The organism is Streptomyces sp. H27-H5 (assembly GCF_026627505.1).
Taxonomy (GTDB): Bacteria; Actinomycetota; Actinomycetes; order Streptomycetales; family Streptomycetaceae; genus Streptomyces.
Genome location: NZ_JAPNLK010000045.1, coordinates 1 through 55447, shown reverse-complemented (window position 1 = coordinate 55447; position 55447 = coordinate 1). Strand labels below are relative to the sequence as shown.

Annotated in this window: 55 protein-coding genes and 1 pseudogene; 39 read left to right on the top strand and 17 right to left on the bottom strand. The window is 71.2% G+C overall.

The window, feature by feature from the left end:
- Positions 1–223: 223 nt before the first annotated feature.
- Positions 224–1207 carry a thiamine-phosphate kinase gene (locus OTB19_RS22630; RefSeq protein WP_267800187.1) on the top strand — a complete coding sequence of 328 codons (984 nt, stop codon included), beginning with the start codon at positions 224–226 and terminating at the stop codon, positions 1205–1207.
- Entirely contained in the window at positions 1204–2004 is an 801-nt protein-coding gene (gene thiD / locus OTB19_RS22625) for a bifunctional hydroxymethylpyrimidine kinase/phosphomethylpyrimidine kinase (RefSeq protein WP_267800186.1), read from the top strand. Before OTB19_RS22630 ends, thiD begins: the two co-directional genes overlap by 4 nt.
- Before the next feature lie 137 nt (positions 2005–2141).
- On the opposite strand, the gene rpmB is transcribed toward thiD, so the two are convergent.
- On the bottom strand, positions 2142–2327 hold the full coding sequence (gene rpmB / locus OTB19_RS22620; protein ID WP_073911113.1) for a 50S ribosomal protein L28: 186 nt from the start codon (positions 2325–2327) through the stop codon (positions 2142–2144).
- A 241-nt stretch (positions 2328–2568) separates the two neighbouring features.
- Between rpmB and OTB19_RS22615 the strand changes: the two genes are divergently transcribed.
- The 9 genes from OTB19_RS22615 to mutM all read left to right on the top strand — a co-directional run bounded on the left by OTB19_RS22615 (position 2569) and on the right by mutM (position 11655).
- On the top strand, positions 2569–4233 hold the full coding sequence (locus OTB19_RS22615; RefSeq protein ID WP_267800185.1) for a DAK2 domain-containing protein: 1665 nt from the start codon (positions 2569–2571) through the stop codon (positions 4231–4233).
- Positions 4234–4270: 37 nt separating this feature from the next.
- Positions 4271–6481, top strand: a complete 2211-nt coding sequence (gene recG / locus OTB19_RS22610; protein ID WP_267800184.1) for an ATP-dependent DNA helicase RecG — start codon at positions 4271–4273, stop codon at positions 6479–6481.
- Positions 6482–6542: 61 nt separating this feature from the next.
- On the top strand, positions 6543–7121 hold the full coding sequence (rsmD, locus tag OTB19_RS22605; RefSeq protein WP_267800183.1) for a 16S rRNA (guanine(966)-N(2))-methyltransferase RsmD: 579 nt from the start codon (positions 6543–6545) through the stop codon (positions 7119–7121).
- Positions 7122–7150: 29 nt separating this feature from the next.
- Positions 7151–7630 carry a pantetheine-phosphate adenylyltransferase gene (coaD, locus tag OTB19_RS22600; protein ID WP_199826417.1) on the top strand — a complete coding sequence of 160 codons (480 nt, stop codon included), beginning with the start codon at positions 7151–7153 and terminating at the stop codon, positions 7628–7630.
- Positions 7631–7733: 103 nt separating this feature from the next.
- The gene (locus OTB19_RS22595) at positions 7734–8834 is read left to right on the top strand and encodes a DivIVA domain-containing protein (protein ID WP_267800182.1); all 1101 of its coding nucleotides are present in this window, start codon (positions 7734–7736) and stop codon (positions 8832–8834) included.
- A gap of 76 nt (positions 8835–8910) precedes the next feature.
- The gene (locus OTB19_RS22590) at positions 8911–9621 is read left to right on the top strand and encodes a YceD family protein (protein ID WP_267800181.1); all 711 of its coding nucleotides are present in this window, start codon (positions 8911–8913) and stop codon (positions 9619–9621) included.
- Between the two features lie 2 nt (positions 9622–9623).
- Complete coding sequence (gene rpmF, locus OTB19_RS22585; protein ID WP_053675094.1) at positions 9624–9797, top strand: 50S ribosomal protein L32; 174 nt, start codon at positions 9624–9626, stop codon at positions 9795–9797.
- A gap of 19 nt (positions 9798–9816) precedes the next feature.
- Complete coding sequence (gene rnc, locus OTB19_RS22580) at positions 9817–10662, top strand: ribonuclease III (protein WP_267800180.1); 846 nt, start codon at positions 9817–9819, stop codon at positions 10660–10662.
- Positions 10663–10794: 132 nt separating this feature from the next.
- The gene (mutM, locus tag OTB19_RS22575) at positions 10795–11655 is read left to right on the top strand and encodes a bifunctional DNA-formamidopyrimidine glycosylase/DNA-(apurinic or apyrimidinic site) lyase (RefSeq protein WP_267800179.1); all 861 of its coding nucleotides are present in this window, start codon (positions 10795–10797) and stop codon (positions 11653–11655) included.
- Here the strand turns inward: mutM and OTB19_RS22570 are convergent.
- Positions 11628–12032, bottom strand: a complete 405-nt coding sequence (locus OTB19_RS22570; RefSeq protein ID WP_267800178.1) for a winged helix-turn-helix transcriptional regulator — start codon at positions 12030–12032, stop codon at positions 11628–11630. The genes mutM and OTB19_RS22570 overlap by 28 nt on opposite strands.
- Positions 12033–12161: 129 nt before the next feature.
- Here OTB19_RS22570 and OTB19_RS22565 point away from each other — a divergent pair, with 129 nt between their 5' ends.
- From OTB19_RS22565 to OTB19_RS22545, 5 genes are all read left to right on the top strand, one after another.
- Entirely contained in the window at positions 12162–12770 is a 609-nt protein-coding gene (locus OTB19_RS22565; protein ID WP_267800177.1) for a flavodoxin family protein, read from the top strand.
- Between the two features lie 572 nt (positions 12771–13342).
- Positions 13343–13624 (top strand): acylphosphatase, encoded by a 282-nt coding sequence (locus tag OTB19_RS22560; RefSeq protein ID WP_267800176.1) that lies wholly within the window; start codon positions 13343–13345, stop codon positions 13622–13624.
- Positions 13625–13974: 350 nt separating this feature from the next.
- A complete protein-coding gene (locus OTB19_RS22555; protein WP_030227372.1) occupies positions 13975–14190 on the top strand; it encodes a hypothetical protein in 216 nt (71 codons plus the stop codon).
- 231 nt (positions 14191–14421) lie between these two features.
- The gene (locus OTB19_RS22550; protein ID WP_267800175.1) at positions 14422–18174 is read left to right on the top strand and encodes an AAA family ATPase; all 3753 of its coding nucleotides are present in this window, start codon (positions 14422–14424) and stop codon (positions 18172–18174) included.
- 255 nt (positions 18175–18429) lie between these two features.
- Positions 18430–19860, top strand: coding sequence for a sugar porter family MFS transporter (locus tag OTB19_RS22545; RefSeq protein ID WP_267800174.1), 1431 nt, complete (start codon positions 18430–18432; stop codon positions 19858–19860).
- Between the two features lie 49 nt (positions 19861–19909).
- Here the strand turns inward: OTB19_RS22545 and OTB19_RS22540 are convergent, their stop codons facing one another.
- Complete coding sequence (locus tag OTB19_RS22540; RefSeq protein WP_267800173.1) at positions 19910–20896, bottom strand: LLM class flavin-dependent oxidoreductase; 987 nt, start codon at positions 20894–20896, stop codon at positions 19910–19912.
- Positions 20897–20958: 62 nt separating this feature from the next.
- Positions 20959–22431, bottom strand: a complete 1473-nt coding sequence (locus OTB19_RS22535; RefSeq protein WP_267800172.1) for a cytosine permease — start codon at positions 22429–22431, stop codon at positions 20959–20961.
- Positions 22432–22628: 197 nt separating this feature from the next.
- Here OTB19_RS22535 and ftsY point away from each other — a divergent pair, with 197 nt between their 5' ends.
- Entirely contained in the window at positions 22629–23843 is a 1215-nt protein-coding gene (ftsY, locus tag OTB19_RS22530; protein ID WP_267800171.1) for a signal recognition particle-docking protein FtsY, read from the top strand.
- 87 nt (positions 23844–23930) lie between these two features.
- Here ftsY and OTB19_RS22525 read toward each other — a convergent pair whose 3' ends face one another.
- Positions 23931–24599, bottom strand: a complete 669-nt coding sequence (locus tag OTB19_RS22525; RefSeq protein WP_267800170.1) for a bifunctional DNA primase/polymerase — start codon at positions 24597–24599, stop codon at positions 23931–23933.
- A 409-nt stretch (positions 24600–25008) separates the two neighbouring features.
- On the opposite strand from OTB19_RS22525, the gene OTB19_RS22520 reads away from it, so the two are divergent.
- The 6 genes from OTB19_RS22520 (at position 25009) to ftsH (ending at position 34767) form a co-directional block, all read left to right on the top strand.
- A complete protein-coding gene (locus tag OTB19_RS22520) occupies positions 25009–26499 on the top strand; it encodes a hypothetical protein (RefSeq protein ID WP_267800169.1) in 1491 nt (496 codons plus the stop codon).
- Between the two features lie 291 nt (positions 26500–26790).
- Positions 26791–28128: an ammonium transporter gene (locus tag OTB19_RS22515; RefSeq protein ID WP_267800168.1), complete on the top strand. Its 1338-nt coding sequence runs from the start codon at positions 26791–26793 to the stop codon at positions 28126–28128.
- Positions 28125–28463: a P-II family nitrogen regulator gene (locus OTB19_RS22510; RefSeq protein ID WP_053675124.1), complete on the top strand. Its 339-nt coding sequence runs from the start codon at positions 28125–28127 to the stop codon at positions 28461–28463. Before OTB19_RS22515 ends, OTB19_RS22510 begins: the two co-directional genes overlap by 4 nt.
- A gap of 17 nt (positions 28464–28480) precedes the next feature.
- On the top strand, positions 28481–30907 hold the full coding sequence (locus OTB19_RS22505) for a [protein-PII] uridylyltransferase (protein ID WP_267800167.1): 2427 nt from the start codon (positions 28481–28483) through the stop codon (positions 30905–30907).
- A gap of 218 nt (positions 30908–31125) precedes the next feature.
- The gene (ffh, locus tag OTB19_RS22500; protein ID WP_267800166.1) at positions 31126–32700 is read left to right on the top strand and encodes a signal recognition particle protein; all 1575 of its coding nucleotides are present in this window, start codon (positions 31126–31128) and stop codon (positions 32698–32700) included.
- A 150-nt stretch (positions 32701–32850) separates the two neighbouring features.
- Positions 32851–34767 (top strand): ATP-dependent zinc metalloprotease FtsH, encoded by a 1917-nt coding sequence (gene ftsH, locus OTB19_RS22495; RefSeq protein WP_420716889.1) that lies wholly within the window; start codon positions 32851–32853, stop codon positions 34765–34767.
- Positions 34768–34788: 21 nt separating this feature from the next.
- Here ftsH and OTB19_RS22490 read toward each other — a convergent pair whose 3' ends face one another.
- Positions 34789–35466: a methyltransferase type 11 gene (locus OTB19_RS22490; RefSeq protein WP_267800165.1), complete on the bottom strand. Its 678-nt coding sequence runs from the start codon at positions 35464–35466 to the stop codon at positions 34789–34791.
- A gap of 132 nt (positions 35467–35598) precedes the next feature.
- On the opposite strand from OTB19_RS22490, the gene proS reads away from it, so the two are divergent.
- From proS to OTB19_RS22410, 16 genes are all read left to right on the top strand, one after another.
- The gene (proS, locus tag OTB19_RS22485) at positions 35599–37011 is read left to right on the top strand and encodes a proline--tRNA ligase (protein ID WP_267800164.1); all 1413 of its coding nucleotides are present in this window, start codon (positions 35599–35601) and stop codon (positions 37009–37011) included.
- 202 nt (positions 37012–37213) lie between these two features.
- Positions 37214–37813 (top strand): hypothetical protein, encoded by a 600-nt coding sequence (locus OTB19_RS22480; RefSeq protein WP_053675136.1) that lies wholly within the window; start codon positions 37214–37216, stop codon positions 37811–37813.
- 260 nt (positions 37814–38073) lie between these two features.
- Positions 38074–38514: a 30S ribosomal protein S16 gene (gene rpsP / locus OTB19_RS22475; protein WP_053675137.1), complete on the top strand. Its 441-nt coding sequence runs from the start codon at positions 38074–38076 to the stop codon at positions 38512–38514.
- Between the two features lie 2 nt (positions 38515–38516).
- Positions 38517–38756, top strand: coding sequence for an RNA-binding protein (locus OTB19_RS22470; RefSeq protein ID WP_030708535.1), 240 nt, complete (start codon positions 38517–38519; stop codon positions 38754–38756).
- A 96-nt stretch (positions 38757–38852) separates the two neighbouring features.
- Entirely contained in the window at positions 38853–39449 is a 597-nt protein-coding gene (rimM, locus tag OTB19_RS22465; RefSeq protein ID WP_267800163.1) for a ribosome maturation factor RimM, read from the top strand.
- A complete protein-coding gene (gene trmD, locus OTB19_RS22460) occupies positions 39449–40270 on the top strand; it encodes a tRNA (guanosine(37)-N1)-methyltransferase TrmD (RefSeq protein WP_267800162.1) in 822 nt (273 codons plus the stop codon). Before rimM ends, trmD begins: the two co-directional genes overlap by 1 nt.
- A 133-nt stretch (positions 40271–40403) precedes the next feature.
- Positions 40404–40754 (top strand): 50S ribosomal protein L19, encoded by a 351-nt coding sequence (gene rplS / locus OTB19_RS22455; RefSeq protein WP_053675143.1) that lies wholly within the window; start codon positions 40404–40406, stop codon positions 40752–40754.
- 44 nt (positions 40755–40798) lie between these two features.
- Positions 40799–41509: a signal peptidase I gene (lepB, locus tag OTB19_RS22450; RefSeq protein WP_267800161.1), complete on the top strand. Its 711-nt coding sequence runs from the start codon at positions 40799–40801 to the stop codon at positions 41507–41509.
- A gap of 82 nt (positions 41510–41591) precedes the next feature.
- Positions 41592–42398, top strand: coding sequence for a signal peptidase I (lepB, locus tag OTB19_RS22445; protein ID WP_420716888.1), 807 nt, complete (start codon positions 41592–41594; stop codon positions 42396–42398).
- Positions 42399–42513: 115 nt separating this feature from the next.
- Positions 42514–43428, top strand: coding sequence for a signal peptidase I (lepB, locus tag OTB19_RS22440; protein WP_267800160.1), 915 nt, complete (start codon positions 42514–42516; stop codon positions 43426–43428).
- A gap of 62 nt (positions 43429–43490) precedes the next feature.
- The gene (lepB, locus tag OTB19_RS22435; RefSeq protein ID WP_267800159.1) at positions 43491–44255 is read left to right on the top strand and encodes a signal peptidase I; all 765 of its coding nucleotides are present in this window, start codon (positions 43491–43493) and stop codon (positions 44253–44255) included.
- Positions 44245–44745: an NUDIX hydrolase gene (locus tag OTB19_RS22430; RefSeq protein ID WP_267800158.1), complete on the top strand. Its 501-nt coding sequence runs from the start codon at positions 44245–44247 to the stop codon at positions 44743–44745. Before lepB (OTB19_RS22435) ends, OTB19_RS22430 begins: the two co-directional genes overlap by 11 nt.
- A gap of 55 nt (positions 44746–44800) precedes the next feature.
- Complete coding sequence (locus OTB19_RS22425; protein ID WP_003965949.1) at positions 44801–45109, top strand: DUF2469 domain-containing protein; 309 nt, start codon at positions 44801–44803, stop codon at positions 45107–45109.
- A 114-nt stretch (positions 45110–45223) separates the two neighbouring features.
- The gene (locus OTB19_RS22420) at positions 45224–45610 is read left to right on the top strand and encodes a YraN family protein (protein WP_267800157.1); all 387 of its coding nucleotides are present in this window, start codon (positions 45224–45226) and stop codon (positions 45608–45610) included.
- Positions 45610–46752 carry a recombinase family protein gene (locus tag OTB19_RS22415; RefSeq protein ID WP_267800156.1) on the top strand — a complete coding sequence of 381 codons (1143 nt, stop codon included), beginning with the start codon at positions 45610–45612 and terminating at the stop codon, positions 46750–46752. The genes OTB19_RS22420 and OTB19_RS22415 overlap by 1 nt, the downstream gene beginning before the upstream one ends.
- Positions 46753–46921: 169 nt before the next feature.
- Positions 46922–47164, top strand: a complete 243-nt coding sequence (locus OTB19_RS22410) for a helix-turn-helix domain-containing protein (RefSeq protein WP_267800155.1) — start codon at positions 46922–46924, stop codon at positions 47162–47164.
- Positions 47165–47271: 107 nt separating this feature from the next.
- Here the strand turns inward: OTB19_RS22410 and OTB19_RS22405 are convergent, their stop codons facing one another.
- From OTB19_RS22405 to OTB19_RS22355, 11 genes and pseudogenes are all read right to left on the bottom strand, one after another.
- Entirely contained in the window at positions 47272–47901 is a 630-nt protein-coding gene (locus tag OTB19_RS22405; protein ID WP_267800154.1) for a hypothetical protein, read from the bottom strand.
- 159 nt (positions 47902–48060) lie between these two features.
- Positions 48061–48432 carry a hypothetical protein gene (locus OTB19_RS22400; protein ID WP_267800153.1) on the bottom strand — a complete coding sequence of 124 codons (372 nt, stop codon included), beginning with the start codon at positions 48430–48432 and terminating at the stop codon, positions 48061–48063.
- A gap of 109 nt (positions 48433–48541) precedes the next feature.
- Entirely contained in the window at positions 48542–49726 is a 1185-nt protein-coding gene (locus OTB19_RS22395; RefSeq protein ID WP_267800152.1) for a helix-turn-helix domain-containing protein, read from the bottom strand.
- A gap of 94 nt (positions 49727–49820) precedes the next feature.
- Positions 49821–51575: an SGNH/GDSL hydrolase family protein gene (locus OTB19_RS22390; protein ID WP_267800151.1), complete on the bottom strand. Its 1755-nt coding sequence runs from the start codon at positions 51573–51575 to the stop codon at positions 49821–49823.
- The gene (locus OTB19_RS22385; RefSeq protein ID WP_267800150.1) at positions 51554–51904 is read right to left on the bottom strand and encodes a hypothetical protein; all 351 of its coding nucleotides are present in this window, start codon (positions 51902–51904) and stop codon (positions 51554–51556) included. The genes OTB19_RS22390 and OTB19_RS22385 overlap by 22 nt, the downstream gene beginning before the upstream one ends.
- Complete coding sequence (locus OTB19_RS43685; RefSeq protein WP_420716887.1) at positions 51901–52095, bottom strand: DUF7620 family protein; 195 nt, start codon at positions 52093–52095, stop codon at positions 51901–51903. Before OTB19_RS43685 ends, OTB19_RS22385 begins: the two co-directional genes overlap by 4 nt.
- Positions 52079–52384, bottom strand: coding sequence for a hypothetical protein (locus OTB19_RS22375; RefSeq protein WP_267800148.1), 306 nt, complete (start codon positions 52382–52384; stop codon positions 52079–52081). Before OTB19_RS22375 ends, OTB19_RS43685 begins: the two co-directional genes overlap by 17 nt.
- 36 nt (positions 52385–52420) lie before the next feature.
- Positions 52421–52669, bottom strand: coding sequence for a holin (locus OTB19_RS22370; RefSeq protein WP_267800147.1), 249 nt, complete (start codon positions 52667–52669; stop codon positions 52421–52423).
- 15 nt (positions 52670–52684) lie between these two features.
- The gene (locus OTB19_RS22365) at positions 52685–53530 is read right to left on the bottom strand and encodes a hypothetical protein (protein WP_267800146.1); all 846 of its coding nucleotides are present in this window, start codon (positions 53528–53530) and stop codon (positions 52685–52687) included.
- 64 nt (positions 53531–53594) lie between these two features.
- Positions 53595–54077, bottom strand: a complete 483-nt coding sequence (locus OTB19_RS22360) for a hypothetical protein (RefSeq protein WP_267800145.1) — start codon at positions 54075–54077, stop codon at positions 53595–53597.
- A 12-nt stretch (positions 54078–54089) separates the two neighbouring features.
- Positions 54090–55447 (bottom strand): annotated as a pseudogene (locus OTB19_RS22355) (hypothetical protein); the annotation flags it as partial.

The window sequence follows — 55447 nt, the reverse complement described above, 5'->3', positions numbered from 1 at the left end:
GGATCATTTCCCCTAACCTTCGGGTGGGCCCGGGGACATCGGGTGGGCCCGAGCAAGAAGGGACGCCACGGTACCGCGTCGCCGAGCGTCACGGGGAGACCCGCGAGCCCGGCTCCACGCACGGCGAGGCGCACGGAGAGCAGAAGTTGACGTATCTGTTGACGGTACCCAGAGCTGTGACGGCTCGCGACCGCAAGCGGACTGGGCAAGAAGGGGCACAGCGATGAAGGGCACTGTGGGCGAGCTGGGGGAGTTCGGGCTCATTCGAGAGCTCACCTCACGGCTCACCACCACCCCGGCGGTCCGGCTCGGACCCGGCGACGACGCCGCGGTGGTGTCGGCCCCCGACCGGCGGGTCGTGGCGAGCACGGACATCCTGCTGGAAGGCCGGCACTTCCGGCGCGACTGGTCCACGGCCTACGACGTCGGCCGCAAGGCCGCCGCGCAGAACCTCGCCGACATCGCGGCGATGGGCGCGGTGCCGACCGCACTGCTCCTCGGCCTCGTCGTCCCGGCCGAACTGCCGGTCACCTGGCCCACCGAGCTGATGGATGGCATCCGCGACGAATGCCAGGTCGCGGGCGCGGCCGTGGTCGGCGGCGACGTCGTACGGGGCGACACCATCACCGTCGCCATCACCGCCCTCGGGGACCTGCGCAACCACGAGCCCGTGCTGCGCTCCGGCGCCCAGCCCGGCGACGTGGTGGCCGTCACCGGCTGGCTGGGCTGGTCCGCGGCCGGCTTCGCGGTCCTCTCGCGCGGCTTCCGCTCCCCGCGGGCCTTCGTCGAGGCGCACCGACGCCCGGAACCGCCGTACCACGCGGGCCCCGCCGCCGCCGGACTCGGCGCCACCGCCATGACCGACGTCAGCGACGGCCTCGTCGCGGACCTCGGGCACATCGCCGAGGCCAGCAAGGTACGGATCGACCTGCGCTCGGCGGCCGTCGACATCCCCAGCCAGATGCACGACATCGGCCAGGCCGTCGGCGTGGACCCGCTCCAGTGGGTCCTGACCGGGGGAGAGGACCACGCCATCGTGGCCACCTTCCCGCCCGACGTGAAACTGCCCGCCCGCTGGAAGGTCATCGGAGAGGTCCAGAACCGCTCCGCCGTCCCCCAGGTGACCGTGGACGGCGCGCCCTGGACCAGCACCGGCGGCTGGGACCACTTCGGCGCCGACCCGACCGCCGAGGAGCCCGCGCGATGAACCGTCCGCCGCTGTGCCTGACCGTCGCCGGATCGGACTCCGGCGGCGGCGCGGGCATCCAGGCCGACCTCAAGACGATGCTGGCACTCGGCGTGCACGGGATGAGCGTGCTGACCGCCGTGACGGCCCAGAACTCGCTCGGCGTCCACGGGGCCTGGGAACTGCCCGCGGAGGCCGTGACGGCCCAGTACCGGGCCGTGGTGGACGACATCGGCGTCCAGGCCGTCAAGACCGGGATGCTGTCCTCCGCGTCGCTGGTGGAGACCGTCGCCGAACTGCTGGCCGGCACCCCGGCCCCGGCGGTCGTGGACCCCGTCGGCGTCTCCAAGCACGGGGACGCGCTGCTCGCCGACTCGGCGCTGGACGCCGTACGCGAGGAACTCCTGCCGCGGGCCACCGTGGCCACCCCGAACCTCGACGAGGTGACCCGCCTCACCGGCCTGGTGGTGGAGACGGAGGACGACATGCGGCGGGCGGCCGACGCGATCCTCGGTCACGGCCCCCGGTGGGCGCTGATCAAGGGCGGACACCTGCGGGACCACGGCGACCAGGCCGTGGACCTGCTCACCGACGGATCCGACGAGCGGTGGCTGCGCGCACCCCGGCACGACAACCGGCACACCCACGGCACGGGCTGCACCCTCGCGAGCGCGATCGCGGCGGGCCTCGCCAAGGGACTCGACGTCCCCGACGCCGTCACCGAGGCCAAGGACTACGTCACCGGGGCCATCGCCGCCGGCTTCGCGCTCGGCGCCGGCATCGGCCCCGTGGACCACGCCTGGCGTTGGCGGGCCTGAACGCGCGAAGAGCTCCCGGGAACCCTCGACGGGTTCCCGGGAGCTCTCCGCGCTCGCTCAGGCAAGGCAAAAGGCCGGCCCACCAGGTGGACCGGCCTTCTTGGCAACCGGAAAGGGCTGCGCTCCGACGTGAGGCGTCAGCGCGAGACCTTGCCGGCCTTGATGCACGAGGTGCAGGCGTTGAGGCGCTTCGGCGTCCCATTGACCACGGCACGGACGCGCTGGATGTTCGGGTTCCAGCGACGCGAGGTGCGGCGGTGCGAGTGGGAGATGCTGTTGCCGAAGCTCGGCCCCTTGGCGCAAACGTCGCAGTTGGCAGCCACAGGTCACTCCAAAGACTTCAGATGCACTTACAGTGAATCCGGCGCACCGGAATCAGAGATCCGAAGTGGTTTGCCGGGGGAATGGCCCGACTCTCATCGGGCAACCGGAGCAGCATACAACGTCTGCGCCGGTCCAAGAAAACTACCATGGCGCCCGCCGACCACGCCCCGCGGCCCCGAGGCGCCGACCACCCTTGGTTACCCTGCGGTGAACCCCGGCCCGCACAAGGAGGAACGCCCGGTGCCTTACGAGCCTCAGCCGCACACCCTCGACGCCGAAGCGGTGCGCACCTGGAGCTCGCTCGCCCTGACCGCCCTGGGCCGGGCCCGCGAGGACATCGACGCGATCAACGTCTACCCCGTGGCCGACGCGGACACCGGCACCAACCTCTACCTGACCGCCGAATCGGCCGCCCGCGAGCTGGCCGCCGCCTTCGCCTCGGCCTCCGGCGACGTGACCGACGCCACGCCCGCTCCCGATCCCCTGTCCCTGGCCGAGGCCGTGCGGGCCTACGCGTACGGCGCCCTGACGGGCGCCCGGGGCAACTCCGGGACGATCCTCGCCCAACTGCTCCGCGGCGTCGCCGACGTGCTCGGCGCCGAACCCGAGGGACGCGACCCCGGCCCGCTCCTGGCGCGGGCCCTCACCCGGGCCGCCGAGGAGGCCTACCAGGCCGTCGCGCACCCCGTCGAGGGGACCATGCTCACCGTCGCCGCGGCCGCGGCCAAGGCCGGCCACGCCGCCGAGGCCGCCGCCGGCAACGCCGCCGACGTGGCACGCGCCGCCTACGACGGAGCCCGCGCGGCCCTCGCCGAGACCCCGGGGCAGCTCGCCGCGCTGGGCCGGGCCGGGGTGGTCGACGCCGGGGGCTGCGGACTGGTCGCCGTGCTCGGCGCCCTCTGGCAGGCGCTGTCCGGCCGGGAACCCGCCGCCGAACCGATCCGCGGCCGGGCCGTGCCCGTACCCCGGTCGCCGGAGCCGTGCGCCGAGGAGCACGGTGGGCCCGCGTACGAGGTGATCTACCTGCTGGAGGCCGTCGAGCCGGCCGTCGGGGAACTGCGCGCCCGCCTCGACGGGCTCGGTGACTCCCTCGTGGTGGTCGGCGGCGACGGACTCTGGAACGTCCACGTCCACGTCGACGACCCGGGCGCCGCCGTCGAGGCCGGCGTCGTCGCCGGACGCCCCTACCGCATCCGGATCACCCACTTCGGCGACGAACGACGCCGGGCCGGCGTCCCGCGCGCCCAGCGGGCCGCGGTCGCCGTCGTACCCGGCGAGGGACTGGCCGGACTGTGCGGGGAGGCGGGCGCGACCACCGTCCTCGCCCGCCCCGACGCCCCCCCGGCCCCCGCCGACCTGGTCGACGCCATCCGCCGGGCCCACGCCCGCGAGGTGGTGCTGCTGCCCAACGACTCCGAGTGGCGGGCGGCCGCCTCGGCCGCGGCGGAACAGGCCCGCGCCGACGGCGTGCGGGTCGCCGTGATCCCCACCCGCTCGGCGGTCCAGGGCCTGGCCGCACTCGCCGTGCACGACCCCGACGCCAGCTTCGACGAGGACGTCGTCGCCATGACCGCGGCGGCCGGAGCCACCCGCTACGGCGAACTCGCCGTCGCCGAACGACAGTCCTTCACCTCCGCCGGCATCTGCCAGGCCGGGGACGTGCTCGGGCTCATCGACGGCGACGTCGCCGTCATCGGACCCGGCCTGCCGGAGACCGCCGAGGCCGTCCTGGACCGCATGCTCGGCTCCGGCGGCGAACTCGTCACCCTGGTGCTCGGGGAGGACGTCCCGGACGCCCTCGCCGCCCGCCTGGAGGCATACGTACAACACGGCCACCTGGCCGTCGACACGGTCACCTACCGGGGCGGACGGTACTCGGCGCCGCTCCTCATCGGGGTCGAATAAGGGTCGAAGGACGGGCTTGTCGGCGCCATGGTGTGCAATGGAACACGTGCCCGCGCTCGACGAAGACCTCAAGAAGACCCTCGGCCCCGCCACCGCCAAGGTGCTGGCCGAGCACCTCGGCCTGCACACGGCCCTGGACCTGCTGCACCACTACCCCCGGCGGTACGCCGAGCGTGGCGAGCTGACCTCCCTCGCCGACCTCGCCGACCAGCTCGACGAGCACGTCACGGTCGTCGCGCAGGTCGCCGACGCGCGCCTGCTGACCTACCAGGGCGGCCGGGGCGGCGGGAAGCGCCTCGAAGTCACCATCACGGACGGCAGCGGCCGGCTCCAGCTGGTCTTCTTCGGGTCCGGCGTCCACAAGCCGCACAAGGACCTGCTGCCCGGCAGCCGCGCGATGTTCGCAGGCAAGGTCTCCCGGTTCAACCACAAACTCCAGCTCGCCCACCCCGCCTACGAGCCCCTCGGCAGGGACGCGGACGACACCGGCGGCGCGGACGCCGCGGCCGCCTTCGCCGGCCGGCTCATCCCGATCTACCCGGCCTGCAAACAAATGGAGTCCTGGAAGATCGCCAAATGCGTGGACGCGGTGCTGCCCGGCGTCCGCGAGGCCGTCGACCCGCTCCCGGCCACCCTGCGCGAGGGTCGCGGCCTGGTCCCGCTCACCGAGGCCCTGCTGAAGGTCCACCGCCCCACCACCAAGGCCGACGTGGAGGACGCCCGCCAACGACTCAAGTGGGACGAGGCGTTCGTCCTCCAGGTGGCACTCGCCCGCCGCCGGCACGCCGACTCCCAACTCCCGGCCGTCCCGCGCCGACCCCGCCCGGGCGGACTCCTCGACGCCTTCGACGCGAAGCTGCCCTTCACCCTCACCGAGGGCCAGCGGACCGTCTCCAAGGAGATCTTCGACGACCTCGCCACCGACCACCCCATGCACCGCCTGCTCCAGGGCGAGGTCGGCAGCGGCAAGACGATGGTCGCGCTGCGGGCCATGCTCGCCGTCGTCGACGCGGGGGGACAGGCCGCGATGCTCGCGCCCACCGAGGTGCTCGCCCAACAGCACCACCGCTCCGTCACCGAGATGATGGGCGAACTCGCCGAGGGCGGCCTGCTGGGCGGATCCGACCAGGGCACCAAGGTCACGCTGCTCACCGGCTCGATGGGGGTGCCGGCCAGGCGCCGGGCTCTGCTGGATTTGGTGACCGGCGAGGCCGGGATCGTCATCGGCACCCACGCCCTGATCGAGGACAAGGTGCAGTTCCACGACCTCGGCCTGGTCGTGGTCGACGAACAACACCGCTTCGGCGTCGAACAGAGGGACGCGCTGCGCTCGAAGGGCAAACAGCCCCCGCACCTGCTGGTGATGACCGCGACCCCGATCCCGCGCACGGTCGCCATGACGGTCTTCGGCGACCTGGAGACCTCCGTACTGGACCAGCTGCCCGCCGGCCGCTCTCCCATCGCCACCCACGTGGTGCCCGCCAAGGACAAGCCGCACTTCCTCGCGCGCGCCTGGGAACGGGTGCGGGAGGAAGTCGAGAACGGCCACCAGGCCTACGTCGTCTGTCCGCGCATCGGCGACGGCGAGGACGAGCCCAAGAAGAAGAAGGCCGCCGAGGAGGACGGCGACAAGCGACCCCCGCTGGCCGTACTGGAGATCGCCGACCAGCTCGCCCGGGGCCCGCTCGCCGGGCTGAGCGTCGAGGTGCTCCACGGACGGATGGACCCCGCGGACAAGGACGCCGTCATGCGCCGCTTCGCCGCCGGCGAGGTCAAGGTGCTGGTCGCCACCACCGTCATCGAGGTCGGGGTGAACGTCCCCAACTCCACGGTCATGGTGATCATGGACGCGGACCGGTTCGGGGTCTCCCAACTCCACCAGCTGCGCGGCCGCGTCGGCCGCGGCTCGGCGCCCGGGCTGTGCCTGCTGGTCAGCGAGATGCACGAGGCGAGCCCCGCCCGCGCCCGCCTCGCTGCCGTCGCCGCCACCCTCGACGGCTTCGAGCTCTCCCGGATCGACCTGGAACAGCGGCGCGAGGGCGACGTGCTGGGGCAGGCCCAGTCCGGGGTCCGCTCCTCGCTGCGCATGCTCGCCGTCATCGAGGACGAGGAGGTCATCGCCCAGGCCCGGGAGGAGGCCACCCGCGTGGTCGCCGAGGACCCCGAGCTGGAGCACCTGCCCGGCCTGCGGACCGCCCTGGACGCTCTACTGGACACCGAGCGCGAGCAGTACCTGGAGAAGGGCTGAGGACGACGACCTATCGTTGAACCGCTGAACGTTTCTCCGTCTCCCCACCGAAGGACCCCAGATGACCCGCGTGATCGCCGGCAGCGCCGGCGGGCGACGGCTGGCCGTGCCGCCCGGCACCGGCACCCGCCCGACCTCGGACCGGATGCGCGAAGGGCTCTTCTCCACCTGGGAGTCCCTGCACGGCGTCGAGGGCGCCCGCGTGCTCGACCTCTACGCGGGCTCCGGCGCGGTGGGGCTGGAGGCCCTCTCTCGCGGCGCCGAACGGGCCCTGCTGGTCGAGCCCGACGCGAAGGCTGCCAAGGCGATCAAGGACAACATCACCTCGGTGGGCCTGCCCGGAGCCGAATTCCGCGCGGGCAGGGCCGAACAGATCGTGGCGGTCCCCTTCCACGGGGAGCCGTACGACATCGTCTTCCTGGACCCGCCGTACGTCGTGGAGCACGAGGAACTCCGGGAGATCCTCCTCACACTCCGGTCCAATGGCTGGCTCACGGAGGACGCACTGGTCACCGTGGAACGCAGCACCAGGAGCGGCGCCTTCCCGTGGCCCGAGGGGTTCGAGTCGCTCCGGTCAAGGAAGTACGGCGAGGGCACCCTTTGGTACGGTCGCGCCGCTTTCACCAGCGAAAACTCATGATGCCCGCACCGGGGAGCGAGGGAATTCAGTTGCGCCGCGCCGTCTGTCCGGGGTCGTTCGACCCCATCACCAACGGACACCTCGACATCATCGGCCGGGCCTCCCGGCTCTACGACGTGGTCCACGTCGCCGTGATGATCAACCAGTCCAAGCAGGGGTTGTTCACCGTCGAGGAGCGGATCGAGCTGATCCGGGAGGCGACGGCCGACTACGGGAACGTGGAGGTCGAGTCCTTCCACGGACTGCTGGTCGACTTCTGCAAGCAGCGGGACATCCCGGCCATCGTCAAGGGCCTGCGCGCCGTCAGCGACTTCGACTACGAGCTGCAGATGGCCCAGATGAACATGGGACTGTCGGGCGTCGAAACGCTGTTCGTGCCGACCAACCCCACCTACAGCTTCCTGTCCTCCTCCCTGGTCAAGGAAGTCGCCACCTGGGGCGGCGACGTCGCCCACCTGCTGCCGGCGCACGTGCACGCCGCCCTGCTGGAGCGACTGCGCGACCGCTGACGGGTCGTTGTCACCCCGGTTCGCCCCGGGCCCGTACCCCGGGGCCTTACAGTCGTCGGGTCCGACTCGGGAACCGCCCGAGGCCGAGAGAGTGCGAGCCCCCATGGACGTGCAGAAGAAGCTCGACGAGATCGTCGCGGCCGTCGGCGGCGCCCGGTCCATGCCCATGTCCTCCTCGTGCGTGATCAATCGCGCGGAGCTGCTCGCGCAGCTCGAAGAGGTGCGCGAGGCACTGCCCGGATCGCTCGCACAGGCGCGGGAGCTCATCGGCGGCCGGGAGCAGATGGTCGAGGAGGCCCGCCGGGAGGCGGACCGGATCATCGAGTCGGCGCACGCCCAACGCGGCTCCCTCATCTCCGACACGGAGGTCGCGCGCCGCTCGCAGGCCGAGGCGGACCGGATCCTCGCGGACGCCCGCCGGGAGGCCGAGGAGATCCGGGCCGAGGCGGACGACTACGTCGACAGCAAGCTCGCCAACTTCGAGGTCGTGCTCAGCAAGACCATCGGCTCGGTGGACCGCGGCCGGGAGAAGCTGCTGGGCCGCGGTCCGGGCCCGGGCGGCAACGGGTACGAGGACCCCGCGGACCACGACGCCCCCGAGCCCAGCCCGGATCCGCAGACCCGGCGCGAGCAGGCCGACGCGTACGTGGACACCAAGCTGGCGACCTTCGAGGCGGTGCTGTCCAAGACCCTGGAGGCGGTGGGACGCGGCCGCCAGAAGCTGCTCGGGCGCGCGCCCGTGGACGACCTCGGCGCGCACATGGCGGCCCAGGACGCGGCGGGCCTCCAGCAGGGCCGCTCGTCGAGCGACGCCGACTTCCTGGCCGGTCTGGCCGAGCCGACGGCCCCGGTGATCCCCGCCCAGGTCCAGGCGCCGGCGCCGCAGGAGCCCGTGTACGACGGCTACTCCTACCAGCAGCCCGCGGCCCACCAGCAGGACGCGTACGCCGCGTACCAGGATCCGTACGGCTACCAGCAGCAGCCCGACCCCTACGCCGGCTCGTACCAGCAGCAGCCGGACCCGTACGGGGCCTACCAGCAGCAGGTCCCGCAACACCAGGACCAGCAGCACCAGCAGCACCAGGGCGGGCACCACCACGAACAGCAGGTTCCCCCGCAGCCCGCGCTCGACGAGACCAGCTTCTTCGACACGAGCATGATCGACCTGAACCAGCTGCGGCAGTACGAGCAGGGACGCCAGTGAGGCTCGGGGCCGGATTGGGCTCAGAGCGAAGCGGCGGGTATCCTGGCTCTTCGGTCGCGCGTATGCACCGCGATCCATGCTGCCCGTGAGCGGCAGAAATTTTGATCTTCAGCGATCTGTGAAAGCAGGAACGGCCCTGAATACCCGCCTCGACCACCACAACCCCCTCGTGTTCGACACGCACGAGCTGGGTCGGCGTCCTGGTGCCATGCAGCGGCTGTCCCGCGAGATCGCGGCACCGGCGGACCTCGGTCTCGCCGGCGTCATCGGGGTACCGGAAGGCGCCCCGCTGAAGCTCACCCTCCGCCTGGAGTCGGTCATGGAAGGGGTGCTTGTCACAGGCACCGCCCGTGCATCGGCCGTGGGGGAGTGCGTAAGGTGTCTGGAGTCTGTCGGGCGCGAGCTCAAGGCGGACTTCCAGGAGATGTTCTCGTACCCTGACGCCGACGACCGGAGCCGCTCCAAGGCGGAACCGGCCGACGACGCCGAGGACGACGAGGACACGCTCTTCCTCGAGGACGGCTTGTTCGACCTCGAACCCCTGCTGCGGGACGTGGTGGTGCTCGCACTGCCGCTGCAGCCGGTGTGCCGAGAAGACTGTCTCGGACTGTGCCCCGATTGCGGGCTCAGCCTGAACGACGACCCGGACCACCACCATGAGGCCGTCGACATCCGTTGGGCGGCCTTGCAGGAACTCGTCGTGACCGATCAGGACGACGAGAAGGACAACATGAGCGGCACTGCATCTGACGGAGTTCAGAGCGCCGCCGAGAAGCAGGAGAAGTAGCCGTGGCTGTTCCGAAGCGGAAGATGTCGCGCAGCAACACGCGCCACCGCCGGTCGCAGTGGAAGGCTGCGGTCCCCAACCTGGTTTCGTGCGAGCGCTGCCAGGAGCCGAAGCTCCAGCACATTGCGTGCCCGAGCTGCGGCACCTACAACAAGCGCCAGGTTCTCGAGGTCTGAGCGGCTGGTGAGAGGCGCAATGTCTGAGCTGTCCAACGCTGAGAAGCAGGCAGACAGTAACAACGCGGCCTCGTCCCACGTGCTTCTGGAAGGGCGGCTCGGGTACCAACTCGAGACCGCCCTTCTGGTGCGTGCACTGACCCACCGCTCGTACGCGTACGAGAACGGCGGTCTGCCCACCAACGAGCGCCTGGAGTTCCTCGGGGACTCCGTGCTCGGCCTGGTGGTCACGGACACGCTGTACACGACCCACCCCGACCTGCCGGAAGGCCAACTGGCCAAACTGCGGGCCGCTGTGGTCAACTCGCGCGCACTTGCGGAGGTCGGGCGTGGCCTCGAACTCGGCTCCTTCATCCGGCTCGGCCGGGGCGAAGAGGGCACGGGTGGCCGGGACAAGGCCTCCATCCTCGCCGACACCCTTGAAGCGGTGATCGGCGCGGTCTACCTCGATCAGGGCCTCGACGCGGCCTCGGAGCTGGTCCACCGGCTCTTCGACCCGCTCATCGAGAAGTCCTCCAACCTCGGGGCCGGCCTGGACTGGAAGACCAGTCTCCAGGAGCTCACGGCGGCCGAAGGCCTTGGTGTACCGGAATACCTGGTCACCGAGACCGGTCCGGACCACGAGAAGACCTTCACAGCTGCCGCTCGCGTCGGTGGTGTCTCGTACGGCACCGGCACCGGCCGCAGCAAGAAGGAAGCGGAACAGCAGGCGGCCGAGTCCGCGTGGCGCGGGATCCGCGCCGCGGCGGATGAGCGGATCGCGGCGGCAGCCGCTGCCGCAGCCGCTCCGGCAGAGGTCGCGGCTCCGGCCGCGGCCGAGGACGGCGGGGCGCCGACGCCCGTCGAACCGTCGCCGGGCGCCTGACCCTTCCTTCGGGATGTTCCCCGCCCCCGCCCCTCTCCGGAGGGGCGGGGGCGGTCCCGTTCCCGGGCGCCCCGAGGGCGGCCGGTAGGCTCGGCGAAGCGTCCAGACCCGTCGCCCTCCCGGAGGAACACCGTGCCCGAGCTGCCCGAAGTCGAAGTGGTGCGGCGCGGTTTGGAGCGTTGGGTGGCCGGGCGGACCATCGAGTCCGTCGAGGTCCTGCACCCCCGTGCCGTGCGGCGGCACCCGGGCGGCGGCGCCGATTTCGCGGCCCGGCTCACCGGGGAGACCGTCGGGGTGCCGCAGCGGCGCGGGAAGTACCTGTGGCTGCCGCTCGTGGAACGCGACCTGTCGGTGCTGGGCCACCTCGGCATGAGCGGACAGCTGCTGGTGCAGCCGGTCGGCGCTCCCGACGAGAAGCACCTGCGGATCCGCGTGCGCTTCGACGACGCGACCGGCACCGAGCTGCGCTTCGTGGACCAGCGCACCTTTGGCGGGCTGTCCCTGCACGAGAACACCCCCGACGGGCTCCCCGACGTCATCGCGCACATCGCCCGTGACCCGCTGGACCCGCTCTTCCCCGAAGCCGCCTACCACCTCGCGCTGCGCGCCAAGCGGACCACCGTCAAGCGGGCCCTGCTGGACCAGTCGCTCATCAGCGGGGTCGGCAACATCTACGCCGACGAGGCCCTGTGGCGCGCCCGGCTGCACTACGAGCGCCCGACGGCCACGCTCACGCGCCCCCGGAGCGCGGAACTCCTCTCCCACGTCCGTGACGTCATGAACGCCGCGCTCTCCGTCGGCGGGACCAGCTTCGACAGCCTGTACGTGAACGTGAACGGCGAGTCCGGATACTTCGACCGCTCGCTCGACGCGTACGGCCGGGAGGACGAGCCCTGCCGGCGCTGCGGGACCCCGATGCGCCGCCGGCCGTGGATGAACCGGTCGAGCTACTTCTGCCCGCGCTGTCAGAGGCCGCCGCGCGCCTCGTCGTAGGAAGCCCGGGCGGCGAGCACCTGCCGCATGTTGTCCTCCACGGAGTGGATCAGGGCGAGCAGCCGATCGGCGACCTCGTGGCCCAGAGGAGTGAGTTCGTAGTCGACGCGGGGCGGGTTCGTGGGCTGCGCCTCGCGGTGGACTATGCCGTCGCGCTCCAGCGCGTGCAGGGTCTGGGAGAGCATCTTCTCGCTGACGCCGTCCACGCGGCGACGCAGTTCGTTGAAGCGACAGGCGCCGTCGCGCAGGGCGCCCACGGTCAGACTGCCCCAGCGTCCGGTGACGTGCTCCAGGGTTTCCCGGGAAGGGCAGGTGCGGGCGAAGACATCGAAAGGAAGTTCCGATGCGGGCGCGTCCGTGCGAACAGGGGTCTCCATAAGCGCAAGCGTACCCTCGGGTAGCGTTAACTGTCTGCTTGCGCTTTCGAAAAGTTAGTGGTTCTCTTTCTCTCGTCGCCGTCGTGCCACGACGCGACGCATCGAGCACATCCTTGAGGGAGAACCGCCATGTCCGACATCACGCCCGCCCCCGTCGTCTCGGTCGCCTATCACTCGGGATACGGCCACACCGCGGTCGTCGCCGAGGCCGTCCGGGCGGGAGCCGCCGACGCCGGCGCGACCGTCCACCTCGTCAAGGTCGACGAGATCGACGACGCGCAGTGGGCGCTGCTGGACGCGTCGGACGCGATCATCTTCGGCTCCCCGACGTACATGGGCACTGCCTCGGGCGCCTTCCACGTCTTCGCCGAGGCCACCTCGAAGCGCTGGTTCGGGGACGTCTGGCAGGACAAGATCGCCGCGGGCTTCACCAACTCCGGCTCGAAGAGCGGCGACAAGATGCACACGCTGCAGTTCTTCCAGACGCTGGCCGCGCAGCACGCGATGAGCTGGGTCAACCTGGGCCTCAAGCCGGGCTGGAACTCCACCACCGGCTCCGAGTACGACCTGAACCGCCTCGGCTTCTTCTCCGGCGCGGCCGCCCAGACCAACTCCGACCAGGGCCCCGAGGCGGTCCACAAGGCGGACATCGCCACCGCCGAGCACCTCGGCCGGCGCGTCGCCGACCACACCCGCGTGGTCCTGGCGGGTCGCGCCGCCCTCGCCGTCGCGCGGTAGCCGCCGCCCGGTGGTCGCCGGGGTGACGGTCTTTGGGGAGCGGGGCCTCTAGAAGCCGCGTCGGGGACTGCGGCGTCGGCGTCGGCGTGGGAGAGGTCGATGCCGAGGGGGACGGCGACGACGGCCGGGTCGGCGTGGCGCTGCCCGGGGCGGCGGGCGTGGAGGCGCGGCCCCGCAGACCGGCCAGGCCGCCCTGCCCCTGTACCGCGTTCTCGTCACGGGCGGACGGCGATGCCTTGGCCTCCGTCTTCGCGCCGGTGTCCGTCCCGACGTACGGGAAGGAGCCGCCGACCGGGACGATGCCGGTCGTCACGACCGCCGTCGTGCCGAGGACCAGGGCCACCGGGACACCCACGATGCCGATGCGGACGGCGGTGCCGCGCTTGCCGCCGCCGCGGCGCGGCGGAGCGGGGAGTTTGTGGCGTCCCATCGGCGTCGTGCCTTCCTTCAGCGATCCTTCAACGATCAATCTTTGCTCGCCCAAACGGATGAGCTCATTGGAGCGGGACTGTACGCCATGGGACCCGGGGGGCGATGTGCCGCGAATCGGACGCCCCGGTTAGCGTTCGGGCATGGATGAAGAAGTCCGGCTGACCGCATGGGTGCGCGGCCGTGTGCAGGGAGTGGGCTTCCGCTGGTTCACCAGGGCCAATGCTCTGGAGATCGGCGAGGTGGTCGGCTTCGCGCTCAACCTGGACGACGGTCGAGTACAGGTGGTGGCCGAAGGTCAACGTGAGAATTGCCACCGGCTGCTGGACTGGCTGCGCTCGGCCGACACGCCCGGCCGGGTGGACGGGGTGACAGAGATCTGGGGCACACCGCGCGGTGGCTACGAGGGATTCGCGATCCGATGACGGATCGACTGATCATGCACTGATCAGATCTCTGGATGGTCGACACACGGTCGGAACTGCGCATTCGTCGCGGAGCCGTTGCCGTCGGTCGCGATCCGTGGAAGGCTCGGAGACGAGGATGATCTCCGCGCCGCAGGCGAGCGCCGGGCCGCCCGCCGATACGGGGCGTGATCGTGTTGACCGTCAAACTTTTTGGTGAGACGCTGGAAGCCCCGCGCACCTGAGCTGTTTGGCAGTGTTGGCAGTAGTAAGCGCAGTGACTGTCAGTTGCTGCCGGACATCCGCGGGTGCGATTCCCTCACGACCCACACCGCTCTCGGTCGGTCACTCAGTGTGGAGGACCATCCATCATGGCAAAGGCGCTTCTCGGTTACGTCGGCGGTTCCGACCCGCGACTCCTCGCCGAGATGCGACGGCTTCAGCAGCGCGTCCAGGACCTCGAGTCCGAGCTCGGACGAATCCAGTCCGAGAACGACGCACTGAACGCGGCCGCCGCTCAGCACGGAGACTCGCTGCTCGACAGCATCGACCTCGACGTACCCCAGGCGGAGCCTGCGCTCACCTGATCCGCGCTTCACTCGTCGCTCGATTCCAGCACCGTTTGATCTGCAAGGGACGCTCCGGCGTCCCTTCTTTCTTGCACGGCCGGCCCCTCTTCGCACCGCCGGCCCTTCACCCGCCGGCCGTCCCCGCCCGGGCCGCACCCTTGGGCCAGGTGGGGGGTTGATTCCGTTGCCGTCTGATCTGCCCTGCACCTTCATGGGTGAAACCGAACGTGAAAGGTAGAGTCCGGCGGCGTGCACCTCAAGTCCCTGACCCTGCGTGGCTTCAAGTCATTTGCTTCCGCGACCACCTTGCGCTTCGAGCCGGGGATCACCTGTGTCGTCGGCCCGAACGGATCGGGCAAGTCCAACGTGGTGGACGCGCTGTCCTGGGTCATGGGCGAACAAGGGGCCAAGTCCCTGCGCGGCGGCAAGATGGAGGACGTCATCTTCGCCGGCACCACGGGCCGCCCGCCGCTGGGGCGCGCCGAGGTCTCGCTGACCATCGACAACTCCGACGGCGCGCTGCCGATCGAGTACGCCGAGGTCACCATCACGCGGATCATGTTCCGCGGCGGGAGCAGCGAGTACCAGATCAACGGCGACACCTGCCGGTTGCTCGACATCCAGGAGCTGCTCTCCGACTCCGGCATCGGCCGCGAGATGCACGTCATCGTCGGACAGGGTCAACTGGACTCCGTACTGCACGCCGATCCGATGGGCCGCCGCGCCTTCATCGAGGAGGCGGCCGGCGTACTGAAGCACCGCAAGCGCAAGGAGAAGGCGCTGCGGAAGCTCGACGCGATGCAGGCCAACCTCGCGCGCGTACAGGACCTCAACGACGAACTGCGGCGACAGCTCAAGCCGCTCGGGCGCCAGGCGGCGGTGGCCCGGCGGGCCGCCGTGATCCAGGCGGACCTGCGGGACGCGCGACTGCGGCTGCTCGCCGACGACCTGGTCACCCTGACCGGCGCGCTGGACGCGGAGATCGCGGACGAGGCGGCGCTGAAGGAACGCAAGGAGGCGGCCGAGCGGGAGCTGGCGGGCGCGCTGCGACGCGAGGCCGAACTGGAGGAAGCGGTACGGGAACTCGCCCCCCGGCTGCAACGGGCGGGGCAGACCTGGCACGAACTCGCCCAGTCGGCCGAACGGGTGCGCGGAACCGTTTCCCTGGCGCAGGCGCGGGTCAAGAGCGCGTCGGCGCCGCCGGAGGACGAGCGGCGCGGCCGCGATCCCGAGGAGATGGAGCGCGAGGCGGCGCGGATCCGTGAGCGGGAGGCCGAGCTGACGGCCGCTCTGGAGGCGGCCTCGCGGGCGCTGGAGGACACCGTCGAGCACCGGGCGGAGCTGGAGCGTTCCCTGGCCGACGAGGAACGGCGGCTGCGGGACGCGGCGCGGGCCATCGCCGACCGGCGCGAGGGGCTGGCCCGACTGACCGGCCGGCTCGGCGCGGCCCGGTCGAGGGCGGGCGCGGCGCAGGCGGAGATCGAACGGCTGGAGGCGGCGCGCGACGACGCCGAAACCCGTGCGGCACGGGCACAGGCGGAGTACGAGGCGTTGGCCGAGGAGGTCGGGGTCCTCGACGACCCGGCGGTCGAGGGGGAGTACGAGGCGGCGCGGGCCCGGCTGGCGCGATCCGAGGCGGCCCTGTCGGCGGCCCGCGAGGCGCTGACCTCGGCCGAGCGCTCCCGGGCGGCCGTGGCGGCCCGACGGGACGCGTTGGCGCCGGCGCTGCGGCGCAAGGACGGCACGGGAACCCTGCTCGGGGCCCGCGAACGGCTCGACGGGCTGCTCGGCCCGGCGGCCGAACGGGTGACGGTGGCACCGGGGCACGAGGTGGCGGTCGCCGCGGCGTTGGGAGCGGCCGCCGACGCGCTCGCCGTGTCCTCGGCGGGGGCGGCGGCGGAGGCCATCCGGTACCTGCGGGACACGGACGCGGGGCGGGTCACCTTCCTGATCGCCCCGGAGTCCGCGACCGTCGTGCCCGGTCAGGCCGTGGATCCCGGAGGCCGACCGTCGGGCGAGGGGAGCCTGCCGGGCCAGAGCGCCGGCCCGGATGCGCACGCCGCCCAGGCGTCGGCGCCCGCTTCCGCCCCGGCCCCGGCCCCGGTATCCACTCCGGTGTCGGATGGCCTGGTCCCGGCCGCCGCCCACGTGCCCGCTCCGGCCGGCCCGCCGGCCCCGATCGCGGTCGGGGCGCGCACGCCCGGGGTGCCCGCCGGGAGCCTGGTGACGGGGGATCCGGGCGTGGTGCGGGCCGTGGCCTGGGCCCTGCGGGAGTACGTCGTCGTCGCGACCCTGGACGAGGCCGAGGCGCTGGTGGCCGAGCGGGCGGACCTGGTGGCGGTGACCGCCGACGGGGACGTCCTGGGGGCCCATCTCGCGCACGGCGGTTCCGCCGGGGCGCCGAGCCTCATCGAGGTACGGGCCGCCGTGGACGACGCCGCGGCCGAGCTGGCACGGCTGGAGGAGGAGTGCGCCGAGCTGGCCGGCGCCAAGGAGGGCGCCCACACCGACCGGCAGGAGGCGGCCCGGCTCGTCGAGGAGCTGGCCGAGCGGCGCCGGGAAGGCGAGCGGGCCCGGGCCGGGGTCGCGCAGCAGCTGGGCCGGCTCGCCGGACAGGCGAAGGGCGCGGCGGGCGAGGCCGAACGGGGCGTCGCCGCCGCGACCGCGGCGCAGGGCGCGCTGGAGCAGGCGCGCAGTGAGGTGGAGGAGTGCGCGGAACGGCTGGCCGTCGCCGAGGAGATGCCGGTGGACGAGGAGCCGGACACCTCGGCCAGGGACCGGCTCGCCGCCGACGGGGCCAACGCGCGACAGACCGAGATGGAGGCGCGGCTCCAGCTCAGGACCCACGAGGAGCGGGTCAAGGGGCTGGCCGGGCGCGCGGACGGACTCGACCGCGGCGCCAGGGCCGAGCGCGAGGCCAGGACCCGTGCCGAACGGCGCCGGCAGCGGCTGGCCCACGAGGCCGAGGTGGGTCGGGCGGTGGCCGACGGAGCGCGACAGCTCCTGGCCCATCTGGAGGTGTCGATCGGTCGGGCCGAGGCGGAGCGCGCCGGCGCCGAGCAGGCCAAGGGGGTGCGCGAACGGGAGCTCGCCGAGGCCCGCGGCCGGGGTCGCGACATCAAGGGGGAGCTCGACAAGCTGACCGACTCCGTGCACCGGGGAGAGGTCCTCGGAGCCGAGAAGCGGTTGCGGATCGAGCAGGTCGAGGGCCGCGCCTTGGAGGAGTTCGGGGTGGAGGCCGCCGGGCTGGTGGCCGAGTACGGCCCCGACCAGCCGGTGCCGCCGTCGCCGGCCGCCGAGGGCGAGGAGCTGCCGGAGGACCCGGAGCACCCGCGGAACCGGCCGGGACCGTACGTCCGGGCGCAGCAGGAGAAGCGGCTCAAGGCGGCCGAACGCGCCTACCAGCAGTTGGGGAAGGTCAATCCGCTGGCGTTGGAGGAGTTCGCGGCGCTGGAGGAGCGGCACAAGTTCCTCAGCGAGCAACTGGAGGACCTGCGCAAGACCAGGGCCGATCTGCTCCAGGTCGTGAAGGAGGTCGACCAGCGGGTCGAGGAGGTGTTCACCGAGGCCTACCGGGACACGGCGCGTCAGTTCGAGGGGGTGTTCTCGCGGCTGTTCCCCGGCGGCGAGGGTCGGTTGATCCTCACGGACCCCGACAACATGCTGACCACCGGTGTGGACGTCGAGGCGCGCCCCCCGGGCAAGAAGGTCAAGCGGCTGTCGCTGCTGTCCGGCGGCGAGCGTTCGCTGACCGCGGTCGCGTTGCTGGTGTCCATCTTCAAGGCCCGACCCAGTCCGTTCTACGTCATGGACGAGGTCGAGGCGGCCCTGGACGACACCAACCTGCAGCGGCTGATCCGGATCATGGAGGAGCTCCAGGAGAGCTCGCAGCTGATCGTGATCACGCATCAGAAACGCACGATGGAGGTCGCCGATGCCCTGTACGGCGTCTCCATGCAGGGAGATGGAGTCTCCAAAGTGATCAGTCAGAAGCTCCGCTAGAGACCTTCATCGTTCAATAGATGAACTCAAAGCCTTCCTGGTTCACTCGTTCGCTGGCATTCACAGGCAAGAAACGAGTTCTTCATCTTCTATTGACTTCAGGAAGTGAACTCATAAGCTCTCCTCTGTCGCCATGATGTTCAGGTGGTGGTGCACTGTTTGATGTGCGCCACTGGAGGAACACGATCAGGCGACGACACGAGTACCAACACCCCCCACGCTGCCCGCCGTCGGCGCCGGGCCCAGGAGCGCACCTTGACCAGCACAGCGAACGCACCCGCGGCAGGCGGGGGAAGTGCGGACCACCCCGACCACCTCGGGCACGTCATCTTCATCACCGCGGCCGCCGCCATGGGTGGCTTCCTCTTCGGCTACGACAGTTCCGTCATCAACGGCGCCGTCGAGGCCATTCGGGACCGCTTCGACGTCGGCTCCGCGGCGCTCGCCCAGGTGATCGCCGCCGCCCTGATCGGCTGCGCCTTCGGCGCCGCCACCGCCGGCCGCATCGCCGACCGGATCGGCCGCATCCGCTGCATGCAGATCGCGGCCGTCCTCTTCACCGCGAGCGCCCTCGGTTCGGCCCTGCCCTTCGCCCTCTGGGACCTCGCCACCTGGCGCGTCATCGGAGGCTTCGGCATCGGCATGGCCTCCGTGATCGGCCCCGCCTACATCGCCGAGGTCTCCCCGCCCGCGTACCGCGGCCGGCTCGCCTCGTTCCAGCAGGCCGCGATCGTCATCGGCATCGCCGTCTCACAGCTGGTCAACTGGGGCATCCTCAACCTCGCCGACGGCGACCAGCGCGGAGAGATCGGCGGCCTGGAAGCCTGGCAGTGGATGCTGGGCGTCATGGCCATCCCGGCCGTGCTCTACGGCCTGCTGTCCTTCGTCATCCCCGAGTCCCCGCGCTTCCTGGTCTCGGTCGGCCGCATGGAGAAGGCCAAGGTCGTCCTGCGCGAGGTCGAGGGCGACCGCATCGACGCCGACGCCCGCGTCCGCGAGATCGACAACGCCATCCACTCGGAGCACAAGTCGACCTTCAAGGACCTGCTCGGCGGCCGCTTCGGCTTCCTGCCGATCGTCTGGATCGGTATCGGCCTCTCCGTCTTCCAGCAGCTCGTCGGCATCAACGTGATCTTCTACTACAGCTCCTCGCTGTGGCAGTCGGTCGGCATCGACGCGAGCTCCTCGTTCCTGTACTCCTTCGAGACGTCCGTCGTGAACATCATCGGTACGGTGATCGCGATGCTGCTGGTCGACCGGATCGGCCGCAAGCCGCTCGCCCTCATCGGCTCCGTGGGCATGACGCTCTCCCTCTCGCTCGCCGCCTGGGCGTTCTCCTTCCGCTCCGGCAGCGGGGACGACATCACCCTGCCGCACACCCAGGGCTTGGTGGCCCTCTTCGCCGCCAACTTCTTCGTGCTCTTCTTCGCCCTGTCCTGGGGCGTGGTGGTCTGGGTGCTGCTCGGCGAGATGTTCCCGGGCCGCATCCGCGCCGCCGCCCTCGGTGTGGCGGCCGCCGCCCAGTGGATCGCCAACTGGGTCATCACGGTCTCGTTCCCGTCGCTGTCGGACTGGAACCTGTCCGGCGCCTACGTCATCTACGCGTGCTTCGCCCTGCTCTCGATCCCGTTCATCCTCAAGTGGGTGCCGGAGACCAAGGGCAAGGCGTTGGAGGAGATGGGGTAACCACCCCCGCCAACACCCCCTCTCCTTTTCCGACAGGTACTGCCCCCGCTCAGCTCTTGAGCCGGGGCAGTACCTGTTCGCACAGCAACTGCAGGCTGCGCCACCCCTCGTCGACGGGCATCCCGCCGCACAGCGGATGCAGCACCAGGTTGCCCGCCTCGCCGGCGGCGCGGGCGTGGGCGACCGCCTCGTCCGGGGTGAGGATCCGGTACACGCCCTCCGCGCGCAGCTCGGACACCGAATGCGCGCCCGACCGCACGGCGCTGACGATGTCCTTGGACTGCCAGGACGCGTACATCCCGGCCTCGTGCAGGAAGTGCTCGCCGTACTCGGCCCAGGCCCGGTCGGGGTCCTCCGCGATGTGCAGCAACGGCGTCTGCGCGGCGGGCATCATGCAGAAGCCCTCCGTGCCGTGCTCCGCGAGCTGCTCCCGGTAGTACGCCTCCAACTCCGGCAGGTGGGCGCTCGGGAGGAAGGGCAGCCCCAGCCGGGCCGCGCGCCGCGCCGCCGCCCGTGAACTGCCGCCGACCAGCAGCAGCGGGTGCGGCCGGGTGAACGGTCGCGGGGTGACCCGTACGGTCCGGCCGCGGAAGGAGAACGGCTCGCCGGTCCACGCCTTCAACAGGGTCTCCAGCAGCTCGTCCTGGAGCCTGCCGCGCCGGCCCCACTCCACGCCGTGCTGCTCGTACTCCTCGGGCCGGTACCCGATGCCGGCGACGGTGACGAGGCGGCCGCCGCTCAGCAGGTCGAGCACGGCGATGTCCTCGGCCACCTTCAAGGGGTCGTGGAGCGGGCCGATGATCGCGGAGACGGTGACCGCGACGCGGCGGGTGGCGCCGAAGACCGCGGCCGCGAAGAGGAAGGGCGAGGGCATCCAGTTGTTCCCGGTGCCGTGGTGCTCCTCGGTCTGGACGGTGTCGATCCCGCGGTCGTCCGCGTACTTCGCCATCTCCAGCGCGGCCTTGTACCGGGCGGAGAGGGTTTCCGGGGTGCCGTTCGGGTCGACGAGGTTGAAGCGGGCCACGGTGATGGGCATGGAGAAGTCCCCCTACGCCGGATGTGGTGGGCGGGCGAAGGGGGACGTTAGCTGACGTGGCGTCAGTTGCCCAGGGTTCCGGCGGGCACCGGCTCCCCGCTCTCGACCGGGGCGCTCTCCACGACCGCGGTGCGGGGCAGGACGGCGTACAGCACGCCCGACGTGAGGATGCCCGCCACCCAGCCCAGACCGTTCTGCCCGATCCAGGTCGAGGCGAGCGGGCCGCTGAACCAGTCCACCTTGGTGAACAGCAGCCCCACCACCAGGGCCACGCCCCAGGCCGTCATCGCCTGCCAGGCGTAACCGCCCTTGTACCAGTAGGCGCTGCCGGCCGTGGTGTCCAGCAGCGCGCGCCCGTCGTAGGACGTGCGGCGCAGCATGTCCACGCCGAAGACGCCGATCCACGCGGAGAAGGCCACGGCCAGCAGCGTCAGGAAGGAGATGAAGGAGCCGAAGAAGCTGGTCGCGACGACCATCAGCAGGAACCCGAAGACCAGGCTGATGACCGCGTTGACGCTGACGGCCCAGGCGCGCGGGACCTTGATGCCGAGGGTCTGCGCCGTGAAGCCCGCCGAGTACATCGACATCGAGTTGATCAGCAGCATGCCGACCACCGCGATGAGCAGGTACGGGACCGCGATCCAGATCGGCAGCAACTCGCCGATGAAGGAGACCGGGTCCTGGGCGGAAGCCAGGTCGGGGGTGCCGACGGCCATCACCGCGCCCATCAGCACCATGGGCAGGACCACGATCCCCGCGCCGCCGATCGTCGCGCCGACCATGGCCTTCGAGGACGCGGTCCGCGGCAGGTAGCGCGTGAAGTCCGGGCCCGACGGGACCCAGCTGATGCCGCCGGCGGCGATCGTGCCGATGCCCGCGATCATCATCGCGGTGGATCCGGCGGGCTTGTCGAGGACCGCCGCCCAGTCGGTGTCGAACACCAGGTAGCCGAGGACGAGCACGCTGAAAGCGCCGAACAGGTACGTCGACCACTTCGAGCACACGCGCAGCGCGTTGATGCCGAGCCCGGAGACCACGAAGGTGCAGCCCACGAAGAAGAGCAGGGTGACGACGATCAGCGCGGTGTTGCTCTTGATCCCGAAGACCAGGTCGAGGACGGTCAGCACGGCGTAGGCGCCGCTGACCGCGTTGATGGTCTCCCAGCCCCAGCGGGCCACCCAGATCAGCGCGCCGGGGAAGAGGTTGCCGCGCTGCCCGAAGACGGCCCGCGACAGCGCCATGCCCGGCGCCCCGCCGCGCTTGCCGGCGATGGATATCAGGCCGACGATCCCGTACGAGAGGACGGGCGCGGCGATCGCGACGACGAGCACCTGCCAGATGTTGAGCTTGTTGAAGATCACGAGCCCCGCGCCCATGGTCAACAGCAGCACGCTGATGTTGGCGGCGACCCAGGTCGGGACGAGTTCGCGCACCCGGCCGCCTCGCTCGTGGTCCGGTACGGGTTCCAGTCCGCGGGTCTCGACCGCCGTCTCCTGGGCGGTCTCCGTCGCACCGGCAGTGGGCTTGGCAGGCATGCACTACTCCGTGGGGATGTGGGGGGAGTGGTACATCATCGTAGTTTCGCCGCGAAAATCACAAATAAAGGAGTAATGCCCGGCGGGGAGCGCCGAAGGGCTCGTCGGCGAGGGCCGCACCGCATCCGGCCACGCTCCGCGGCGCCGCCCGCGCGGGTCCGCCCGCGCCGCGCGCCGTGGCCGATACTGGTGGGGTTATGGACATCCTCATTCTCGCTGTAGTCATCGCCCTGGTCGCGGTCGGCTTGGTCGGCGGGCTCGTGGTCGGCAGCCGCAAGAAGAAGCAGCTGCCCCCCACGGCACCGCCCGGCCCGCCGACCATCACTGCCCCGCCCGCCGAACCGCAGGTGGGGGAGGACGCCGCCCCCACGGCGGAAGAGCCGCGTCGCACGATCGAGGAGGTGACCCTTCCCGAGGCGGAGGCGGCCACCGATTCCCCGGTCGCCGTCGAGGACCCCGTGGTCGCGGCACCCGAGATCGAGGTGCCCGAGCCCACCGCCGGCCGCCTGGTCCGGCTGCGCGCACGGCTCTCCCGTTCGCAGAACTCGCTCGGCAAGGGACTGCTCACGCTGCTCTCCCGCGAGCACCTCGACGAGGACACCTGGGAGGAGATCGAAGAGACCCTCCTGATCGCCGACGTCGGCGTCGTGCCGACCCAGGAACTGGTGGACCGGCTCCGCGAGCGGGTCAAGGTGCTCGGCACCCGCACCCCCGCCGACCTGCGCACCCTCCTGAAGGAGGAGCTGCTGACCCTGGTCGGCACCGACTTCGACCGCGCCGTCAAGACCGAGAGCGGCGTCGACACCCCGGCCGTCGTGATGGTCGTCGGCGTCAACGGCACCGGCAAGACCACCACCACCGGCAAGCTGGCCCGCGTCCTCGTCGCCGACGGCCGCAGCGTCGTGCTCGGCGCGGCGGACACCTTCCGTGCCGCCGCCGCCGACCAGCTCCAGACCTGGGGGGACCGGGTCGGCGCCCGCACCGTGCGCGGCCCCGAGGGCGGCGACCCGGCGTCGATCGCCTACGACGCGGTCAAGGAGGGCATCGCCGAGGGCGCGGACGTCGTGCTGATCGACACCGCCGGCCGGCTGCACACCAAGACCGGGCTCATGGACGAGCTCGGCAAGGTCAAGCGCGTCGTGGAGAAGCACGGCCCGCTGGACGAGGTCCTGCTCGTGCTGGACGCCACCACCGGCCAGAACGGCCTGACCCAGGCGCGCGTCTTCGCCGAGGTGGTGGACATCACCGGCATCGTGCTGACCAAGCTCGACGGCACCGCCAAGGGCGGCATCGTCGTCGCCGTCCAGCGCGAGCTGGGCGTCCCGGTCAAGCTCATCGGTCTCGGCGAGGGACCGGACGACCTGGCCCCCTTCGAGCCGGAGGCGTTCGTGGACGCCCTGATCGGCGACTGAGCGACCCGCTCCGCGGCCCCGCCGCCCTACGCGTGCCAGTGCCCCCGCATCCGACCGGATGCGGGGGCACTGGCACGCGTACGGCCTTCAGCGCCGCAGGCGGTGGCAGATGTACGCGAGCGTCCCCAGCAGCAGCCGGGCCTGCGGCGGCCCGCCCACGCAGTCGAGCGCGGGCGGCCGAAGCCAGCCGGTCGGGCCGAGCCCCGCGCGGTCGGAGGGCGGGGCGGTGAGGAAGGCGCCGTGGCCCAGGGCCCGCAGGTCGAGATCGGCGTCGTCCCAGCCCATCCGGTACAGCAACTGCGGCAGCTCGGCCGCGGCCCCGGGGGCGACGAAGAACTGGGCCCGGTCGTCCGGGGTGACGGTGACCGGGCCCAGCGGGAGCCCCATCCGCTCCAGTCGGACCAGCGCGCGCCGCCCGGCCTCCGCGGAGACCTCGATGACGTCGAAGAACCGACCGACGGGGAGCATGATCGCGGCGCCGGGGTACTCGCCCCAGATCTCGGTGACCTCGCCGAGGGTGGCGCCCGCCGGGACGGTGGGTGCGAAGTCCAGCGGATGCGCCCCGGGCGCACCGCAATTCGTATGACCGCAGGAACACTCGGCGGCGGGAGCCGCCGCCCGGGCGCCGGGGACCGTCTCCCAGCCCCACAGGCCGGTGTACTCCGCCACCGTCGTGCACTCCGAGGTCCTGCCGCGGCGCCGAGCGCCGGAACGGAACTCCTTGGTGCCGCGGCTGCCGCCGATCGTGAAGCCCATGCCCATGCCCCCTCCAACGGGTCGAACGCGTCGGTGGTTACGACGTCGGCGAGACCTCCTGTCGGCCGGCCCCGGGAGCCGCTCCGGGAGGGGGTCGCCCGGCGCACTCCTCGCCGCGCGCGCCCCCAGTGCACTCCCGTCCAACCATTCCGTTTCGCCTGCCTGTCAAGTGAATCGCGCCTGGCCGGTGGCGAGTTCATACGCAGGGGTGGCGAATGGTGGCGTTTCTGGAATCGACCTCGCGGTGCGGGTGATCGTAGGATTACTTTCGGTACACGAGCCCGGAGGGCAGACCCGTTCGTGGGTATGCCGGAGGCAAAGCGTGAAGGACCTGTGAAGGCGCCCGGTCGCGCCTGCGCTCCGAGCCAGGGTTTCGTGATGAGGATGCTGAACGGATGGGGGCGTTCCTGTGAGCGGCAACGGCGCAAGCGGAACGAGCGAGTCGTCGGAGGCTGCCGATCGCAATGAGCAGCTGACCTCCTGGTTCGTCCGCAGTGGCTGGTCCAAGGGCGAGCTGGCCCGACAGGTCAACCGCCGGGCCCGCCAGATGGGCGCCCACCACATCAGCACCGACACCTCGCGGGTACGCCGCTGGCTCGACGGCGAGCAACCCCGCGAACCCGTTCCTCGGATCCTCTCGGAGCTGTTCTCCGAGCGCTTCGGCTCCGTCGTCGCCATCGAGCAGCTCGGCCTGCGCACCGCCCACCAGACCCCCTCCGTGTCCGGCGTGGACCTGCCCTGGGCCGGCCCGCAGACCGTGGAGCTGCTCAGCGAGTTCTCCCGCAGCGACCTGATGCTGGCGCGCCGGGGCTTCCTGGGGACCTCGCTCGCCCTCAGCGCGGGCCCCGCGCTCATCGAACCCATGCAGCGCTGGCTCGTCCCCACCCCGACCGCCGACCCCGGATCGCGTACCGAGGGCGGTTCCGCGGGCGGCCACCGGCCGCCCCGGCTGTCCGAACCGGAACTCGACCTGCTCGAAGCCACCACCGTGATGTTCCGCCAGTGGGACGCCCAGTGCGGTGGCGGGCTGCGCCGCAAGGCCGTGGTGGGCCAGCTGCACGAGGTCACCGACCTGCTCCAGGAGAACCACCCCGCCCCGATCATGAAGCGGCTCTTCAAGGTCGCGGCCGAGCTCGCCGAGCTCGCCGGCTGGATGAGCTACGACATCGGCCTGCACCCCACCGCGCAGAAGTACTTCGTCCTGGCCCTGCACGCCGCCAAGGAGGGCGGGGACAAGCCGCTCGGCTCGTACATCCTCTCCGGCATGAGCCGCCAGATGATCCACCTCGGGCGTCCCGAGGACGCCCTGGAACTCATCCACCTCGCGCAGTACGGCAGCCGCGACTGCGCCGGACCCCGGACCCAGGCCATGCTGTATGCGATGGAGGCCCGCGCCTACGCCAACATGGGCCAGCCCAGCCGCTGCAAGCGCGCCGTGCGGATGGCCGAGGACACCTTCTCCGACGTCGCCTTCGACGGCGAGCCCGAGCCCGACTGGATCCGCTTCTTCTCCGAGGCCGAGCTGAACGGCGAGAACTCCCACTCGTACCGGGACCTGGCCTACGTCGCGGGCCGCAGCCCCACCTACGCCTCCCTCGCCGAACCGGTCATGGCACGGGCCGTGGAGCTGTTCGCCAGGGACGACGAACACCAGCGCTCGTACGCCCTGAACCTCGTCGGGATGGCCACCGTCCACCTGCTCCGGCGCGAGCCCGAGCAGGCGGCCGGCCTCGTCGACCAGGCCCTGGACGTGGCGCGAAAGGTGCGGTCCGAACGGGTGAACACGCGACTCCGCAAGACCGTCGACCAGGCCGCGCGTGAGTACGGCGACGTCGCCGAGGTGGTCCGGCTGACGGACGTCCTCGCCGCCCGGCTCCCCGAGGCCGCGGAGGCCGTCTGACGGCCCTGACGGCCGTCCCCCAGGCGCCGGCCGCGGCAGCGGACCCCGTGAAGCCCGATCAGGCTCCCCCAGCCAGGTCTCCCGGGTCACCGCCGCGGCCGGTTTCGCGCTTCCGCTCGTTCATGGAGGCGTAACACGCACGACCTCTTCGTCATCGGCGTGAAACACGCAGCGGCGCCGCCGGAAACCGGCCTGCGCGAATCTCAGGGCCAATAACCGGCCAGCCCCTTAACGCCGCTCAGGTTTTCACGATCGCCCGCACGCGAACGTACCGACGACGAGGAGACGCCGATGGCATCAGCCATCACGACCCTCGCGGCAGACGCCCCGACGCTGTCTGCCGCGAACACCGGGTTCATGCTCATCTGCTCCGCCCTGGTCATGCTGATGACCCCGGGACTCGCCTTCTTCTACGGAGGCATGGTCCGCGTCAAGAGCAGTCTCAACATGCTGATGATGAGCTTCATCAGCCTCGGGATCGTCACGATCCTCTGGGTCCTCTACGGATTCAGCCTCGCCTTCGGCACCGACGCCGGCTCGCTCATCGGCTGGTCCTCCGACTACGTCGGCCTCAGCGGCATCGGGATCACCGAGCTGTGGGACGGCTACACCATCCCGGTGTACGTCTTCGCCGTCTTCCAGCTGATGTTCGCCGTCATCACCCCCGCCCTGATCAGCGGCGCCCTCGCCGACCGCGTCAAGTTCAGCGCCTGGGCCCTCTTCACCGCCCTGTGGGTCACCGTCGTCTACTTCCCCGTCGCCCACTGGGTGTGGGGCGCGGGCGGCTGGCTCTTCGAACTCGGCGTCATCGACTTCGCCGGCGGCACCGCCGTCCACATCAACGCGGGCGCCGCGGCCCTCGGCGTCATCCTGGTCATCGGCAAGCGCGTCGGCTTCAAGAAGGACCCGATGCGCCCGCACAGCCTCCCCCTCGTGATGCTCGGCGCAGGCCTCCTGTGGTTCGGCTGGTTCGGCTTCAACGCGGGCTCCTGGCTCGGCAACGACGACGGCGTCGGCGCGGTCATGTTCGTCAACACGCAGGTCGCCACCGCCGCCGCCATGCTCGCCTGGCTCGCCTACGAGAAGCTGCGCCACGGCTCCTTCACCACCCTCGGCGCCGCCTCCGGCGCCGTCGCGGGCCTCGTCGCCATCACCCCGTCGGGCGGCGCCGTCTCCCCGCTCGGCGCGATCGCCGTCGGGGCCATCGCCGGCGGGCTGTGCGCCATGGCCGTGGGCCTGAAGTACAAGTTCGGCTACGACGACTCCCTCGACGTGGTCGGCGTCCACCTCGTCGGCGGCATCGTCGGCTCCCTGCTCGTCGGATTCTTCGCCACCGGCGGGGTCCAGTCCGACGTGGCCGGCCTCTTCTACGGCGGCGGCCTGGAGCAACTCGGCAAGCAGGCCATCGGAGTCTTCTCGGTCCTGGCCTACTCTCTCGTGGCGTCCGCGATCCTCGCCTTCCTCCTCGACAAGACGATCGGAATGCGGGTCACCGAGGACGTCGAGGTCTCCGGCATCGACCAGGTCGAGCACGCCGAGACCGCATACGACTTCAGCGGAGCCGGCGGCGGAGCCTCGCGCGGAACCGCCACCCCCGCTGCCGCCGCGACCAAGAAGGTTGACGCATGAAGCTGATCACCGCGATCGTCAAGCCCCACCGGCTCGACGAGATCAAGGAAGCCCTCCAGCGCTTCGGGGTGCAGGGACTCACGGTCTCCGAGGCCAGCGGGTACGGCCGCCAGCGCGGCCACACGGAGGTCTACCGCGGCGCCGAGTACACCGTGGACCTCGTACCGAAGATCCGCATCGAGGTGGTCGTCGAGGACGACGCGGCCGACGACGTGATGAATGTGCTCGTCACCGCGGCCCACACCGGCAAGATCGGTGACGGCAAGGTGTGGAGCGTCCCCGTGGACTCGATCATCCGGGTCCGCACCGGCGAGCGCGGCGCTGACGCGCTCTAGGCGACGGGAGACCCTGGGTGACGAGTGTGGACGCGACCACGACCGAACCGGCCGACTCGGGACCCAGCGGTTACGCCGCGGCCCGGCTGCGACTCCTCCGGGAGGAGTCGCGGTCCGGGCCTTCCCGGCGTTCCGCCCTGGCCGCCCTGACCGACGACTGGCTGCGGGCCCTCTTCGCCCGAGCCGTGCGGGAGACCGGCGTACGAGGCGCCTCGCTGGTCGCCGTCGGCGGCTACGGGCGCGCCGAACTCTCCCCCCGCAGCGACCTCGACCTGCTGCTCCTGCACGACGGCAAGGCCGACGCCCGCGCGCTCGGCGCGCTGGCCGACCGCCTCTGGTACCCCGTGTGGGACCTCGGCGTGGCCCTCGACCACTCCGTACGGACCCCCGCGGAGGCCCGCAAGACCGCCGCCGAGGACCTCAAGGTCCACCTCGGACTGCTCGACTCCCGCCCCGTCGCCGGTGACGCCGGACTCCTCGCCGGGCTGCGCACCTCCGTCCTGGCCGACTGGCGCAACCAGGCCGTCAAACGGCTCCCGCAACTGCACAGCCTTTGCCGCGAGCGCGCCGACCGGGCCGGCGAGCTGCGCTTCCTGCTCGAACCCGACCTCAAGGAGGCCCGCGGCGGCCTGCGCGACATCACCGCGCTGCGGGCCGTCGCCGCGTCCTGGCTCGCCGACGCCCCCCGCGAGGGACTCGCCGAGGCCCGACGCACGCTGCTGGACACGCGCGACGCCCTGCACCTGGTGACCGGCCGGGCCACCGACCGGCTCTCCCTCCAGGAACAGGACCAGGTCGCCGAACGGCTCGGACTGCTCGACGCCGACGCCCTGCTGCGCGAGGTGTACGAGGCCGCGCGGGTCGTCGCGTACGCCGGAGACGTCACCTGGCGCGAGGTCGGGCGGGTGCTGCGCGCCCGTTCCGCCCGCCCCCGCCTGCGCGGGCTGCTGGGGAGCCGGGGCCCGGCCGAGTCGGCGCGCGCCCCGCTGGCCGAAGGGGTCGTGGAATCCGACGGCGAGGCCGTGCTGGCGCTGGCCGCGCGCCCCGAACGGGACCCGGTGCTCGCGCTGCGGCTCGGCGCGGCCGCCGCACAGGCCGGCCTGCCCGTGTCCCCGCACTCCGTACGCCGGCTCGCGGCGCAGGCGAAACCCCTGCCCGTGCCCTGGCCCGCCGAGGCCCGCGAACAACTCCTGACGCTCCTCGGCGCGGGGGAGCCCACGATCGGTGTCTGGGAGGCCCTCGAAGCGGAAGGGCTGATCACGCGGCTGCTGCCCGACTGGGAACGCGTCCGGTGCCGGCCACAACGCAACCCCGTGCACACCTGGACCGTGGACCGGCACCTGGTCGAGACCGCCGTCCGCGCCTCCGAGATGACCCGCCGGGTGAGCCGCCCCGACCTGCTGCTGATGGCCGCGCTGCTGCACGACATCGGCAAGGGCTGGCCCGGGGACCACTCCGTCGCCGGCGAGACCATCGCCCGCGACGTGGCCACCCGCGTGGGCTTCGACGCGCGGGACACCGCCGTCCTCGGCGTCCTCGTCCGCAACCACCTGCTGCTCATCGACACCGCGACCCGGCGCGACCTCGACGACCCCGCCACCGTGCGCTCCGTCGCGGAGGCGGTCGGGTCCACCGGCACCCTGGAACTGCTGCACGCGCTCACCGAGGCCGACGCCCTCGCCACCGGGCCGGCCGCCTGGAGCGCCTGGCGCGGTTCCCTGGTGGCCGACCTCGTCGCCCGCGTCGCGGCCGTCCTGCGCGGCGCGCCGCCCGCCGCCACCGAACCGGAGATCCCCTCCACGGAACAGGAACGCCTCGCGGTGGAGGCGCTGCGCACCGGGGAACCGGTGCTCGCGCTGCACGCCCGCCAGGAGGAGGACGCCGTCGGCGTCGAACTCGTCGTCGCCCTCCCCGACCAGCCCGGGGTCCTCCCCGCCGCGGCCGGCGTACTGGCCCTGCACCGGCTGACCGTACGGGCCGCCGACCTGCGCTCCCTGGAACTGCCCGACCTGCCCGGGGAGGTACTGGTGCTGCGCTGGCGGGTCGCCGCCGAGTACGGGTCCCTGCCCGAGACGGCACGGCTGCGGACCGACCTGATCCGGGCGCTGGACGGCTCCCTGGACGTCCCGGCGAAACTGGCCGAGCGCGAGTCGGCCTACCCCCGGCGGCGCGGAGTGGTCCCGCCCCCGCCCCGGGTCAGCGTGATCCCCGACGTCTCCTCGCTGGCCACGGTGCTGGAGGTGCGCGCACCCGACGCGGTCGGGCTGCTGCACCGGATCGGGCGGGCACTGGAGTCCGCGGGGGTCCGCGTCCGCAGCGCCCACGTCTCCACGCTCGGCGCCAACGCGGTGGACTCCCTGTACGTCGTCGACGCCGACGGCAAGCCGCTGCCGCCGGCCCCGGCGGCGGCGCTGGCCGCCGAGGTGGCGGCGGCGCTGCGCTGACACCGCCTCGCCGCCACCCTCGCCCGACCCCTCGCCCGAGCCCTTCGCGGGCCCCGGCGGGGGTCGCGCGGCGCCGCCGATCGAGCGCATCGCCCCTGCTCCCCGCCCGTGCGCCGGCGGGACCCCGGCCGCTTGGGACGGCCGGGGGCACATCCGTCCCGAGGCCCGATACCCTGGGGGGCGACCACACGCCCCCGACCTGAGGAATCGCGACCACCGTGTTCGATACGCTTTCCGACCGCCTTGCCTCGACTTTCAAGTCCCTCAGGGGCAAAGGTCGCCTCTCCGAGCAGGACATCGACGCTGCGGCGCGGGAAATCCGTATCGCCCTCCTCGAGGCCGACGTCGCCCTCCCGGTCGTCCGCTCCTTCATCGCGAACGTCAAGGAGCGCGCCCGCGGCGAAGAGGTCTCCAAGGCCCTGAACCCGGGCCAGCAGGTCCTCAAGATCGTCAACGACGAGCTGGTCTCCATCCTCGGTGGCGAGACCCGACGGCTGCGCTTCGCCAAGGCCGCCCCGACGGTGATCATGCTCGCCGGTCTCCAGGGTGCCGGTAAGACCACCCTCGCCGGAAAGCTCGGCCTGTGGCTGAAGGGGCAGGGCCACGCCCCGCTCCTCGTGGCGTGTGACCTCCAGCGCCCCAACGCCGTCAACCAGCTCTCCGTGGTGGCCGAGCGCGCGGGCGTCGCCGTCTACGCGCCGCAGCCCGGAAACGGCGTCGGTGACCCGGTCCAGGTCGCCAAGGACTCGATCGAGTACGCCCGTACCAAGCAGTACGACGTGGTCGTCGTCGACACCGCCGGTCGCCTCGGCATCGACCAGGAGCTGATGCAGCAGGCCGCGGACATCCGCGACGCCGTCAGCCCCGACGAGATCCTCTTCGTCGTCGACGCCATGATCGGCCAGGACGCGGTCAACACCGCGGAGGCCTTCCGCGACGGCGTCGGCTTCGACGGCGTCGTGCTCTCCAAGCTCGACGGCGACGCCCGAGGCGGTGCCGCGCTCTCCATCGCGCACGTCACCGGCAAGCAGATCATGTTCGCCTCGAACGGCGAGAAGCTCGACGAGTTCGACGCCTTCCACCCCGACCGCATGGCGGGTCGGATCCTCGACATGGGTGACATGCTCACCCTGATCGAGCAGGCCGAGAAGACGTTCAGCCAGGCCGAGGCCGAGAAGATGGCGGCCAAGCTGGCGAAGGGCCCGAAGGAGTTCACGCTCGACGACTTCCTGGCCCAGATGGAGCAGGTCCGCAAGATGGGCTCCATCTCCAAGCTCCTCGGCATGCTGCCCGGCATGGGCCAGATCAAGGACCAGATCAACAACATCGACGAGCGCGACGTGGACCGCATGGCGGCGATCATCAAGTCGATGACCCCGGCCGAGCGCCAGGACCCGCACCTCATCAACGGCTCGCGCCGCGCCCGCATCGCCAAGGGCTCCGGCGCCGAGGTCAGCGCCGTGAAGTCGCTGGTCGAGCGCTTCTTCGAGGCCCGCAAGATGATGTCCCGCATGGCCCAGGGCGGCGGGATGCCCGGCATGCCCGGCATCCCCGGGATGGGTGGCGGCCCCGGCCGGCAGAAGAAGCAGGTCAAGCAGGCCAAGGGCAAGCGCAAGAGCGGCAACCCGATGAAGCGCAAGGAAGAGGAGGCCGCGGCCGCGGCCCGGCGCGAGCAGGGTCCGCAGGCGGGCGAGCCGGCCGCCGGTGGCAACCCGTTCGGTCTCCCGGCCGGCGGCGCCCAGCCCGGCCAGGACTTCGACCTCCCGGACGAGTTCAAGAAGTTCATGAAGTGACCGCCTGACGGCACCGCGCGACGCGTACGAGGAGGGCCCCGGCCGGGGATGCGGCCGGGGCCCTCCCGCGTACACGGCACCCGGCCGTCGAGGCGCAATGATCAGGTATGTCGCTTATCGTCGGGCGGGAGGACGGCAGAAGGAGGCCCCGTGCCCAACCCCACCCCCGTACCGCCGCGCGACCGGGCCGACACCCCCTGGCGCTCCGAGGGCGCCCCGCCCACCCCGCCGCCGCCCAAGAGGGGGATGCCCGGCGGTTGGCGCGGGCTGATCCTCACCGCGCTGATCCTCTTCCTGCTGACCAACCTCGTGCTGTCGTTCTTCAACGAGGGCGACGAGCCGACGATCTCGTACACGGAGTTCAGCAAGCAGGTCGCCGACGGCAACGTCTCGAAGATCTACTCCAAGGGCGACGCCATCCAGGGGCAGCTGAAGAACAAGCAACCCGCCCCCGACGGCGACTACACGAAGTTCGTCACCCAGCGGCCCGCCTTCGCCGACGACCAACTGTGGTCGAACCTCACCGCCAAGGGCGTCACCGTCACCGCCTCCCCGGTCGTCGAACAGCGCAGCTTCCTCGCCAACCTGCTGATCTCCCTCGCCCCCATCCTCCTGCTCGTCGTCCTGTGGATGTTCATCGCCCGACGGATGGGCTCGGCCATGGGCGGCATGGGAGGGCTCGGCCGCAAGGCGCCGCCCAAGCCCGTGGAACTGGAGACCGGCGCCAAACGCACCACCTTCGACGACGTGGCCGGCATCGACGAGGTCGAGGGCGAACTGAACGACGTCGTCGACTTCCTCAAGAACCCGCAGGAGTACCGCAAGCTGGGCGCCCGCATGCCCGGCGGGGTCCTCCTCGCCGGCCTCCCCGGCACCGGCAAGACCCTGCTGGCCCGCGCCGTCGCGGGCGAGGCCGGGGTGCCCTTCTTCTCCGCCTCCGCCTCCGAGTTCATCGAGATGATCGTCGGCGTCGGCGCCTCCCGGGTACGGGAACTCTTCTCCGAGGCCCGCAAGGTGGCCCCCGCGATCATCTTCATCGACGAGATCGACACCATCGGCCGGGCGCGCGGCGGCGGCGCCGCCATGGGCGGCCACGACGAGCGCGAACAGACCCTCAACCAGATCCTCACCGAGATGGACGGCTTCTCCGGCTCGGAGGGGGTCGTCGTCCTCGCCGCCACCAACCGCGCCGATGTCCTCGACCCCGCCCTGACCCGCCCCGGCCGGTTCGACCGCACCGTCGTCGTCTCCCCGCCCGACAAGGCCGGCCGGGAGGCGATCCTGCGCATCCACACCCGCGACATCCCGCTCGCGCCCGGCGTGGACCTCGCCCAGGTGGCCCGGACGACCCCGGGCATGACCGGCGCCGAACTGGCCAACCTGGCCAACGAGGCCGCCCTGCTGGCGGTCAAGCGCCGACAGGACGCGGTCACCCAGGCCGACCTGTCCGACGCACTGGAGAAGGTCCAACTCGGCGCCGAACGCCCCCTGGTCATGCCCGACGAGGAGCGCCGCCGCACCGCCTACCACGAGAGCGGCCACGCCCTCCTGGGCATGCTCCAGCCGGGCGCCGACCCCGTACGGAAGATCACCATCGTGCCGCGCGGCCGGGCACTCGGCGTCACCCTCTCGACCCCGGACGCCGACCGGTACGCCTACACGGAGGAGTACCTCCGGGGCCGCGTCATCGGCGCGCTCGGCGGAATGGCCGCCGAGCAGGTGGTGTACGCGGTCATCACCACGGGCGCGGAGAACGACCTGGAGCAGGTCACCAACATCGTCCGCGGCATGGTGGGCCGTTGGGGCATGAGCGAGCGGATCGGCCGGCTCACCGCGATCCCGGCGGACGCGCAAAGCCCCTACGGTCTCCTCGCCGCGCCCGCCACCCTCGACGCCGTCGACCACGAGATGCGACGGATCGTCGACGAGTGCTACGAGGACGCCTGCCGACTGCTGCGCGAGAACCGCGACAAGCTGGACGCGCTCGCCGAGGCGCTGCTCGCGAACGAGACCCTGGACGAGCCCGCCGCCTACGCCGCGGCGGGCATCGCGCGCCTCCACAAGTAGCCGGACACGCGATCCGGCCCGTTAGGCCGTCCGGGCGACCACGTACCGGAAGATGTTCGGCAACCAGACCGATCCGTCGGCCCGTTCGTACGGGTGAAGCGCCTCGGCCAGTTCCTTCTCGACCTGGGCCGAGTCCGCGTGTTCGTACATCCCGGTCGACAGCAGCCCGCGCACCGCGCTGTCCACGTCCGCGTACCCGAACGGGCAGAACACCCGCCCCGATCCGTCCGGCACCAGCCCGGCCGACGCCACCATCGCGTCCAGGTCCCGCGGGGCGGGCCCGCCGCCGAGCACCGCCGGCACCGTGCACCGCTCCGCCGGGCCCCAGTCGGCCAGCACCACCACGCCGCCGCGGCGGACCGCGGGCAGGGCCGCCGCCAGGTCCGGCGGGCGGGGCGTGAAGGCCAGCACGACGTCGTACGGACGCGCCGGCGACGCCGGGGGAGCGGCGACCACCTCCAGCAGCCGCTCACGGGCCAGCGCCCGGCGTGCCGGGTCCGCCTCCACGCCCGTGGCCAGGGCTCCCCGCCCCGCGGCCAACAGCAGGGCCAGTCCGGCCCCGCAATCGAGGCCCAGCAGCCGGTCGCCCGGCCCGACCTCCAGCCGTTCGTAGACGGCTTCGTACAGCGGTACCAGCATCCGTTCCTGGATCTCCGCCCAGTCCCGGGCGACGAGCGTCGCCGTCGGCGTCGGTGTCATCGAAAGAGCGCTCCTGATTCCTTTGTCGCCCCCTGGCCCCCGTTGCCAGGGAACTCCCCATTCGCCCCCGCGTCCAGAGGAACGAGCCACCCGATTCACGCATCGCGTGCCCGGCGCCGTACCATTCGCGCCATGGCAAAGGCACCCGTTCTCACCCCCCAGGCGGAGGATTTCCCCCGCTGGTACCAGGATCTGATCAACAAGGCCGAGCTGGCCGACAACGGTCCGGTACGCGGCACCATGGTCATCCGACCGTACGGCTACGGGCTGTGGGAGCGGATGCAGCAGGAGATGGACGCGCGCATCAAGGACGCGGGCGCCCAGAACGCGTACTTCCCGCTGTTCATCCCGCAGTCCTACCTGACCCGGGAAGCCGAGCACGTGGAGGGCTTCGCCCCCGAGCTCGCGGTCGTCACGCACGGCGGTGGCAAGGAACTCGACGAGCCGGTCGTCGTCCGCCCCACCTCCGAGACGATCATCAACGACTACTTCTCGAAGTGGGTCCAGAGCTACCGCGACCTGCCCCTGCTGATCAACCAGTGGGCCAACGTGGTCCGCTGGGAGATGCGCCCGCGCGTGTTCCTCCGTACGAGCGAGTTCCTCTGGCAGGAGGGCCACACCGCCCACGCCACCTACGAGGACGCCCGCGACTACGCGGCGCGCATCCACACGGACGTCTACGGCGACTTCATGACGAACGTGCTCGGCATCGACGTCGTGCTCGGCCGCAAGACCGCCAAGGAGCGCTTCGCCGGCGCCATCAACACCCTCACCCTCGAGGGCATGATGGGCGACGGCAAGGCCCTCCAGCTGGGCACGAGCCACGAGCTCGGCACCAACTTCGCCAAGGCCTTCAACACGCAGTACCTGTCGAAGGAAGGCAAGCAGGAGCTGGTCTGGCAGACCTCGTGGGGCGTCTCGACCCGCATGGTCGGCGGCCTGATCATGTCGCACGGCGACGACAACGGGCTGCGCGTCCCGCCGCGCCTCGCGCACGTCCAGGTCGTCGTCATGGCGATCAAGGGCGACGAGGCCGTGACCAAGGTCCGCGAGCTGGGCGCCCAGCTCAAGGCCGCGGGCATCCGCGTGCAGGTCGACGACCGCGTCGACACCCCCTTCGGCCGCCGCGCCGTGGACTGGGAGCTCAAGGGCGTACCCGTACGCATCGAGATCGGCCCCCGCGACCTGGAGGCCGGCACCGCGATGCTCGCCCGCCGGATCCCGGGCGGCAAGGAGGCCGTGCAGATCTCCGCGCTGCTCGACCTGCTGCCCAGGGTGCTGGAGGAGGACCAGGCGCAGCTGCTGCGCGAGTCCCGCGAGCGCCGCGAGGCCCGCACCTCCGACGTCGCGACCATCGAGGAGGCCGCCGAGGCCGCCATCGCCGGTGGCTGGGCGCGCATCCCGTGGGCCGACCTCGGCCCCGAGGGCGAGGCCAAGCTGGCCGAACAGGCCGTCTCCGTACGCTGCCTGATCGCCCCCGACGGGTCGGTTCCGCAGGCGGACGACGCCCCCGGCACCCTCGCGATCGTCGCACGCTCGTACTGATCCACCGACCCGCCCCCGGGCGTGCGGCCCCGCGCCGCGCACCGGGGGCGGCTGTCGTTGGGCCTCGTTACGTACCGACTCCTCCGGGGATATGCGCACCCGTCCTCGTCAGGACGCATGAGACTGAACTGACTGGTACGTGCAAAAAATTTGGAATGGCCCGGAATCGGAACACCGGGGCACCCCGGCTCGTTGTCACGACGTGAGCACGACACCACCTGTTCTCGCCGCAGAGCTGGCGCAGGCGTGGGCCGATATTCAGCGGTACCACCCCGAGCTGCCTGACCTTGCCGCGCCCGAGTCCCTGATCGGAGAGTCCTCGTCCGCCTGCGGCGCCGAGCTCTCCTTCGAGCGACTGCTGCACGAGGCAGTCCACGGCATCGCAGCCGCCCGTGGAGTCCGCGACACCTCGCGGGCCGGCCGCTACCACAACCGCAGATTCCTCGCGATCGCCGAGGAGATGGGGCTGGACCACTCCGAGGAACCGCACGCCAGCAGCGGCTTCTCCCTGGTCTCGCTCAACCCCGAGGCGAAGCGGCGCTACCGCCCGACCATCGAGCGGCTGCACCGCGCGCTGAAGGCGCACACGGTCGCCACCGCCGCCGACACCAAGCGCAGTTTCCGAGGGCCCGCCGCCCGTCACGGTTCGTCCGGTGGCGGTGTGCGGGTCAAGGCGGTCTGCGACTGCGGCCGGAACGTGCGGGTCGTCCCGTCCGTACTGGCCCAGGCGCCCATCGTCTGCGGGGGCTGCATGAAACCGTTCCGCATTCCCGAGGTGGCCGTCTCGGCCGCCGCCTCCTGACGACGCCGGCCAAGGCCCGTACGGGCCGGCGCGGCCTCCGGCCGGCGGTGGCGGCATCGGTGGCGCGCGTCCGCGTGCCATCGATCACCGCTCCCCGAGAGGAAGCGCCGCAGGCATGTGGCAGAATGGCTAGCTGTACTCGACAGTCGCATAGGACCCCTCTCTCCTCCGGCTGACGCGTCCATCGGGCACCCGAGTACCGCAACCCCACGTGGCATCTCATGTGCCCAACCACGTCAAGTTCAGGAGACACCACTCCAGTGGCAGTCAAGATCAAGCTCAAGCGCCTCGGCAAGATTCGCCAGCCGCACTACCGCATCGTCGTCGCCGACTCGCGCACCCGCCGCGATGGTCGTGCGATCGAAGAGATCGGTCTGTACCACCCGACGTACAACCCGTCGCGCATCGAGGTCAACGCCGAGCGTGCGCAGTACTGGCTCTCGGTCGGCGCCCAGCCCACCGAGGCCGTGCTCGCCATCCTGAAGCTGACCGGTGACTGGCAGGCGCACAAGGGCCTCCCGGCCCCCGCGCCGCTGCTGCAGCCGGAGACCAAGGAGAGCAAGCGCCGCACGTTCGACGAGTTCGCCAAGGCCCTCGAGGGCATCGGCGAGACCAAGGGCGAGGCCATCACGCAGAAGGCGAAGAAGGCCGACAAGAAGGCGGACGAGGCTGAGGCCACCGCCGAGTCGACCGAGGCCTGAGCATGCTCGAGGAGGCTCTTGAGCACCTCGTGAAGGGCATTGTGGACAACCCCGACGAAGTGCAGGTCGCCTCGCGCGACCTGCGCCGCGGGCAGGTGCTGGAAGTCCGGGTCCACCCGGACGACCTGGGCAAGGTGATCGGTCGCAACGGCCGCACCGCACGTGCTCTGCGTACCGTCGTGGGCGCCATCGGCGGCCGGGGGATCCGCGTCGACCTCGTCGACGTGGACCAGGTCCGCTGAGACCGGCGCCGTTGACAGCGTGAAACACCGGCACGGGCCGGGGAGGGCATACGTGCCCGCCCCGGCCCGTCGTCGTCTGAACAGGAGAGACACACAGTGCAGCTGGTAGTCGCGCGGATCGGCCGCGCCCACGGGATCAAGGGTGAGGTCACCGTCGAGGTACGGACCGACGAGCCCGAGTTGCGGCTCGGGCCCGGCGCCGTGCTCCAGACCGAACCGGCGTCCGCGGGCCCGCTGACCATCGAGACGGGTCGGGTGCACAGCGGCAGGCTGCTGCTGCGCTTCGCCGGGGTGAAGGACCGCACGGGCGCCGAGGCGCTGCGGAACACCCTGCTCATCGCGGACGTGGACCCGGCGGAACTGCCGGAAGAGCCCGACGAGTACTACGACCACCAGCTGATGGACCTGGACGTGGTGCTGGAGGACGGCACCGAGATCGGTCGGATCACCGAGATCACCCACCTGCTCTCGCAGGACCTGTTCATCGTCGAACGGCCGGACGGCACCGAGGTGATGATCCCCTTCGTCGAGGAGATCGTCGCCGAGATCGACCTCGAAGAGCAGCGCTGCGTCATCACGCCGCCGCCCGGGCTGATCGACGACCGTGCGGAGATCGCTTCCGCGCGCGACGACGAAGGCGACGACGAAGGCGACGAGGAAGACAAGGCCGCCGCTCCCGGGGCAGACGCCTGATGCGTCTCGACGTCGTGACGATCTTCCCCGAGTACCTGGAGCCGTTGAACGTCTCCCTCGTCGGCAAGGCCCGGGCCCGCGGGCAGCTCGACGTCCACGTCCACGACCTGCGGGACTGGACGTACGACCGCCACAACACCGTCGACGACACCCCCTACGGCGGCGGCCCGGGCATGGTCATGAAGACCGACCCGTGGGGCGAGGCACTGGACGCGGCGCTCGCCGACGGCTACGAGGCCGGCGCGCACGGCCCGGTCATCGTCGTCCCGACGCCCAGCGGCCGGCCCTTCACCCAGGAACTCGCCGTCGAGCTCTCCGAGCGGCCCTGGCTGATCTTCACCCCGGCCCGGTACGAGGGCATCGACCGCCGCGTCATGGACGAGTACGCGACGCGCCTGCCGGTGTACGAGGTCTCCATCGGCGACTACGTCCTGGCGGGCGGCGAGGCGGCCGTCCTGGTCGTCACCGAGGCCGTGGCCCGGCTGCTGCCCGGAGTCCTCGGCAACGCCGAGTCACACCGCGACGACTCCTTCGCCCCCGGCGAGATGGCCAACCTGCTGGAGGGGCCCGTCTACACGAAGCCCCCCGAGTGGCGCGGCCGCGGAATCCCGGACGTGCTGCTCAGCGGCCACCACGGGAAGATCGCGCGCTGGCGCCGCGACGAGGCGTTCCGCCGCACCGCCGCGAACCGTCCCGACCTGATCGAGCGCTGCGAGGCGTCCGCCTTCGACAAGAAGGACAGGGCGATGCTCGGCGCGCTCGGCTGGAAGCCCTCCGTCGACGGCCGATTTTGGCTCAGGCCGCAGACCGTGGAAGAATAGGCGGCTGCTGTGTGCTCGCGGGCGCCCCTGCCACAGGGGGAACGTCGTCCGGCGAGCGACGCGGCTCCCGAATTCTCTCCGGAAACCCGCTTCGGCGACCTGTGGCGCCGTGCGAAGAAAGCAGACGAAGCACATGTCTCACCTGCTCGATGGCGTCAATGCCGCCTCGATCCGTTCCGACGTCCCGGCCTTCCGTCCCGGTGACACGATCAACGTGCACGTCCGCGTGATCGAGGGCAACCGCTCCCGTATCCAGCAGTTCAAGGGTGTCGTCATCCGCCGTCAGGGCGCCGGCGTCTCCGAGACCTTCACCGTTCGCAAGGTCTCCTTCAGCGTCGGTGTCGAGCGCACCTTCCCGGTGAACTCCCCGATCTTCGAGAAGATCGAGGTCGTCACCCGCGGTGACGTGCGTCGCGCCAAGCTGTACTTCCTCCGTGAGCTCCGCGGCAAGGCCGCGAAGATCAAGGAGAAGCGCGACCGCTGATCTCATCTCCGGGTCCAGGGGCGGGCCGGATAGGCTCGCACCCGATGGACACCGAAGCAGAGCTCACACGACGCGGCCACTCCTCCCCCGACCAGGGGGAGGGGCGGTCGCGTTTCGCGTTCTCGTGGAGGCGCGTCGGACTGCTCGGTGTGATCTGCACGGTCTTCCTGCTTCTGTTCAGCAATTTCGTCCTGCAGCCCTTCCTGATCCCGAGCCGGTCGATGGAACCGACGTTCCGGGTCGGTGACCGGGTCCTGGTCAACAAGCTCGCGTACCGGTTCGGCGACCAGCCGCGGCGCGGGGACCTCGTCGTCTTCGACGGCAGAGGCTCCTTCGTGACCGAGGGGGCCGGATCCGGTTCGATGGGCCAGAGCCTGCGCGGCGCGGCGTCCGCGCTCGGCATCGGAGACCCGTCGGAGACCGACTTCGTGAAACGGGTGGTGGGGGTGGGCGGTGACGACGTGGTCTGTTGCGACGCGGGCGGCCGGATCCGGGTCAACGGCACCACGCTCGACGAGCCCTACCTGTTCCCGGGGGACACGGCCTCGAAGGTGCCCTTCCGGATCGTCGTACCCCTTGGGACCCTGTGGGTCATGGGTGATCATCGCTCCCAGTCCCGGGACTCCCGGGACCATCTGGGGGAGCCGGGCGGGGGGATGGTGCCGGTGGAAAGGGTGATCGGGCGGGCCGACTGGATCGGCTGGCCGCTCTCGCGTTGGGGCGCCGCCGGGCCCGCGGGCGGCGGACATGGGTAGCCGGCGACGACGCGGACGCGGTCGCCGGGAGCCCGAACACTGGGTGGAGGCGCCGTCGAGGCCCGCCCCGGCACGAGGACCGGTGCCCACGACGCCCGTGCGCGAGCCCGACGGGGGCAGCCGCGCCGAACGCCGCCGGCTGGCGCGGCGGGTCAAGAGACGCAGACGGACCCGACGGGTCGGCGAGGTGCCGCTGCTCGTCGTGGTGGCCCTGTTCATCGCGCTGCTCCTCAAGACCTTCCTCGTACAGGCCTTCTTCATCCCCTCCGGCTCGATGGAGCAGACGATCCGGATCGGCGACCGGGTCCTGGTCGACAAACTGACCCCGTGGTTCGGCTCCAAGGTCGAGCGGGGCGACGTCGTCGTGTTCAAGGACCCCGGTGGCTGGCTCAAGGGAGAGGCCACCCGGCCTCCCAAGGACCCGGTCGTGGTCAAGCAGGTCAAAGAGGTCCTGACCTTCATCGGCCTGCTGCCCTCCGCCGATGAACAGGACCTGATCAAGCGGGTCATCGGCGTCGGCGGGGACACGGTCACCTGTTGTGACACCAAGGGGCGGATCACCGTCAACGGCGCGCCGCTCGACGAACCGTACGTGAACCCGGGCAACGCCCCCTCGGAGATCCGCTTCACGGTCCGGGTGCCGCAGGGCCGGCTGTTCGTGATGGGCGACCACCGCGCGAACTCGGCCGACTCCCGCTTCCACCTCGACGAGGGCTTCGAGGGCACCGTCGACGAGGAAGGGGTCGTCGGGAAGGCCGTGGTGATCGCCTGGCCGTACGACCACTGGCGCAGGCTGGAGCAGCCGGCGACCTTCCTCACGGTCCCCGATCAGGCACGACGCGGGCGGCGCGGGCCTCGTGGGCGTCGACGGGGCACGTCGGTCGCATAGTGTGTCCTCGGTCTCCCGAGCCTTAGGGAACTCCCGCTCGTTAGGGGAGGGGAGGGCCCGTTCCCGATTCGGAGCGGGCGGTGATTTCCGATGTGAGGGAGTGGATGTGGGGGATGTGGCGGTAGGCGCACGATCCGGACGCGACGAGGGCGAGGAGCGGCCGGACGACGCCGTGGGGAGCGATGCCGAGTTCGCGAGGGACGCGGAGGACGAGGGTGCCGAGGGGCGCCCGCAGCGTTCGTTCTGGAAGGAGCTGCCGCTCCTCATCGGTATCGCCCTGCTGCTGGCCCTGCTGATCAAGACCTTCCTGGTGCAGGCGTTCTCGATCCCGTCCGACTCGATGCAGAACACCCTGCAGCGGGGCGACCGGGTCCTGGTGGACAAGCTGACCCCGTGGTTCGGCTCGGAGCCCGAGCGCGGTGAGGTCGTCGTCTTCCACGACCCCGCCAACTGGCTGTCCGGTGAGGCCACCCCGGAGCCCAACTTCATGCAGCAGGTGCTCAGCAAGATCGGCCTGATGCCGTCCGCGGACGAGAAGGACCTGATCAAGCGGACCATCGCCATCGGCGGGGACACGGTCGAGTGCAAGAAGGGGGGGCCGGTCGTCGTCAACGGCAAGGAGCTGGACGAGCCGTACATCTTCCCCGGCAACACCCCTTGTGACGACTTCCCCTTCGGCCCCCTCGTCGTCCCGAAGGGCTCGATCTGGGTCATGGGCGACCACCGGCAGAACTCCCAGGACTCCCGCTACCACCAGCAGGACTCGACGCGCGGGTTCGTTCCGGTCAAGGAAGTCGTCGGGCGGGCCGTGGTCGTGGCGTGGCCGGTCACCCGCTGGTCCACCCTCCCGATTCCGGACACCTTCGACCAGCCGGGCATCGGCGACCAGGCCAAGGCGACCGCACTCGGCCTCGGGGCCGCCGGTCTGGCGCCCGTCGGGCTCGGCCCGGCCGCGCTGGGGCTCACGGGCGCGGTTCCGCTGGTCATGTGGCGTCGACGGAGGCTGACCAAGGGCCGTACCGCCCGGTAGGGTGCCGCCCAGGTCACCGATCTCCGAAGTGTGGGGGCGCTGGAATGGGCGGAACACAAGACATGAGCGGTGGCAGCGATGGCCGCGGCGGTCTCGGCAACGTGTTGTCGGGAATCGCCGTGGCCATCGGCTTCGTGCTCTTCCTGGGCGGCTTCGTCTGGGGGGCCGTGGTCTACCAGCCGTACACGGTGCCCACCGACTCGATGGTGCCCACCGTGCGCCCGGGGGACCGGGTGCTCGCGCAGCGGATCGACGGCGGCGAGGTGCGGCGCGGAGACGTGGTGATCTTCACCGACTCGCTGTGGAGCGACACCCCCATGGTCAAGCGCGTCGTCGGCATCGGGGGCGACACCGTGAAGTGCTGCGGCGAGGGCGGCCGGCTCACCGTGAACGGCCGGGAGCTGGACGAGCCGTACATCGACGACACCAAGCCCGCCACGACCTTCGACGGCGCGCCGGCGCCCGGCAGGGCGGCCTCCGACACCCCGTTCGAGGTCACGGTCCCCGAGGGCAACCTCTTCCTGCTGGGCGACCGGCGGGCCGGCTCGCTGGACTCCCGGGCACACCTCCAGGAAGCCGGTCAGGGCACGGTGCCGCGCTCGGCGGTCAACGGCCGGGTGGACGCGCGGGCATGGCCCTCCATGACGATGCTGGAGCGGCCGACGGCGTACCGGTCCCTGGCCGGCGGCGTGTCGTCGCCCGGGCCGCTGCGGCTCCAGGTGATCGCCATCGTGGCCGGCGCCGCCCTCGTGGTGGTGGGCGCGGCGTACGGGCCCCTCGCACGGGTCCTCGGGCGCGGGCGACGGGAGCGGTCCGATGCCCGCTGAGCAGGCCGAAGGCCCGCGCAAGGTGGCCCGGGTGATCCTGCTGGACCCCGAGGACCGGATCCTGCTGCTGCACGGCTTCGAACCGGACGACCCGGCGGACGACTGGTGGTTCACGCCGGGCGGCGGCCTGGAGGGGGCGGAGAGCCGGGAGGAGGCCGCGTTGCGGGAGCTCGCCGAGGAGACCGGGATCACCGAGGTGGAACTGGGGCCGGTGCTGTGGCGACGCCACTGCGCGTTCCCCTTCGACGGGCGGCGCTGGGAACAGGACGAGTGGTACTTCCTCGCCCGGACCACCCGGACGGACACCGACATGAGCGGGCTCACCGAGCTGGAGCGCCGCAGCGTGATCGAGGCCAGGTGGTGGACCTCCGAGGAACTTCTCGCGGCTCGTGAGACGGTGTACCCGACCAGGCTCGCCGAGCTGCTCCGTAGGCTGCTCGACGACGGTCCTCCGGGTACGCCGGTGGTCTTGGCCCCGGAAATCGTTTAGGGGCGCGGGGGCCTGGCGCACAATAGGGGGACGCACGGCTGAAGGGGAACATGCCATGAGCGCCGAGGACCTCGAGAAGTACGAGACCGAGATGGAGCTGAAGCTCTATCGGGAGTACCGCGACGTCGTCGGGCTGTTCAAGTACGTGATCGAGACGGAACGCCGTTTCTACCTCACGAACGACTACGAGATGCAGGTGCACTCGGTTCAGGGGGAGGTCTTCTTCGAGGTCTCGATGGCCGACGCCTGGGTCTGGGACATGTACCGGCCGGCTCGCTTCGTGAAGCAGGTACGGGTGCTGACCTTCAAGGACGTGAACATCGAGGAGCTCAACAAGAGCGACCTCGAACTCCCGGGCGGCTGACGGGCGCCCCGTCACCCCTGTGGGTGGCGGGGTTTTCCACAATCCCCCGGTTGTCCACCAAGATCCACTCGGTGGGCGGGGACGCGGGATCGTCGGTGCCGGAGGTGGTGCCGGATGAACGCGAAGAGCGTGGCACAGCAGGCGTTGGGGCGGTACGGCGAGGAACTGGCGGTGCGCCGGCTGGCCGAGGCCGGGATGACGGTGATCGCGCGGAACTGGCGGTGCCGCAGCGGGGAGATCGACATCGTCGCGCGGGACGGCGACGCCCTCGTCGTGTGCGAGGTCAAGACGCGCAGGGCCGGCAGGCCCGAACACCCCCCTTTTGAACACCCCATGGCCGCGGTGCGGCCGGGCAAGGCCGAACGGCTGCGACGGCTCGCCGGGCGCTGGCTCGCCGACCACGGCGGACCGCCCCCGGGCGGCGTGCGGATCGATCTGGTCGGCGTCCTGCTGCCGCTCCGCGGCGCGCCCGTGGTGGAGCACGTCAGGGGGGTGGCCTGATGGGATTCGCACGGGCCTGCTCGGTCGCCCTGGTGGGCGTCGAGGGCGTGGTCGTCGAGGTCCAGGCCGACCTTGACCTCACCACCGCCACCGGTCGCATGATCGCCCGGCAGCTCGGCGTACAGGCCCGGTACGAGGTCGAGCGCATGGTCGAGCGACAGAAGCGCTCCCGTGACCAGATGGCTCAGATGGGCAAGCACTTCGGTGGCCGACGGCCCTTCGGCTGGGAGGTCGACGGCATGACACCGATCGAGGCCGAGGCGGAACTGATTCGGGAGGCGGCACGGAGCATCCTTGCCGGCGCGTCGATCCACTCGATCCGCCGGGAGTGGGCAGAGCGCCAGGTCCGCACCAGCACGGGCGGGGAGTTCGCGCACTCGGAGATCCGGAAGATGCTGCTGCGGCCCCGGAACGCGGGCATCGTCGTCCACCGTGGCGAGGAGGTCGGGCCCGCACGCTGGCCGGCCGCCCTCGACGAACCGACCTGGCGCAGCGTCGTCGCGATCCTCACCGACCCTAGCCGCAAGATCGGTCCCGTCAGCAACGCGCGGAGCTCGCTGGGCACTGGCCTCTACTTGTGCGGCGAGTGCGGCGGCACGGTCGTGTCGTCAACCGACGGCGCCGGTAACCACCCGGACCGAGAGCGAATGCTGAACTACAGGTGCCGGAGTCAGCGGCACCTGTCCCGTCGCCGCGACATGGTGGACGACATTGTCCAGCTGGCTGTCCTGGACCGACTGTCCCGGTCGGACGCGGCTGACCTCCTGGCCGCCCGTGAGGACCCTGTGGACGTTCGGGGCGCCCAGGAGGACCGGCGGCAGGCGCGGTTGGTCCTGGACGGCCTGGCGGGCGCTCTGGGGCGCGGGGAACTGGACATGCGGTCCTGGACGTTGGCGTCAGAAGCGGCACGGCACCGGATCGCTGCGGCCGACGAGACGCTCTCGCAGGCGGTGAAGGTCAACCCGGTTGCGGGGCTGCTGGCCGCCGAAGATATCGAGGCGGCATGGGCGGGCCTTGACCTGTCTCGCCGGCGCGCGGTCATCTCGTACCTGATGACGGTGACGATCAACCGTGCTCGACGCGGCAGGCAGCCGGGTGGGGGGTACTGGGACCCGAACTCGGTGGCAATCGTCTGGAAGTGAAACAGGGCCCCCGCCCGTCGGCGGGGGCCCTGCTGGCCGCTCCCACCGCCTGGGGGGCTAGGTAGGGAGGGCCGGTATGGGTGGGCGCTCATGCCCGCATATATGCAAGATCACGCAAAGTAGGGTGCACCCTACATACTTCGGTCCATGATCACGCCAACGTGAACGAGTGCCGCGCTCAGGACCACCCGATCACGTCATCGCACGTCGGAGACGTATCGGTGACCAGATTCGGGCGACTCGGCTGGAGCGCAATTTGACGCAGGAGAGGGTTGCCCTCCACGCAGGGATGGACCGCGCGTCATATGTGCGAATCGAGCAGGGTCAGGCCAGCCCGCTCCTCGACACCCTGATCCTCATCGCCGACGCCATCGGTGTCCCGCTCTCGCAGCTGGTGCGAGAACACGGGTAGGTGAGCGGAACCGGCTCTACTACTTGTGGCATGCACTCACCGTACGGGTCGAACAGACTTCCGGGAAGCCCCGACCGGCGAGACGCCGGCCGAGGCGGTCCCCCGTGTCAGCCGGCCATCGCTCCGCACTTGCTGCAGACGTACGGCCCCGAGCCGATCGGCTGGTTGTTCTCGTCCACCTCGACCGTTTTGTACATGGTGCCGCCGCAGCCCGGTACCGGGCAGCCTGCGGTCTGAATGAGCTGGCCCATGGTGGCCTCCATCTGAGTGGTGATCTGACGGTCTGCATGGCGCTGATCAGTCACCTCCCGTGCCTTGGTGCCCTCCGCGATGGCAGCGTCCAGCAGGGCCATTACGCGCGCCGTCTCCGCCTCGCGAGCGCGGACGTCGCCCGTGCTCTCGTCGGGGAGCCGCCGGGCCCCGCAGCGGCACCACCACTGCCGAACGCCGCTGGCCGCGCTCTCGTACATCGCGTTGCCGCAGCGGTGGCAGTCCATGGTGTCGTCCTCTACGCGGCCGCAGGAAGAGCAGACCCAGACGTCACGCTGTCTCCACATCGTGCGGAGGCAGCGCGGGCAGCCAGCCGTGCGGATGCCGTCGGGGCCGTACGGGGGTGGGTCTGGTGTCGTCGCGGCGTACGCCACGATTCGGGCGCGGGTCCGGTCGTCTGCGTCAGCAGCCATACGCAGGAGCCGCGCAACGCGCGATCGTGCCTCGTCGGCGAATTCGGTGGTCATCTCGCGCGTAGGGTATGTGGCCCTCAAGCCGCGGGAGGGGCGCGTTGACCCGAATGCCCCACACGAGTGGTGCGAGTCACCTGCCGACCCCGATGACGATGGCGGTGAGGATGCCGAGCACGACCAGGACGTAGGAGAGCTGACGTGCGCGCTCGTCCGTCACCGCGGCCTGCAGGCCGAGTCGCGGACGTCGTGGGCCCAGGCCGCCGGGCGGCCGTCCGTCGACGTCTGGATGACGCTCTGCCCGCCGGCGCGGATCGGCGCTCCGCAGCGGGCGCAGGGCTGCCCCGCCGCAGCGGGCGCCACCGCTTCCAGGGCGTCGGGGGGAGCGGTGAACTCCAGGCCCGAGGCGTCTCGGATGAACGCGGTCCGTGTGTGCGTAGTACGCCCGGCGACGGTGCCGACCGACTCGCGGACCACGGCCATCAGCACACCAGTGCGGTCCGTCTGCCGGTCGCGGACCTGCTGACGCAGCAGCGGATGCCGGACGTGATTGAACGTGTCGCCAGGCGGGTTCTCCCGTACTTCCATGCCCGTGCTCCCTACCGTCTTCAGCGGGTGGTGAGAACGAGTGTGAGGGCACAACAAGGCCCCAACTATCACCAGTTGGTGATAGCTGGGGCCAAGGCTTGACAGGGCGTCAGACGCCCAGCCAGTTGCCGTACGAGAGGAAGCTACCCGGGAGCTGCCGGCGCGCCGCTTCCAGACCGGTGTACGTGTCTCGCACCGTTTGGTGATAGCGGGCCTGCTGCGGCGCCGCCTTCCGTGCCTTCAACAGGTTCTGGAACGAATTGTCGAGATCACCCGTCCACATCTGGGCGCGGGCGAGCTCCGCGAAGTGATGTGACTTCCTCGACTGCGGCCAGTCCTGTGGGACACGCACGCTCCGCCCCATCCGGGCGGCCTCCGTGTACTCGTCCAGCTCGGCCAGGATTGACACCCGGTGAACCTCGACGTTCGTCGGACCGAACGCCAGGTAGTGGACCTTGGCGGCCTCGCCCGTGCCTGTGGCGATCCGCTCGGCCTCGGCCAGGTGCCCGTCCGCCTTGTCTTTGTCCTTCGACCGGCCGGCCATCACCGCAGCTCCAAGGTGGAGCTGGCCGGTCACGACCTCCCGCTCCCGCCCAGGGGCAGCCTGCTCAAGGATCGACAGACCCAGGTCGGTCAGGCGCTGTCCCGTGCGGTACTGCCCGTCGCGGAGGTAAGTCAGGGCTCGCATATATCGGTAGATGCCGCCGAGGGCTGCGCTGGAACCGCGCTCGGCAGCCCAGTCCAAGCGGGCGAGGGCGATAGCCGCGAGGTCGCCGAACCCGAGCTTCGAGGCGACGTCGTACGCACTGCGGTAGGTACTGGCGAGCAGGAGCCACCGGCTGTCACTGGGGTCCATGTGCGCTGCCGTGGTGGCTTCCTGGATGAGGCCGGGTACCAGGCCGGCGGCCTGCTTGATCTCTCCGGCGCGTACTGCGACCAGCAGGGCCTCGGCGTCGGCGGCGAGGAGTTGGTGTGGGCGCGGTGCGATCTCGGGATCGGCGCCGAGGTCGTACACGTCCAGTGCTTCGCGGATGGGCCGGATGAGGATGTCCAGTTGGTCCTCGCGGAGTTCGGCCGCGTACGGCTGGCCGGTGACCGTGGCGACGTCGACACGCAGGGCGCGGGCCAACTGGCCGATCGTGTAGGGAGAGAACGGCTTCACACCCTGCTCGCCCTTGCTCACTGCGCTAAGGGAGAGACCGGATAGGTCGGCAAGAGCCAACTGCGTGAGGCCGCGTTCGAGGCGCAGGCGCTTCACGCGCGCGCCGGTGTGGTCATGAGGAAGAGCATGCATACTGGGCTCCAGTTCTGACTCGACACCAGAACGGTACTCGCACACGCAGAAATTGCCCCCTCCCGCCCGTAGGCGAGAGGGGGCACTGTGCGTCTCAGGCGGGCATGAGCTCGCGGATTGCGGCGGTGATCCGGCGGGCGAGGTAGGCGTGGCCGGCGTCGGTGGGGTGGATGGCGTCCGTGCCGATGTAGCCGTCCGCGTTCCCGCTGCCGGTGGTGGCGCCCGCCCGGCCGGTGCCCGTGATCCATGCCCCGTGCGTGGCGACCAGAGTCCCCGAGGCGTTGTAGATGGCTCCGGTGATGGGGCTGATGAACGGATACCCGGCGGCGGCTGCCGCCGTCCTGAGGGTGGCGTCCGTGTTCGTGAGCGAGGCTCCGGGACTGCCGGTCGGCGACCAGCAGCCGAGGACGTACACCTCGCAGGCGGGTAGGCCGGCTCTGATCGTGGCGTACAGGGATGCCGCGGCAGTGGCGATGCTGCCCTGGCTGCCGCCGCTGTCGTTGTAGCCGGCCCAGACGATGAGCCGCGTCGGGTTCCAGGCGATGACGTCCGCCGCGACGCGGGTTGCGAGGGTGGCGTAGGAGCCGACGGTGATGTAGCCGGTGCCGCCGCGGGCCTCGTCCCACGCGTCGTTGGAGCCCAGGAGCCGGGCGGCTCGCTGGAACCAGGTGCCTGCCCCACCGCCGGTGTTCATGGCGGAGCCGTCGGAGAGGCTGTCGCCAAACACCATGGATCGGCCGCCGATTGCGACGGTGGACCAGATGCTGGCGCCGGGCGGGAGGAAGACTCCGCCGAAGGGCACCGTGTAGAAGTCGAGGCGGATGACCCGCGGTATGGCGGAGCCGAGGTCGAAAGACATCAGGTGGGTGCTGCCGGCGGTGGTGCCGCCGACGGGCTGCATCGTCTCGGTAACTTTGCGGCCGTCGATGCTCAGCCGGTACGTCCCGGCGGTCTGGTAGTTGAACCTCAGCTGGAACTTGTCCGCGTCCGTCCCGAACTCGACCGACCAGACGGCTTGTGAGCTGGTCAGGTTGCCGCGGGTGTTGGGGTAGCGGGAGGTCGGCAGCACGTACCCGGAGTCGGGGGTGCCGGTGCCAACCTGGACTCCTCCGGCGTTGAGGATGGTGAACGGGCCGGTGACGTCGCTGCCGGCGAGCGTCACCCCGGCCGGGGCGTACTTGATGTACGTGGCGGTCGGGGTACCGGTCTGGGCGGTGCCGATGGTCGGCGCGGCGCCGGCGTACAGGCCGTCTGCGACGACCGGGTCGGGGAGGTCCCTGCGGCGCCAGGCGGTGGCGACCGGCCCGGCCGGGCCCGTCGCGCCGGTGGCCCCGGTCGCACCTGCGGCACCCGTCGCGCCGGTGGCCCCGGCCGGTCCGGGAACACCCTGAACGCCTTGCGCGCCGGTGGCACCAGTTGCTCCCGTCGCGCCGGGGATGCCCTGTGCGCCGGTGGCTCCGGTCTCGCCCTGCGGTCCGGGCGGTCCCTCGAGGGGCAGGTATCCGACGGCCCCGGGGTCGGCGGCGATCAGTTTGGTGATGGCGATGGGCTGGCCGTCGCCGGCGGGGAGCAGGAAGTACCAGACCCGCACGCGGGTCCCCTTGGTGTGCTCCTCGTACCGCCAGAGTCGGCCGGTGGTCGGCTCGACGTCCTCGGCGTCCGTGGTAACGAGCTCGGCGGACCAGGCGCCCGCGACGTACGGCACCTGCACCCCACCGGACGCCAGGACTTGGTTGCCGTCCTGGTCGACCCAGCGCGCGGGGTACGGGGCAAGGACGGCGTAGCCCTCGGCGGTCTCGCCGGCGATGGGGCTGGTGACCAGACCGGTCACGGTGCGGGTGGCGGGCATGGCTCCTCCTGCACGGTCGGTCGGGTGGCGCGCTGGGCAATGATCACCAGGCGGGTGCGCTGGATCATCAGTACGGCAATCGCGAGGAGGACCGCGGTGCGCAGGCTGCGGAGCACGATCGCGGCGCAGCCGGTGGGCCAGAGGGTGATCAGTACGGTGTACAGGCACAGCCCGCCGATCGCGCCGGCGAGCAGCATGACGTTGCGGCCGAGGGTGGAGCGCCACCACGGGGCCTGCAGGCCGTACACGAGCCCGAAGACGGCGCAGGACAGCGCAGCGATCGACGAGCCGACCACGTTCACCCATTGGTCGGCGGTCAGTTGCATCATGGTGTGCCCCCTCGTAGCACGATGCCGATGCGCTCCGCGAAGTGGTTCTCTCGCCGTGCCTCGCGCAGCACGCGGGCCGCGGCCTCGACGGCAGGGCGGCGGTCCTCGGCGGCCTGCAGGGCGCACTGCGCGCGGTCCAGTGCGCCCTCGGCCGCTCGCTGCCCGGGTGACGGCCTACTCCTGCCGATCATGCGCTTCAGCCAGCCGAGCATCCGCCACCCCCTCAGTCGAGCGTGGCAGCGACGTCAGTACATGCCCGGCGGTGCGCGAGAGTTCGAGGAGCTCGGTCGTCATCTCACGCTCGGCCTGGCGGGCCGCCTCGGACTTGCCGTGTGCGGACCGCCAGGTGTCCCGCTCCTCTCTCATGTCGAGGAGAGTGGAGCGGGGGACCAGGCGGCCGGTGAGGATGAGGAGCACGACCAGGACGACGAGGCCGGCTGCGCCGAGGTCGGTCGGGCTGACCCCGAAAAGCGTGTCCATGGGCGGCTCCTGCGGTGTGCGTAACGGGGCGACGGGTCAGAGACGGGGCAGGGCGCTCGGCCGGCGCCGTACGGTCTCGGTGATGCCCGGGCCCTCCGCGCCGCCGGAGGTGGCTATCGCGGTGAGGACGGCCAGGACCGCGGCGAGGCCGCCGATGGAGCCGGCCTGCCCCCAATTCACGTCGAGGATGCCGAGCTGGTCGGCGGTGATCGACGCAAGAACGCCCTGGGCGGCGGTGCGGACGGCGCGCTCGGCGGTCGCCTTCCAGAACAGCAGTGTGAGCATGGGGTGATCTCCTGATCAGTCGATGACGGTGAAGCCGTGCACCTTGCCCAGGCGGGCGAGGCTGGTCCTGCCGGGGATGCCGTCGGCGTCGGCGCCCGTGTAGGCGCCGCCGGCCTTGCTGCGCTGCCACGCGGCGTACGCGGACACACTCAGGGAGCCGAAGGACCCGTCATGTGCGTAGGCGTCCTTGAGGAGACCCGCGCGTGCCAGCGCGACCTCCACCACGTTGACCTCGGCGGGGTAGGTGGTGCCGCCCTGCCGGAGGCCCGGGTCTCGTCGGGCGGCCGCCGCGATGTGTGCCGCAGACACCCGAACTTCCGGCGGGGCCGGAGGCGGGACGGACGCCGTGCGCGTGCCGCCCAGCTTCGGGTCAGCGGACACAGTGCCCTCGGTGAAGGCCGGGACGCCGTACCCGTACGGGCTGCCCGGGCCCCGGCGGGGCCGGACGCGCTGGTACACCCCGTCGCCCTGGAACGCGCCGCCCGCGTTGGTGTTGCCCTCCACGGTGTAGATCGAGTTGTCGTCATAGGCGTAGACGACGCCGACGTGGTCCTCGCCGACCTTGCCGAGGTAGAACGGGCCGCCGAGGACGGGGTACTCGGTGAACCGGCCTGCCTTCTTCCACCAGTCGACGGCGTAGTAGCAGGACGCGGTAATCGGCCAGAGGGAGCGGGCGCCGAGCTCGTCGGCGCCCCACGCGGTGAATGTGGCGCACCAGGCTTGGCCCTGGCTCCACTCCAGCCCGGGGGTCTCCGGGGAGAACCGCTGGATGTTGTTCCAGTTGCCGTTCTTGTCGCGGCCCTCGTGGTAGCCGGTCTGGGATCTGAGGATGTTCACGTATGCGGTACGGGACAGGGGCATGAGGGCCTCCGGGAATGAGGAACGCCCCGGCCAGTGGGCTCGGGGCGTGCGGGAGTGGGGAGGGTCAAACGGGCTTGTACGCGAGGCTGATCGACAGGTTGTCGGTGTTGCCCCAGGTGAAAGGCCGGCTGGCATTCCATTCACCCGGCGTTGCGCCTGTCGCTGCGGTCGGCGACAGAGCCATGACGAATGCGTCGCCGGACAGGACGCGTGCGGCCCCCGGGTAGTAGGCGCCGCCGGGATCGAGGGCCACGGCGGTGCCGAGGTACGACATGCCGGCGGCGCCCAGCGAGGCCGCGGCGAACGGCAGCGCGAACTTGAACTGACCGCCGCCGAATGTGGTGGTGCTGCCGGCCACCAGCGAGATCCTCACGCGGCAGATCCCTCCGGAGAGGGCGTACTCGCCCTCCAACGTGCCGTTACCGAGGGAGACGGCGGCGCCGGTCGAGGACGTCCAGGTGGGTGTGTACGGCGTCCAGATACCCGAGATCGCGTTGAGGCGGGCCGCCGTGGTCCGCATGCTGGCCAGCCATCCGGTGTACGCCATGGGTCCTCCTGCTCAGTAGCTGATGATCGGGGCCTGCGCGAGCGCGACCGGGGTACTCGACGACTGCGCCTTGGCGATTCCGTTGACGGACCTCGTCACGGTGAATGTCTGTGGACTGGACGCGCCGCTGATGGCGGTCACCCGCATCACCTCGCCGCCGACCTCGATGTCCACCGGCAGGTCACTGCCCGTGGTGGTCCACAGCGGCGCGCCCACTGTGGCGACGGACAGGGACGTCGCGGTCGCGTTGACGCCCGAGGCGAGCGTCGAGGCGCTGGTGTCGGCGCGGCCGGTGACGGGGTCGTCGACGACGGACACCGTCCATGGGCCGGCCGGGCTGCAGTTGAGGGTGATGGTCCAGAACCTGGACGGTGGTTTGCGGGTCTCGGTGTAGCCCTCGACGATCAGGTCGATCGGGCCCGGCGGCAGCCAGTCCGGGGGGTTGATGATCTGGATGCGGTCGCCGATGTCCAGGTCGAGGATGGCGGGGATCAGGTGCGGTGCCGCAGCCAGGTCGACGGTGACCGCGGGATATCTGGCCTCGGTCCAGGTGCCCAGGTGGAGCATGTGGCCGGCGATCTGCTCGGGCTGCGCGTCGGTGGCCAGGGACAGGGTGACGGATTCGTCGTAGGTACCGACACCGGCCGGCGGGGCCTGCACGGACAAGGCGCCGGTTTCCAGCACCGCGCGTGCGGAGCTGCCCCCTATCCGGGTGACGCGGATGTCGTTGCGGACCCGCTGGTCGTCGTCGATCGGCTCCAGGGGCGGCGCGACCTCCCTGTTGGCCGCGTAGTCCAACGTCAACGCGATGGGCTGGTTGTAGCGCGCCTCTCGGGAGCGGTAGCGCAGCCCGAGGGAATCGCGGTCCTCGTACAGCACCCCTCGGTCGGAGGCCTCGCACTCGCCCAGGAGGGCGAGCAGGGTGGCCGGGCGCTGGGGCCCCATCGCGGTGCTGGCCACGTCGCTGAAGATGGGCACGCCCTCCTCCGCGCACAGGCGGTGGAGGCGGACGGACGCCCCTTCGCCGAGCCATCCGTCGTCGGCGCCCTGGTACGCGACCGTGCTGGTGTCGCTGAAAACCGCGAGGTGCCCGAGCCGGAGGTCGGCCGCGAGGGGCCCGAACCGGGTGTTGATGGCGGTGACGATTCCGGGGGTTCCCGTCACCGTGGCGTCGTTGCCCCAGCCTCCGCCGGAGACGTCGACCCAGCCGACGCGGTACTTCACGTTCCCGCCGCCCATGTCGGTGGCGGTGACCTCGAACCGGGTCCAGGCTCCGTGGAAGCCGAAGCCGGCGGTAAGGACGGCGACGGTGACGACGGTGGCGCCGGCCGCGTCGTAGCCGGTGAGCGTCACGGCGGTCGCGTCCACGG

What these genes read in the sequence shown, in the direction of transcription:
- OTB19_RS22630 (WP_267800187.1), top strand. Translation starts at nt 224, where the DNA reads ATGAAGGGCACTGTGGGCGAGCTGGGGGAGTTCGGGCTCATTCGAGAG.
- thiD (WP_267800186.1), top strand. Translation starts at nt 1,204, where the DNA reads ATGAACCGTCCGCCGCTGTGCCTGACCGTCGCCGGATCGGACTCCGGC.
- recG (WP_267800184.1), top strand. Translation starts at nt 4,271, where the DNA reads ATGGAACACGTGCCCGCGCTCGACGAAGACCTCAAGAAGACCCTCGGC.
- rsmD (WP_267800183.1), top strand. Translation starts at nt 6,543, where the DNA reads ATGACCCGCGTGATCGCCGGCAGCGCCGGCGGGCGACGGCTGGCCGTG.
- OTB19_RS22595 (WP_267800182.1), top strand. Translation starts at nt 7,734, where the DNA reads ATGGACGTGCAGAAGAAGCTCGACGAGATCGTCGCGGCCGTCGGCGGC.
- OTB19_RS22590 (WP_267800181.1), top strand. Translation starts at nt 8,911, where the DNA reads ATGCTGCCCGTGAGCGGCAGAAATTTTGATCTTCAGCGATCTGTGAAA.
- rnc (WP_267800180.1), top strand. Translation starts at nt 9,817, where the DNA reads ATGTCTGAGCTGTCCAACGCTGAGAAGCAGGCAGACAGTAACAACGCG.
- OTB19_RS22570 (WP_267800178.1), bottom strand. Translation starts at nt 12,032, where the DNA reads ATGGAGACCCCTGTTCGCACGGACGCGCCCGCATCGGAACTTCCTTTC.
- OTB19_RS22565 (WP_267800177.1), top strand. Translation starts at nt 12,162, where the DNA reads ATGTCCGACATCACGCCCGCCCCCGTCGTCTCGGTCGCCTATCACTCG.
- OTB19_RS22560 (WP_267800176.1), top strand. Translation starts at nt 13,343, where the DNA reads ATGGATGAAGAAGTCCGGCTGACCGCATGGGTGCGCGGCCGTGTGCAG.
- OTB19_RS22555 (WP_030227372.1), top strand. Translation starts at nt 13,975, where the DNA reads ATGGCAAAGGCGCTTCTCGGTTACGTCGGCGGTTCCGACCCGCGACTC.
- OTB19_RS22540 (WP_267800173.1), bottom strand. Translation starts at nt 20,896, where the DNA reads ATGCCCATCACCGTGGCCCGCTTCAACCTCGTCGACCCGAACGGCACC.
- OTB19_RS22535 (WP_267800172.1), bottom strand. Translation starts at nt 22,431, where the DNA reads ATGCCTGCCAAGCCCACTGCCGGTGCGACGGAGACCGCCCAGGAGACG.
- ftsY (WP_267800171.1), top strand. Translation starts at nt 22,629, where the DNA reads ATGGACATCCTCATTCTCGCTGTAGTCATCGCCCTGGTCGCGGTCGGC.
- OTB19_RS22525 (WP_267800170.1), bottom strand. Translation starts at nt 24,599, where the DNA reads ATGGGCTTCACGATCGGCGGCAGCCGCGGCACCAAGGAGTTCCGTTCC.
- OTB19_RS22515 (WP_267800168.1), top strand. Translation starts at nt 26,791, where the DNA reads ATGGCATCAGCCATCACGACCCTCGCGGCAGACGCCCCGACGCTGTCT.
- OTB19_RS22510 (WP_053675124.1), top strand. Translation starts at nt 28,125, where the DNA reads ATGAAGCTGATCACCGCGATCGTCAAGCCCCACCGGCTCGACGAGATC.
- OTB19_RS22490 (WP_267800165.1), bottom strand. Translation starts at nt 35,466, where the DNA reads ATGACACCGACGCCGACGGCGACGCTCGTCGCCCGGGACTGGGCGGAG.
- proS (WP_267800164.1), top strand. Translation starts at nt 35,599, where the DNA reads ATGGCAAAGGCACCCGTTCTCACCCCCCAGGCGGAGGATTTCCCCCGC.
- OTB19_RS22470 (WP_030708535.1), top strand. Translation starts at nt 38,517, where the DNA reads ATGCTCGAGGAGGCTCTTGAGCACCTCGTGAAGGGCATTGTGGACAAC.
- trmD (WP_267800162.1), top strand. Translation starts at nt 39,449, where the DNA reads ATGCGTCTCGACGTCGTGACGATCTTCCCCGAGTACCTGGAGCCGTTG.
- rplS (WP_053675143.1), top strand. Translation starts at nt 40,404, where the DNA reads ATGTCTCACCTGCTCGATGGCGTCAATGCCGCCTCGATCCGTTCCGAC.
- lepB (WP_267800161.1), top strand. Translation starts at nt 40,799, where the DNA reads ATGGACACCGAAGCAGAGCTCACACGACGCGGCCACTCCTCCCCCGAC.
- lepB (WP_267800159.1), top strand. Translation starts at nt 43,491, where the DNA reads ATGAGCGGTGGCAGCGATGGCCGCGGCGGTCTCGGCAACGTGTTGTCG.
- OTB19_RS22430 (WP_267800158.1), top strand. Translation starts at nt 44,245, where the DNA reads ATGCCCGCTGAGCAGGCCGAAGGCCCGCGCAAGGTGGCCCGGGTGATC.
- OTB19_RS22425 (WP_003965949.1), top strand. Translation starts at nt 44,801, where the DNA reads ATGAGCGCCGAGGACCTCGAGAAGTACGAGACCGAGATGGAGCTGAAG.
- OTB19_RS22420 (WP_267800157.1), top strand. Translation starts at nt 45,224, where the DNA reads ATGAACGCGAAGAGCGTGGCACAGCAGGCGTTGGGGCGGTACGGCGAG.
- OTB19_RS22415 (WP_267800156.1), top strand. Translation starts at nt 45,610, where the DNA reads ATGGGATTCGCACGGGCCTGCTCGGTCGCCCTGGTGGGCGTCGAGGGC.
- OTB19_RS22405 (WP_267800154.1), bottom strand. Translation starts at nt 47,901, where the DNA reads ATGACCACCGAATTCGCCGACGAGGCACGATCGCGCGTTGCGCGGCTC.
- OTB19_RS22400 (WP_267800153.1), bottom strand. Translation starts at nt 48,432, where the DNA reads ATGGAAGTACGGGAGAACCCGCCTGGCGACACGTTCAATCACGTCCGG.
- OTB19_RS22395 (WP_267800152.1), bottom strand. Translation starts at nt 49,726, where the DNA reads ATGCATGCTCTTCCTCATGACCACACCGGCGCGCGCGTGAAGCGCCTG.
- OTB19_RS22390 (WP_267800151.1), bottom strand. Translation starts at nt 51,575, where the DNA reads ATGCCCGCCACCCGCACCGTGACCGGTCTGGTCACCAGCCCCATCGCC.
- OTB19_RS22385 (WP_267800150.1), bottom strand. Translation starts at nt 51,904, where the DNA reads ATGATGCAACTGACCGCCGACCAATGGGTGAACGTGGTCGGCTCGTCG.
- OTB19_RS43685 (WP_420716887.1), bottom strand. Translation starts at nt 52,095, where the DNA reads ATGATCGGCAGGAGTAGGCCGTCACCCGGGCAGCGAGCGGCCGAGGGC.
- OTB19_RS22375 (WP_267800148.1), bottom strand. Translation starts at nt 52,384, where the DNA reads ATGGACACGCTTTTCGGGGTCAGCCCGACCGACCTCGGCGCAGCCGGC.
- OTB19_RS22370 (WP_267800147.1), bottom strand. Translation starts at nt 52,669, where the DNA reads ATGCTCACACTGCTGTTCTGGAAGGCGACCGCCGAGCGCGCCGTCCGC.
- OTB19_RS22365 (WP_267800146.1), bottom strand. Translation starts at nt 53,530, where the DNA reads ATGCCCCTGTCCCGTACCGCATACGTGAACATCCTCAGATCCCAGACC.
- OTB19_RS22360 (WP_267800145.1), bottom strand. Translation starts at nt 54,077, where the DNA reads ATGGCGTACACCGGATGGCTGGCCAGCATGCGGACCACGGCGGCCCGC.